This is a genomic window from Paenibacillus sp. p3-SID1389, assembly GCF_025151705.1.
Lineage (GTDB): Bacteria > Bacillota > Bacilli > Paenibacillales > Paenibacillaceae > Fontibacillus > Fontibacillus phoenicis.
Genome location: NZ_JALXVO010000014.1, coordinates 1 through 57,671, shown reverse-complemented (window position 1 = coordinate 57,671; position 57,671 = coordinate 1). Strand labels below are relative to the sequence as shown.

The window sequence follows — 57,671 nt, the reverse complement described above, 5'->3', positions numbered from 1 at the left end:
GAAATATGCCATAGCCGGAACCTGCAGTCATAACGCCAGTGTGGAGAAGCAATTCCGCTACCCGACGGAATACGGATCGCAGAAGCCGCCTACCGCCCAGTTTACGGTCACCGGGTCAGGCTCTGTCGTGTTATCCCCTGAAGGGGACGGTCCTTCGGTGACGTCAGCTACCATGGGCAAAGTCATCGACATGGGCATCACCGACCCATTTAATATGGGCGCTGCGATGGCACCGGCAGCCGTCGATACGATCCAGGCCCACTTCCGCGACTTAGAGATCGAGCCGTCTTACTATGACCTGATCGTCACCGGGGACTTGTCCAAAGTCGGATATGCCATCGCGAACGATTTGTTCGTCCGGCACAATTTCCCCATCAAGCAGACGACCTACATGGACTGCGGCATGATGATTTACGACTACGAGAAGCAACAAGTTCAAGCCGGCGCCAGCGGATGCGCCTGCTCCGCCGTCGTCACCTACGGTCATCTGCTGAACCGGATGAAACGCGGGGAATTAAAACGAATCCTCGTCGTGGCCACCGGGGCGTTGCTCTCTCCGCTCTCCTACCAGCAAGGCGAAAGCATCCCCTGCATCGCCCACGCGGTGTCCATCGAAGCTTAAGCTGTTCACACCAAAAAGGGCTTGCCCCACGGCATTTACAGCCGCTGGGCAAGCCCTTTGCTTTTTTTTCAAGTGTAACCGATTAGTCGATGATTTCTGCCGTGTCGCCTGTTTTCGCACCGGCAGCGTTCGCTTCGTCCGTATCGATATGCATATCGAGGGCAAAGTTGTCAGATACGCGCGCAATGACGTTCTCCAACACCAAACCACGTTCTCCGCTCAAACGAACTTTCAGCAGTTGCTTGTCTTTAATGCCCCATTTCTCAGCATCGGAAGTATGGAAGTGAATATGGCGAGCAGCGACGATCACGCCTTGCTCCAATTCGATTTCGCCGGCAGGGCCTTTCACCTTGATGCCAGGCGTGCCTTCAATGTTGCCCGATTCGCGCACCGGAGCTTTAACCCCAAGCGCAAAGGAATCCGTACGGGAAATTTCCAGTTGGGACGCCGGACGGGCTGGACCCAAAATGCGAACTTTATCGAACTGTCCTTTTGGTCCGATGACTGCCACTTGTTCGTTCGCAGCAAATTGTCCCGGTTGGGACAGCGGTTTGAATTCCGTTAATTGATAGCCTTGTCCAAACAAAATTTCAATGTGCTCCTGCGTCAAATGGATATGACGCGCGGATACGCCGACAGGTACAGTTTTGCTCATGTCTACAAACACTCCTCGTATATTCTCTATATCGATGACGATTCACATCGCTACTCATTATACACCTAATGGCGAAAAAAAGGAAAAGGCGTCCACCAGAAATGGACACCTTTCACCTGATTATTTGAATTCTGCAACAAGATTGTCAAACTCGCTTTCAGAAAGTGCCAGCGATTGATGGACCAGCGGCTCTTTCTTAAAGCCGTGAACCAGATCTTCGTAGCATTTCTTCTCTTTGTTCTGATAGATCAATCCGGTGATCATGCCGTTTGTCTCCATCAGCTTCGCCATGGCCATCGCCCGGTTGCTTGGATCATAATCTGGAACGGTCTCGAGATTGATGATGTTCTCTTTGAACCAATCGTACGTATTTACCTTGTTAAAGGTGACGCACGGGCTAAACACGTTGATCAAGGAGAAGCCTTCATGCTGGATGCCTTGCTCGATCAAAGAAGTCAGCTGCTTCAGATCGCTGGAGAACGATTGAGCCACGAAGGTGGCACCGGACGCCAGAGCGATTTCGAGCGGAGACAAAGTCGATTCTACCGAGCCTTCCGGCGTACTCTTCGTCTTAAAGCCTTCACCGCTGCGCGGGGAGGTTTGCCCTTTGGTCAACCCGTAAATTTGGTTGTCCATGACAATGTAAGTGATGTTGATGTTTCGGCGAATTGCGTGTACCGTGTGCCCCATCCCAATCGCGAAGCCGTCGCCGTCGCCGCCTGAAGCGATGACGGTCAGGTCGCGGTTGGCCAGCTTTACACCTTGGGCGATCGGCAGCGCACGGCCGTGAATCCCGTGCAATCCGTAAGCGTTGATATATCCGGAGATCCGTCCGGAGCAGCCGATCCCGGAAATCACGGCAAGTTGCTCTGGCTCAAGACCCACATTCGCTGCAGCGCGTTGGATTGCGGCTTGAATGGAGAAATCGCCGCAGCCCGGACACCAGTTAGGTTTAACGTTGTTACGGAAATCTTTAAACGTTGCCATTTTTCACCAACTCCTCCTGCGCTTTCTTCCCGGCTGCCTTCTTGCACTCTTCGTAGACTTCCGAAGGAAGGAACGGATTGCCGTTATATTTCAGGACATTCACGATTTTGTCGTGGTAACCTACGTTTTGTTTAATCAGGTTAGCCAACTGGCCTGTTGCGTTGTTCTCTAGGACAACCACTTTCTTCGCCTTCTCAATTTGCGGTAGTACTTGCTCCGTGGGGAACGGATGCAGCAAGCGCACCGTCATGTGGTTCGTCTTCAAGCCGTCCTCCGACAGACGGATGCGGGCTTGATCAATCGTACCCCCCGTGGAGCCCATGCCGATGATCAGCAGATCTGGTTCAGCATGCGGGGCTTGAAGGTGAATCGGATTCGTGACCTCCAGATTGGCCAGCTTCCGCAACCGCTTATCCATCATTTTCTTCCGGTTCACCGGACTTTCCGACGGACGACCGGATTCGTCGTGTTCCACCCCAGTCACATGGTGAATGCCGTTCTTCTCACCTGGCAGCACCCGCGGGGAGATCCCGTTTTCCGTAAAGGCGTAGCGGTTGAACATGCTTGAATCTTCACGATCTGGAATATCCTTCACCAGGTAACCGCGATCGATCGTAACTTTGTTGAAATCGAGCATTTCGCAGGACTGCTTCCCAAGGGATAATTGCAGGTCCGTCGCCACGATAACAGGCACTTGATATTTGTCAGCCAGGTTGAACGCCTCTACCGTATCGTAGAAGCACTCTTCAATCGAACTAGGCGCAATCACGATCTTCGGAATTTCCCCGTGCGTACCATAGATGAGCGCGTTGATATCACTTTGCTCCTGCTTCGTCGGCAGGCCTGTACTTGGACCGCCGCGTTGTGTATCAATGATTACGACTGGCGTTTCGGTCATGCCAGCCAGTCCGATCGCTTCCATCATGAGGGACAAGCCAGGCCCCGCCGATGCAGTCATCGTACGAACGCCTGCATAACTCGAACCAATCGCCATCGTAATCGCTGCAATCTCATCCTCGGTCTGAATCACTGTACCGCCAAATTTCGGCAATTTTTTGATTAAATATTCCATAATTTCAGAAGCAGGGGTAATCGGGTAAGCACTCATGATACGGCAACCTGCCGCAACAGCCCCAAGGCCAATCGCTTCGTTGCCGATCATAAACAGCTTCTGCTTGCCATCCGCCGGCTCGAGTTTAAACTCCTCCAGAGGTCCTCCGGCAAGCTCAAGCACGAAATCCGCGCCCCGTTTCACTGCTTCGATATTTTTCTCAACAATCGCAGGTCCTTTGCGGCCGAACTCCTCTTCCACCGCTTTGTTAAATACTTCAAGCGGAAGGCCGAGCAGCGCCCATGAGGCACCGGAAGCAACCATGTTCTTCATCAGCGAAGTTCCAAGCTCTTCGGCAATGCTCGTAATCGGCACCGGGAACAAACGGGCATCCACGCCCTCCGGTACGGTCGGGTTAAACTTAGCGTCCGCTACAATAACCCCGCCGCTACGCAATTCATGTGCATTCAAATCGATACTTTCTTGGTCAAAAGCGACTAAAATGTCCAAGTCGTCGGAAATCGCACGAATTGGCTTGGTACTGATCCGGATTTTGTTATTCGTATGACCGCCTTTGATACGGGAGGAGAAATGCCGATACCCGTACAAATAATATCCCAGCCGGTTCAAAGCCGTCGAAAAAATCCGGTCTGTACTTTCAACGCCCTCTCCCTGCTGTCCACCGATCTTCCAAGACAATTGACTAATCAAGATCGCCCACCCCTTTAATCGTATCGCAATGGAAAAATAAAAATAATAATAAAAGTTGTAGAATGCTAACGTGCAAGAGGTCACATTCCGGCCTATTGTTTGTGAACATTCTGTTTCAGAGTCATGTCAATTTTATGTCTCAACTTGGTAAAAAGCAAGCGTTTTCTAGCCTTTTTTCATATAGTAGTTTTCGATCAATTCGTTCTCACAATTGGATGAATTAAAGCGCTTACTTGTGGGAAGGCAACCAAGCCCGCAGGAATGCGGCTGCATTGTCGTACAACCATCCGCGAACAAGCTCTTCCGGGTAGTACTTCAGCAAAGTTTCCTGCCAATTTGCGTACTGTCCCGTATGCCGGAAATCGGTCAAATGGGTGTCGATCCCGTCAAAGTCCGATCCGAACATCAGGTGCTTCGCTCCGCCCAATGAACAGATCCGCTCGATATGCGGCAGCAAATCTTTGCTAGTTGCATGTTTCCCCTCTTTGACGAACCAAGGCACAAAGGTCACTCCAATTCGCCCGCCGAGCTTAATTATCGCCTGGATCTGGTCGTCACGGAGGTTTCGTGGATGGGGGCAGATCTGATAGGCGTTAGAATGGGAAGCGATAAACGGCTTGCCGGCGGCCTCCGCCAGCTCTTGAAGCTCCCAAAATCCTTTAACCGACAAATGCGAGACATCCAAAATGATGCCGAGCTCATGGCACAACTTCACCAGCTCCAACCCAGCCGGGGTAAATCCGCCGTTTCGCGGCTCCATGACCCCGTCAGCGGCCCAGTTGGCATAATTCCAGGTTAACCCGAGTAACCGCACGCCTTTCTCATAACAAACACGGACATACTGCAGGTTCCCCTCAAGCCCGTCCGCTCCTTCCAGCGATAACAGCCCTCCGATGACCTCTCCTTGCTCCAGGGTATGTAAATCCTCGACAGACTGCACAGGGAGCACGCCTAGCGGGAGAACCCGTTCCCGAAACAAATCGATTTGTCCGAGGATATGTTCCATTTTCGCTGGCCCCAACTCGCTGGACAGAAATATGGCGAACGTTTGCAGCTTCACCCCGCCTTCCTCCAATCGGCGAAGATTGACGTCCAACCGGCGGTCACGGGCAAAGTCCAGCTTCGGGTCCAACTGCAATTTGCTTAACACATCACAATGAAAATCGATAATCGGCAGGCTCATGATTTTTCCTCCTCGGTTACCATTATTTTAGCTCAAAAAAAACAAAAAAGCCTGTCTACGGAACGTAAACAGGCGTCATTCTATCCAAAACTTATCTCGGTTCTACGATCAGTTTAATCGCGGTCCGATCCTCACCATCGATGACGATGTCGGTAAAAGCAGGAATGCAAATCAAGTCCACGCCGCTTGGCGCGACGAATCCCCGGGCGATCGCAACGGCTTTGATGGCTTGGTTAAGAGCACCCGCCCCAATGGCCTGAAGTTCAGCAGCGCCACGTTCTCTAAGGACGCCAGCCAACGCACCGGCAACGGAGTTGGGGTTGGATTTTGCTGAAACCTTTAATACTTCCATGGTTAGTACCTCCCTGGGAATATTCGTTGGATTCCACTACTTAGAAGATATTCGTGAGAATTTGGGATATTCCTTCTTTTTCCCCGAAGAGAAAGTTTCGAGAGGCCTTGATTTATCGGACTTCTTGGCGATTAACTAATCCATAATCCATTCGTCTTCCAGTAAACGGATTTTTTGAATCTTCTGAGCTTTGCCCGTGGATTCATCCACATCGACGATCACCGCGTGGAAATGCCACTTCCCTTCGCAGACTTGGAACCGGACAGGAAGCTGTGTGGTGAACTTGCGCAGCACCGCCGTCCGTTCCATGCCCAGGATGCCTTCACGCGAGCCGACCATACCGGCATCGGTCAAGTAGGCCGTCCCCTGCGGCAGGATCGTGTCGTCATTGCTTTGCACATGGGTGTGCGTCCCCACTACGATCGAGGCACGGCCGTCTAGATACCAGCCCATGGCGATTTTTTCCGAAGTGGCCTCGGCATGGAAGTCGACCAGGATACACTTGTGCTTCTTGGACAGTTGACCGATGATCTCATCCGCAACCCGAAACGGGTCGTCGAGCGGCGGCAAAAAGGTGCGGCCCATCAAATTGACCACGGCCAGCTCCTTCCCATTGGCTTTAATCACGGTGTAACCTAATCCTGGCGTACCTGGCGGGTAGTTGGCCGGCCGGACCATTCGCGGCTCCTGATCGATGAAGTCGAAGATTTCTTTATTGTCCCACGTGTGATTCCCCATCGTTAAACCGTGAATGCCCTGATCGAAAAACTCTTTGGCGATGTTGGCGTTAATGCCCCGGCCTGCCGCAGCGTTTTCCCCGTTAGCGATGATGATATGCGGGTTGTATTTAGATTTCAAATGAGGCAGCGTGGCCTTCAGCGCTTTGCGCCCCGTATTTCCAACGATATCTCCGATAAACAGAACTTTAATGCTGGTTCCCTCCTCTGACTACTACCCCTTGCAGCATGTGAGCTCAAGGCTTATCCAAGTAATGAAAAAGCGGCCCGCGAGGGGCCACTTTTCAGCATAACCTTTACTTGGCGTATTCAACCGCCCGCGTCTCGCGGATTACGGTTACTTTGATATGACCTGGATAATCCAGTTCATTTTCAATCGTCTTCGTAATGTCACGCGCCAAGCGGAATGCTTCCGCGTCGTCAATCTTATCCGGCTGCACCATCACGCGAACCTCGCGGCCCGCCTGAATGGCAAACGATTTCTCGACGCCTTCAAACGATTCGGAAATTTCCTCAAGCTTCTCCAACCGACGAATGTAGGTTTCGAGCGTTTCCCGGCGCGCCCCCGGTCTTGCTGCCGACAATGCATCGGCTGCGCCAACCAACATGGCAATGACTGAGGTGGCTTCGCAATCGCCGTGGTGAGAGGCAATGCTGTTGATAACCACCGGATGTTCTTTATACTTCTTAGCCAATTCCACGCCGATTTCGACATGAGATCCTTCCACTTCATGATCAAGCGCTTTGCCGATATCGTGCAGCAAACCTGCCCGTTTGGCAAGAGTGATGTCTTCGCCCAGCTCTCCAGCCATTAATCCGGCCAGATAAGCGACTTCCATCGAGTGTTTCAGGACGTTTTGGCCGTAGCTTGTCCGGAACTTGAGACGTCCCAAGATCTTGATCAAATCCGGGTGCAAAGCATGTACGCCCACCTCGAACGTAGCCTGCTCGCCATATTCGCGAATCCGTTCGTCCACTTCTCTCCGGGATTTCTCGACCATCTCTTCGATTCGGGCCGGATGAATCCGTCCGTCTGCCACCAATTTCTCCAAGGCGGTCCGGGCGATTTCGCGGCGAATCGGGTCAAAGCCCGACAGGATCACCGCTTCCGGCGTATCGTCGATAATGAGATCGATCCCGGTCAACGTTTCGAGTGCACGAATATTCCGGCCTTCCCGGCCGATAATCCGTCCTTTCATTTCTTCGTTTGGCAGTGTTACGACGGAAACCGTTGTTTCCGCTACATGATCAGCTGCGCAGCGTTGAATGGCCAGCGTAATGATCTCGCGGGATCTCTTATCCGCTTCTTCCTTCGCTTGCTGTTCAATATCTTTGATCATCTGCGCCGTTTCATGGCGAACTTCCTGCTCCACGTTGTTCAAAATGATCGTACGGGCATCTTCCATGGTAAGGTTGGAAATCCGTTCGAGTTCCTGAACCTGACTCTTATAGATCAAGTCGATTTGTTGCTGGGTTTCTTCGATCCGTTTCTCTTTGCTGACCACTTGCTCTTCTTTACGTTCAAGCGATTCTAATTTTTTATCCAGCGACTCTTCTTTTTGCAACAATCGTCTTTCTTGTCGTTGTATTTCATTCCGACGTTCACGAATGTCTTTATCAGCTTCGGCTCTCAGCTTATGGACTTCGTCCTTAGCTTCCAGAACCATTTCCTTTTTCAGTGCTTCCGCGTCCTTCCTAGCATTCTCCAGGATTTGGCTGGCCGCGTGCTCTGCACTGGAAATTTTAGCTTCGGCAAGAGACTTGCGAATAAAATACCCGATCACGAACCCAAAGAATAAAGCGGCTGCAACGAGAACGATCCAGATTACTGTGTGCATCTGTTCACCTCCCCGTTGTTTCCTCCAAGGCATTCCTTGGGATGTTTGCAGTTGTAGTTACTTTTCGTTTCTTAGGTTCATCATTCCATACAAAGAATTCATGACTTGCCCTTTCAGCTCAGCACTTCATGCTGCAAAAGCATGACTCTTCCGCAGTAGCCTAGCGGACGCACTTTGCCTGATTGGAGAACATAAATCCTATACCCTCAGAGCCATAATTTTGGAAGGAAAAAAAGGGCCCTCAAGGTATGGACTCAAATTCATTTTATTATTTGTGAAAAGATATTGTCAAGCAAATGACAGGAGTTCAGTCGCCCTGTTATTCTTCGTCCCATTCATCCATTCCATGCATTTCTTCACGGTTTCCGAGTTCGCGCATGACCCGGGACACGACGCTTCCACTAAAACCACGGCGCTGCAGGAACGCCCCGGTTTTGCGTTTTCGGTCAAGCATTTCACCTGTGGTTGATCGCCACTTCTTCATGCCCAGCTGCAGGGCGCTCTCAAACTCGTCCTCTTCGCTGACCTCGCCAAGCGCCTCCTCGATATACGCCTTGGAAATCCCCTTCTGGCGCAATTCATGCTTGACCCACAGCTTCCCTTTTCCGCGCAGCTTCACGCGTTGAGAAGCCCATTCCTGAGCGTATGCGGCGTCATTGACGTAACCTTCCGACTGCAACCGGGCAAGCACATCCTGAATCGTCTCCTCGCCCCAGCCTTTCTCTCCCAGACGTTGTGCAATTTCATAGGTTGTCCGCGGTTTTAAGCTTAAATACTTCAACGCGTCGGCATACCCTTGCTGACGCTCATCTGCTGCTACGATTTCCTCCAGCTCAGCTTTCGTAAATACCGCACCTTTAATCATGCGGTATTTGATCATCACGTCCTCGTGAACCTCCAGCGTATATGCCCCAAAAGAGATCCGATAACGATGCTTCGGCCGCTTTAGCATCAACACGGACGTGATCGCAAGCTCTGTGTCCTTAGGGAAAGCGTCCAATCCGGCAGGGATTTCGCCTTCCGTCTCCTCTCGGTTCGAATCCCAGCCGGTATCCCGCGGCCGCGGCTCCCAGAACGCCTCGTCGGAGATATCTACGATATCGTCCTCTCTCCGTTCGCCAGAGTTAGCTCCATCTCTTCTTCCCGCAGCCTTCCTGCGCGATTGTCCCCACGTACTCACGTCCTATCCCTCCTGTCTATGCCCTAGGCGATCCATCCGCTTCCTTAAGTACTGCAAAAGCGCCCTGACCCGGCATATTGCCGCGGTCAGAGCGCTTGATAGTTACGGCTTAACAAGCTTATTCATCTGCGAACAGCGCTTGCTCTTCTGCAAACTCCGCTTCCAGCTCGCTGGCGGAAGCCGAAGCTACTGACGTCGTCAGATTGCTGGATTCGCGGATCTTCTGCTCAATTGCATTTGCAATCTCCGGATGTTCCTTCAAGAACTGCTTCGCGTTCTCGCGGCCTTGTCCCAAACGTTCGCCGGCATACGAATACCAGGCGCCGCTCTTATCCACGATATCCAGTTCCGTCCCGAGATCGATAATGCTGCCTTCCTTGGAAATGCCTTCTCCGTACATAATGTCGATTTCGGCCTGTTTGAAAGGAGGCGCAACCTTGTTCTTCACAACCTTGATCCGCGTCCGGTTCCCGACCATGTCGTTGCCCATCTTGATCGTCTCAACGCGGCGTACATCCAAACGAATCGTCGAATAGAATTTCAGCGCGCGGCCCCCCGGCGTCGTCTCTGGGTTCCCGAACATGACGCCGACTTTCTCACGCAGCTGGTTGATGAAGATCGCAATCGTCTTCGACTTGCTGATTGCCCCCGACAGCTTCCGCAGCGCTTGAGACATCAAGCGGGCCTGCAAGCCGACGTGCGAGTCCCCCATTTCGCCTTCGATCTCCGCTTTAGGTACCAATGCCGCAACGGAGTCGATGACGATAATGTCCACTGCGCCGCTGCGCACGAGTGCTTCAGCGATCTCCAATGCTTGTTCCCCCGTATCCGGTTGGGACAGCAGGAGTTCGTCGATGTTGACACCCAGCTTGCTGGCATAGGAAGGATCCAGCGCATGCTCGGCGTCGATGAAGGCAGCTTGTCCACCGATCTTCTGAACTTCAGCGATCGCGTGCAGCGCTACCGTCGTTTTACCGGAAGACTCCGGCCCGTATACTTCAATAATCCGTCCGCGTGGAAGTCCACCTGTACCAAGGGCGATATCCAGAGCGATCGATCCACTTGGAACGATCTCGACCTGCATATGCGTCGATTCTCCAAGCTTCATAATCGAACCTTTACCGAATTGCTTTTCTATTTGGCGAAGCGCCATCTCCAGCGCTGCTTTACGATCTGACAATCAGCTCACATCCTTAAATGTTATATAAATCATTGAATACTTAAAGTTACTGAATTCAGTATACTTCGGACCTCTCGTAACTTCTTTCGTATATCATTGTACCTTGTTTTGGAATGTTTGCCAAGCGTTTTTTCGAACATACATTCGTAAAATTTCTCCACCTCCCAAACCGCTGACTCTCCTCTCCCTATCCCTCTTTTGCCGTAAGGGAGGGCCCCCAAAGGCCTGCTGCCCTTGGGAATCCGTAAACTGGACAAACGTTGGTGTGACTGAGGCGCTTCTTAGATGCTCTATTGTGCGGTGAATCGCTGAGTTTGTTACTTGGCAGACCTCTCCTGCTCCTAGATGCGGGTACTTTTGGAAATGTGCTACCAGGGTGATGGCGCGGTACATGCGCTACATAGTGCGTTTGCATAAGTTCGTTACTTGGCGGTCACATGCTGCGCTACAACTTGATATGTATGAATTTTCATATATAATTCGTCGAAATGAACTGGAATCGCGGATTATGTTCGATTTTTCATATATATTTGCTCGTATCGACTCAATAGTGCTGGATTATATTCGATTTTTCATACATATCACGTAAATTTGCTCTTACGGAGCACTATTATATATGATTTTTCGAACAGATTCTCTGCCCCCACCACGCGCACGCACCAAAACGAGCCTACCGACAGCCCGACCTTTCTTATTTTCCTATTTACTTGCTTGTTTGTTTGCTTACCGGATTACCAGATACTTACTTTCTACTGCTAACCAGCTAACTAGCTTATTTACTTGTTACTTCCTTATTTACTTCCTTATTTACTTCCTTACATACTCACTTAATTACTTCCCACTCTCCCCTCCCCATGGTTTCTCTTACAACAAAAAAAGAACCGCAGCACAACTAAATCAGTTTGCTACGGTTCTTCCGTACCTTGATTATATGTCATAATCTTCCAAAGCACAAGGGCCTGCTTAACAAAGAACATTCACCCATCCGGATTGCTGAAGCGCTTCTTCCGTCATCCCTGATTGATCGGGATAATGCGCGAAAGGAAGCCACGAAGTACTAAACTACCGAACACGCAGATGGAGCACTACATACAGAACACTGCACACAGAGCAGCGAAAGCACGTGACCGAGAGCACATGACCAGAAGAGCACGAGCCCCCGAGAGCATTAAAGCACTAAAATCCCTGTTTCCCCTGCAATACCCCCCACAACTGGTAGAACAGCGACTTCACTGCGCGCAGCCGGATGATCTCGCGGTTGCCCTTAAGGTTCAGCTCGAAGACGGCGGTGTCCGCTCCCTCGCGCGCAATCGCGATATACACAAGCCCCACAGGCTTGCGCTCGGAATGGGCGGGGCCGGCCACGCCGGTGATCGCCAGGCCAAAGTCGGTGCCTACGGTCAGGCGCACCTGCTCCGCCAGCACTTTGGCCGTTTCCGCGCTGACCGCGCCGGGCGCGCCTTCGCCTTCCAGCAGGTCATGCGGCACGTTGAGCAGCTTCTCCTTCATCTCATTGGAGTAGCAGACAATCCCGCCCGCAAACACGGCTGAACTGCCGGGCAGCGCGGTGAACATCTCCATGAGCAGCCCGCCGGTGCAGCTTTCGGCCGCGCTCAACGTAAGGCCGCGCGAAGCCATCAAATCGAGGATCGTCTTCTCAATGGGTTCATCCACGTTTGCATACAAATGCTCCGGCAGCCGCGAGGCAATCTCGCGTTCCATCGCATCCAGCTTCACCGCCGCTTCCTGCTCGTTTGCCGCTTTGGTGGAAATGCGAATCGTGACCTCGCCTTCCTTCGCATATGGCGCTACCGTAGGATCGCTTTGCGCCTGGATCAGGTCAAGCAGTTTGGTTTCCAATGCAGATTCGCCAATCCCGGCAAACTTCAACATCCGCGAAAAAATCGGCATCTCGCTGGTCAGCACATGCTTCAAAATCCAAGGCTTCGCCTGATGCTCGAACATCGGCTTCATTTCCTTTGGCGGCCCAGGCAACACGATATAGAACTTGTCGTTCAATTCAATCGCATTGCCCACAGCCAGTCCGGTTTCATTCGGAAGCGGCGTGCCTCCTTCAATGGCGAGCGCCTGGCGGCGGTTGTTCTCCGTCATCGGGACCCCCCGGTCTTGAAAGAAACGCTCGATGTTCGCCATCGCATCCGGATCGATATAAAGCGTCCGACCGAGTACCTCAGCCAGCGCCTCTTTGGTGAGATCGTCCTGGGTCGGACCCAGCCCGCCGGTAAGGATCAGCACATCCGCCCGCCCCGACGCCGTCTTCACCGCTTCCGCCAGCCGATTCATATTATCTCCGACCACGGTTTGGAAATAAACGTCGAGCCCGAGTGCGGCTAACTCCTGAGACAAGTACTGCGCATTCGTATTTACGATTTGGCCAAGCAGCAGCTCCGTACCAACCGCAATAATTTCCGCTTTCATCTTCGCATGCCTCCTTTTTCTCAGTTCCGCCTAACTCATCAACATCATTTATATTTTGGAAAAAGAAAGCACGCTCTTATTTTTCACGAAATAATCGATCCCCGAATACAACGTGATGATAGCCGCCAGCCATATCGCGATATCATCAAACGGGAACGACAGCCATTCGAACGGAAAATTGTTCAGCAGCAGCGCTGAAATGGCGATGATCTGCGTGATCGTCTTCGCCTTGCCCCACTTGCTGGCCGCAATGACGGAGCCTTCCAGAAGCGCAACTTCACGCAAGCCGGTCACCGCAAACTCCCGGGCGATGATGATGACTGCAATCCAGGCATCGCATTTGCCCAAGGCCACAAGACCGATCAGCACCGTTCCAACAAGCAGCTTATCCGCGAGCGGATCCAGGAGCTTGCCTAAGTTGGTGACCAGATTATATTTACGGGCGATGTAACCATCGATTCCATCCGTACTGGCAGCGATGATAAACAGCACCGCCGCAATCAGTTGATTTACCGGCAGCGAGTACTCGCCAAGCGTAAACTCATAGGCGAGCCATCCGGCATCCAACAGCAAGAAGACCAGCATCACCGGAATCATGAAAATACGAGCTAATGTGATACGGTTGGGCAAATTCACAGGACAGCCTCCCCGGATAAATCATAGTCAAAAGCATGCGTAATCCGCACTTTGGTCAGTTCCCCAAGCCCAACAGGGCAATTCGTGACGTATACCTCGCCATCGATTTCCGGAGCGTCGTATTGCGAGCGGCCCACGTATACGTCGCTGCGCCCGTCATAACGCTCGATCAGCACATCCAGAACCTGACCAATGTACTTACTGCTGTTGGCGTTTGCAACTTCCCGCTGAATCTCCATCAGCGTATTAGCCCGCCATTCTTTTACCTCTTCATCAACTTGATCCGGCAAACGCGATGCCGGCGTATCCTCTTCCTTGGAATAGGTAAATACGCCAAGGCGGTCGAACTTGATCTCACGCACAAACTCACATAACCGCTCAAAATCTTCCTCCGTTTCCCCTGGAAAACCAACGATCAAGGAAGTACGCAAGGAAACGTTCGGAATCCGCGCACGAATCTTAGCAATCAGCTCACGGATATCGCGATTCCGCCCAGGCCGGCGCATCCGTTTCAGAATGGAATCTTCACTGTGTTGCAGCGGCATGTCCACGTATTTGCAAATTTTCGGGTTGGTCGCCATCATCTCAATCAGCTCGTCTGTAAAAAAGCCAGGATAAGCATAATGCAACCGCACCCACTCAACGCCTTCCACCTGGGTGACCCGATCCATCAGCTCTGCCAATTTAAACTCCCCGTACAAATCGGTCCCGTAATTGGTGGAGTCCTGCGCAATCAGGCTGATTTCCTTGACGCCTTGGGCCGCCATGCTCCGTACTTCCTCCAAAATCGATTCCATCGAGCGGCTGCGGAACTTCCCGCGCATGATCGGAATGCTGCAGAATGTACAGTTGTTGTCGCAGCCCTCAGCGATTTTCACGTAAGTCGTATAGCGGGCTGTAGACAGCTTGCGCGGCAGCGCTTGCTCATAATTAAAGACAGGGTTGCCGACCAGCGCCGGCTTCTTGCCCTTAAGCGCTTCGTCAACGATCCGGTTGATTTGGTGAAAATCCCCCGTACCCACAATCCCGTCGATCTCCGGCATTTCCTCCATTAAAGCTTGCTTATATCGCTGCGTCAAACACCCGGAAACGATCAGCGCTTTCAGTCTTCCGCTTTCCTTCAGATCAGCAAGCTCGAGAATCGTATTTACCGATTCTTCCTTAGCCGCATCGATAAATCCGCAGGTGTTGACGATAATGACGGTTGCATCCTCGCGATTATCCACCAAGGAATAGCCGCGCTGCTCAATCAGACCCGACATGATTTCCGAGTCCACCAAATTTTTCTCGCAGCCGAGTGTCACGATTTTTACCTTTTCTGTCATGAACCATTTCCCCCATCGTTGAAAGCCAAAATTCCCGTCAAACTTAAGGATTAAACAACCTCTACAAGTATAATATTCAGGGACCGATGCTGTCAAAAATATGAAAAGGGCCTGCCGCAGCTAGAAATTCCCTGCAGGAGACCCTTGCGCTCTATTTGAAATTGGTGAACTGCAAATCCACCGATAAATCGGCTTTACGCAGCATCTGAATGATCTCTTGTAAATCGTCACGGCTCTTGCCCGTCACGCGAATTTGATCGCCTTGGATCTGGCTTTTGACCTTCAGCTTGGAATCGCGGATCAGCACATTAATTTTCTTGGCATTTTCCTGATCGATCCCTTGTTTGAGTTTAATCCGCTGACGCACGGTACCCATTGAAGCCGGTTCCACTTTGCCGTAATCCAGGTTCTTGATCGGCAACCCGCGCTTAATCATCTTCGATTGCAGGATATCGATGACAGCCCCCAGCTTGTATTCATCGTCAGAAACGATCACCAGTTCGTCTTTCTCCAGCTTCAGCTCGCTCTTGCTTCCTTTGAAATCGAAGCGGTTCGCAATTTCCCGCTCTGTTTGATCGATTGCGTTGGTCAATTCCTGCATGTCCATTTTTGAAACGATGTCGAAAGAATTTTCCGAAGCCATAAGTCACATTCCTTTCTCGGTTTCCAATCTTATCATAAATAAATTATATGTAAAAAAAATCGCAAAGTCGAGCAATTCAGCCACCACCATCCGTATACAGCCAAAAAAGCGCCGTTTGACCTGACCGGTCCTCACCGCGCTTTGATTAAGCGAATAAGCGATCGGCTTGTTGCCGCCCTCGCTTATTCGTTGCCTTCTGTGGTTGAATTCGTTCCGCCCGTATCGGCGTTATTCGTAACTGCGCCTTCCGTTCCGGTATTTCCGGTGGTACCGCCGCCTGTCCCGTCGTCAAGGTTCAATAGGAACTTTGACGTCGTTTTTCCATCCTCGATTGTCTGTCCGGCGACCGTGATCACGGTTTGAGAGGAATTCCCCGATTTGACGAATAACCCTTCAGGTCCGATATCATAGGTCAACACGTCGCCTTCTTTGGTGTTGTCATAAAACAACTTCTCACCCTTAGAGTTGCCTTTACGCACTTCAACCCAACTTTTTCCGCTAGCCGTAATGACGACTTGCACGGGCCCCGTTCCAGGGTTTTGAATCTTGAACTTCGTTGTGCTGCCTTCCGTTCCATCCGGTACGATCGTTACCGTCTGATTGCCGGTATCATTCGTCGGGGATTCGTCTCCCGTGTTACCCGCATTCCCGGTATTCGTGTCTGTCCCCTGATTTATTCCCGGTTCCGTACCATTGTTCGTCCCGTTCTCGACGCCATTGTTCCCGCCAACGGCATCGCCGCCGGTTGCGTTACCGGTTTGGTTGCCATTTTGGCTGGTTCCCTGAGTGACCGGCGTTGGATCCGGCTCCTTATTGCCATCCGCTTGATCGTTATTGTTTCCCCATACCGAGAAATACAGATAGATGACAATCAAAATCAGCACAGCAAACGACCACATCAGCGTCGTGGACAGCCATTTCGAGTTGCGCTCGTTGTGCTGCCGGCTGCGGCGTTTTTGAATCACCGGTTCCATCGTAGGTTCCGGAGCTGTAGAAGGCACGTTTTGCCGATGTTCGGCAAGCAGTTCGTCCGCGTCCAAGCCGACGGTCTCCGCATACGTCTTAATAAAAGCCCGAACATAGAAGCTACCAGGCAGAACCTTATAATCCCCCATTTCGATGGCTTCCAAATATCGTTTGCGAATCTTCGTCATTTCCTGTACGTCATCCAGCGACAAACCTCTGGCAAGGCGGGCTTCTCTTAACTGCTGGCCCAAATCCGACACGACCATCACCTCCTGCTTATGATTTCATTATGCGGCACATCGTTTATAGATCGTCCGTATAAATTGTCGTGAACGTATCGTAAACGATTTGCTCCTCGGGATTGTTACGCAATTCAATAATTATGTCAAAATTGTCATAACTATATTCAGACTCTTTCACGAACACATCCGGATGTTCGATGACTTTCGTGGAAGGCATGGACATCAACTCTTGCAAGAGCTGATGATGCTTTTCATTGGAACGAAGAGTACTTATGATACCGTCGATAATAAATACATTGCGAGGATCCATTTCATTCTCTGACAATTGGCTGCGTACCGTTTGTCGCAAGAGCGTTGAAGATACGAACGTCCATCGTTTCATCGCGCAGACGCTTCCAGCGATAATCGATTCCGTCTTCCCCACGCGGGGCATCCCTCGTAATCCGATCACCTGATGGCCATCCCGCTTAAAAATTTCGCCGAGAAAATCAACCAAGATCCCCAGCTCATCCCGCGTAAACCGAAAGGTCTTGCGGTCGTCAGAATCCCTATCAATATAGCGTCCATGGCGGACGGCGAGCAAATCGACCAGACGCGGATTACGCAAAGCGGTGACCGTAATACTGTCCACCTTGTTCAATAACTGACTGACTTGTTCGATTTTTCCGTCATCGTTGGTTTCCAGCAGCAGCCCGCGCGTCTTGCCTTCCACGCCGTTAATCGTTAAGATGTTGATCTCCAACATCCCTAACATGGAGGCAATATCCCCCAAAAGTCCCGGTCGATTTTTATGTATTTTGTATTCCAAGTACCATTGTTTCCCATCCATCCCAGACACCTTCTCCATATCCTCTTGCTCTTTCGACAAAATAGGTCTTAATTCCTGCTAATTCACAGAAAACAATTTATAAAGAACAAATCTTCCCATTCCTGATAACCGATATTCATATGTGTTTTATGATATATAAAATGAAATTGAAAGGCAAGCGGGCGGAGAAAATGAGGGAAAAGCTCCCGAAGCGGAAGCTTTTCCAAAGCGTGACTATGCGTTTTTCTTGGCCAACTTCACCATCAGACGAGCAATGGTCTTCCGCTCTTCCTCCGTACCCACATCCCAAATTTCTTTGAGGGCGCGGTTGGATTCGTTTTGCGGATCCACTTTGTCGTCCAGAAAACCGCCGATTTCGTAAGCAAGGTTGGTAATTGCCTCTTCGCTGAAACCGGCATTTTCCGCATGCTTGACGCGCTCACCCAGGAATTTCTTCCATGTATCAAAATTTTTGAGTACTGTTGACATGATAAATCCTCCTTCGCTTGGCGATTTAAAATCAACAGTTGTAATATGCGAAAATCCCGGGGAATTTATGCGCGCACCGAGCTCGAACCCTTACTCCAAAACCTGTGAATGCAGGGGTCTCAAGTAATCCAGCCGCCGTTGGGGCTGATGATTTGCCCTGTGATGTAACCCGATTCCGGCAGCGCCAAAAAATAAACTAGCGAGGAGATCTCCTGCGGCGTACCCAACCGCCCTGCCGGAATATCCTCCTCCAGCTGACGAAGCTCCTCCGCATCAAACCGCTCCATCATATCCGTCTTCACCGCGCCTGGAGCCACCGCATTCACCGTAACGCCGGAGGGTGCCAGTTCCTTGGCCAGCGCTTTGGTAAACGCATTAACTCCGCCTTTGGCTGCCGAATAGGCCACCTCGCAAGAGCCGCCCGTGATTCCCCAAACGGAGGAAACGTTGATGATGCGCCCGAAGCGCTGGCTGATCATATGCGGCATAAACAGCTGGCTGCACAGAAACACGCTTTTTAAATTGACGTTCATGATGTCGTCCCATTCCGCTTCGGTCACATCGGACAAGAGCGCATAATGCGAGATGCCCGCGTTGTTGACCAAAATGTCGGGATACAGCCCATAGTTCTCAAGCCGTTCCTTCATCCGCAGGATTTGCTCCTTGCTGCGCAGATCCGCCGCAACTGTATAAGCCTTGGCTCCAAGCTCCAAGCATTTGCGGGCTACCTCATTCGCCGCTTCGTGAGAATTCATATAGTGAATCACCACGTTCATGCCCACCGAAGCGAACCGCAGCGCCACCTCGGCGCCGATCCCCCGGCTTGCTCCGGTGATGAGGACGGTCATGTCCGCGATATTTTTTCCTATCCCATGATTGGTCTGCATTTACGGGCTCACCACAATCGAGACGGCGAGCTGTTCCCAATCGATATGCTCGCGCAACCGCGCGTTGATCTCATCCAGCGTCAGCGATTCGTAAATCGGAAGTACAGCAAACAGGTCGCCGCCGCGGAATTTGTAACGGGTGAATTCATGGGCGATGTTCTCCGGCGAATTCAGCATGCGCAAGTACCCGCCGATCTTCTTCTTGCGCGCGCGTTCGAAATCCTCCTGACGGAATCCGGAAGCAAGTACCGCCTCGGTTTCTTCCTTAATCACAGCCAGCATCCGGTCTGGATCCTTCGTATCCCCGCCAATCGCGGAAAACGCATAATTCGGGTTGCTATTGTATTCGTGGCCAAAGCTGTCAGAGATGAGGTCCAGATCATAAAGCTTTTGGTACAGCTTCGTGCTGGCCCCAAACAGCAGGTCGAGCGCCAGCTTGGTGGCCAAATCGCGACGCAGCAACTCCTCGCCGGTAAAGCCGAGGCGCGTCTCCTTAAAGCCAAACAAGCATTTGGGCTGCGACACTGGCAGACGGGATTCCCGCCGTTTCTCCGACACCTCACGCGGCTCCGGATCAAACAACCGCTCGATGGATCCTTGCGGCTTGTATTCCTTCTTCGCTTGATTGTCCCGGACCAGCTTGAATACTTCCTCCGGATCCACGCCGCCAACGACGAACAACAGCATGTTGCTCGGATGATAAAACGCATTGTAGCATGTATATAACGTTTCCTTCGTAATGGTGCCAATGGATTCCACCGTGCCGGCGATATCGATGTGAACCGGATGCACCTTATACATCGCTTCGATCAGGCCAAAATAGACCCGCCAATCCGGGTTATCCCGGTACATGCTGATCTCTTGGCCGATAATGCCTTTTTCCTTCTCGACGTTCTGGTCGGTAAAGTAAGGATGCTGCACGAAATTAATCAGCGTCTCCAGGTTGGCCGCAATATTCTCCGTCGCAGAGAACAGATAGACCGTCTGGTCGAAGCTGGTAAACGCATTCGCGGAAGCGCCTTGGGAAGCAAAGGTGGCAAAAATATCACCTTCGGGCTCCTCAAACATTTTGTGCTCCAGAAAATGGGCAATGCCATCCGGAACCGAAATGTCGTCCTGGCCTTCTACCCGAAAATGGTTATCGATTGAGCCGTATTTGGTCGCGAACGTGGCGTACGTTTTCTGGAAGCCCGGTTTCGGAAGCACATACACCTGCAAACCGTTGTCCATCGTTTCGCGATACAGCGTTTCCTGCAAAGCGTCATAACGTATCGTTTCCATCCGCCTACCCCTCCTTCTGGCCTGTCAAAAAGTATATCGTATCAAGCTGGACGGTTTCCGCGGCCGCTACAACGTCCTGAGGCTGAACCTGCTCGACTTGTTGAAGCAGCTCCTCCGCCGGCCGGTCTTTTCCGGACAAGACGCGGTTGAAGTCATAGGCGATCATATCAAAAGCGGAATCCTGCATCTCCAGCAGACTGTTGCGGATCATCGCCTTCGTCTGACTCATCTCAAGCTCGCTGATTTCTCCGGCGCGCATGCTGGCCAGCTGAGCTTCGATAATGCGAAGAGCTTTCTCGTAATTGGCGATTTCGATGCCGGATTGAATGCTGACGATGCCTTTATGCCCGTCGTAACGGGAGGCGGCGTAGTACGCCAAGCTTTCTTTCTCCCGAACATTAAGGAACAACTTGGAGTGTGGATAGCTGCCCAGAATGCCGTTATAGAGCAGCAAGGAAGCGTAGCGATCGTCCCCGTAAGTGATCGGCGTGCGGAGGCCTAAATTCAACTTCCCCTGATTGACGTCGAGCACTTCCTTCACGGTCCGGACTTCTTTGCCGCGAAGATCCACCTGCTCCGGTTGATATTCTGGAGTGGTTGAGCGATTTAAGCTAAAATGCTTGGCAACCAGCTCCTCCACCTCGGCCAGCGTCGTGTCGCCAACCACATACAAATCGAGGTGTGCCTGCTGCAGCCAGCTTTGATAGGAGGCGTATAAGGATTCGGGCGTAATCCCGTCCAGTTCGCTTCGCTCACCCAGCGGATGGAGGCGATACGGATCGTCCTTAAACATCTCTTCCGTACAGCGTTCAGCCGCATAGCGGATTTTATCATTGATGATCCCTTCCAGCTTCTTGCGGACGGACTCCCGTTCGGAATTCACGTAGGCGGTGCGGAACCCCCCGTTTTCCTTAGCCGGTTTGGTGACGACTTCCCCGAGGAAAGCAAAGCTTTGACCCAGGAGTGAATCGTTGCTCTTGACAAAAGAATCATTAATCGTGTCCATACGGAACTGGACCATTTGGTAATTGCCGCGTTTATATACATCAAAGCCGAAGCCCGCTCCGTACATATGCTCGAGCTGCTCGCGGAACTGCGTGGTTTCCGGATACGATTCCGTACCCCGGCGCAGCACGAACGGAGTGAGGGCCGTTGCGGTGACCGTTTGCTCTTGCAACGGCAAGCCCGCATATAGGGAAATGGCAAAAGTTTTGAATCGGTTGGTCGGCAGGACATGCAGACGAATATGGCCTACGGTGCCGCGCTCAAATCGCGTTTTGTTCAAAACCAAAACTCCTTTACAAGAAAGTCAGTTCCATTCTATACCAATTCAAAGGAAAGAAGCAACCTGACGACAAGCGGTTGCTCCTTCGATACTCAGCTATTTACATGCAGAAAATATGCTCTCCGATCGTCTTCACCTGCGGACGTGACCAGATCCATTTCGATGTCGCCGTTTTCGGGTTAAAGTAATACAAGCAACCGCCGGTTGGATCCCAGCCGTTTAACGCCTGCTGCACGGCTTTACGCGCCTGTGCGTTTGGCTCCAGCCAGATTTGGCCGTCAGCAACGGCTGTAAATGCTCCGGGTTGAAAAATAACGCCGGATACGGTGTTAGGGAAGCTCGGCGACTTCACCCGGTTCAAAATAACCGCCGCTACCGCAACCTGGCCTTCAAAAGGTTCCCCTCGCGCTTCCCCATATACCGCGTTCGCCATAATTTTCAAATCGTTTTCCGACAGCCCCATGGTGTTGGAGGCGGACAGTTCATCGGATTCCGCTTTGACGCTGCCATTACCGGACTTATTAGCTGCACCGGCTTGCGATTTCTCGTTTCCGCCGGCATTAGCGTATTCCATGCCTGGCTTCCAGTTTTTTGTGGCATTGTACAGCTTCAGTTTCGTTTTTGGTCCAGCCAGTCCGTCAACCTTCATGCCAAATTCCGATTGGAACCATTTGAGGGCCCCGAGGGTTTTGGGCCCAAAATAACTGTCCAACTTCCCATGATAAAAACCAAGATAAGCGAGCCGTCCCTGCAGCTCATACACGTCCTTCCCGTAAGCTCCATAGTCGATAACCTGCTCACTGAACGCGGGCTGCGCTTTATAGGTATTGACTTTGCCCTCGGTAAGCGTATGCCGGAGCACATCGGCCCCGTATCCGATTCCGAACAAAAGCAGCACTAAACCGGAGGCAAACCAGATCTTTGCTTTCTTCATACGTTTAGCTCTACCTCTCTTCTTAGAAGTTGTTCAACAAGGATGGGTAACTTTAGTATGACAAGCGTTGTCCCTTCCTATGCACCCATAAGGTTCGAGCTATACGAAATAAAGAAAAGGGAAGGCTCCCTTCGATTCTACAGAATCAAGAAGAGATTCTTCCCATTTTATATTGATCTATGGACATTAACACTTCCCGCGGTTTGCTGCCTTCATACGGCCCAACGATTCCTCGCGCCTCCATGGAGTCGATCAGCCGAGCAGCGCGAGTATACCCAACCCGCATACGCCGTTGCAGCAAGGAGACGGAGGCCTGCTTGGCTTCCAGTACGATTTGGACGGCTTGATCAAAGAGCTCGTCCTGTACCTCTTCGGTCTCCTGTACTTCATCGCCCACTTCAGGAACTAGGCTTTCGTCGTATTCGGCTTGGCCTTGCCCGCGCACATAGTTTACGATCGCCTCGACCTCTTGGTCGCTCATAAACGCTCCCTGCACCCGGATCGGTTTGGACGCGCCCATCGGCATATAGAGCATGTCACCGCGGCCCAGAAGCTTCTCCGCACCGGCCATATCCAGAATCGTCCGGGAATCGACCTGGGACGATACGCCAAACGCGATCCGTGACGGGATGTTGGCCTTGATTACGCCGGTGATGACGTCAACGGACGGCCGCTGCGTAGCGATGATCAAATGGATCCCCGCCGCGCGGGCCATTTGCGCCAGTCGTGCAATCGCATCCTCGACGTCGCTGGCTGCAACCATCATGAGGTCAGCTAACTCGTCCACAATCACCACGATATACGGCAATACCGCCTCAGGTTGGTCCGCCATCATTTGGTTGTAGCCTTCAATATTCCGCGCTCCCGATTTGGAGAACAACTCATACCGTTTCTCCATCTCCACAACGATCTTCTTCAGCGCCAGTGAAGCTCGCCGTGGATCGGTCACAACCGGGGTCAACAGATGCGGGATGCCGTTATACACATTTAATTCGACCATTTTCGGGTCGACCATCATAAATTTCACTTCATCCGGCTTCGCTTTGAACAGAATGCTGGTGATAATGCCGTTAATGCACACCGACTTCCCGGAGCCTGTAGCCCCGGCCACCAGCAAGTGGGGCATCTTCGCCAGGTTGCCAACGATCGTCTGGCCGGAAATATCCCGCCCGAATGCGATACTCAGCTTGGACTCCGCCTCCATAAACGTTGGCGTCTCCATCACCTCGCGCATCGTCACCAGCGATACTTCGTTGTTCGGCACCTCGATACCAATCGCGGATTTCCCTGGAATCGGCGCTTCCATCCGAATATCCTTCGCCGCCAAAGCCAAGGCGATATCGTCCGTCAAGTTAACGATTCGGCTTACCTTCACGCCGATATCCGGCTGAATTTCATAGCGCGTCACCGCCGGTCCGCGTACTACCTCCAGCACCCGGGCCCGCACGCCAAAGCTTTCGAGCGTGGCTTCTAGCTTACGCGCAGTTTGCATATAGTCCGCTTGATCGCCGGACTTCCCTGCCCCGACCGGCTTCGATAAGAGCCGGAACGAAGGCAGCTTGTACGGCTTCGGAGCAGGCTTAGGCGCAGGCGGCGGCACCGTGGCTTGTCCGTCGCTGTCAGCCTCTTCGGCCGCAGGATTCCCGAGTCCAGATTCGTCACCGCCCCCGGAGAATTCCCCTCCTACGGGATCTAGTGCATCCTGTGCCGTCTCATCGAACGAGACGCCATGGGAGCTATGTAGCCCAGGCTCGTCCTCATCGTTGTCCTCATCTTGATGCAGGCTTTCCCGCTGAATATTGTCGAAGAAATCGCGGATAATCGGCCCGGTGTCACTGCCAGCGAATCCGTCCGACTTCCTAAGCTCCACGTCCTCATCCCTGCCGATGTAGTTCACCTCATTCCAGTTGATTCCTGTATCAGCAGCTTGCGTAGCAGGCTCCACGACCGCAGGTTCCTCTTCCTCGATGGACGCTGTCTCCACGGGTTCATCCGATCTTCCCTTGAAGTTCAGCAGCTGAAAAAACACCGGCTTCTTGCTCGTTGCCGCAGGCACCGTTTCTTCGTCGAGAGGGGATTCTTCATCCTCTGGATCATCATATGAGGTGACCGCAGGCTCCGCCTTCTTCACCGCCCGTTTGGCTTTGTTCCGCACTGGGATCGGACGCAGCATGCGCATTTTATTCCCGAAGCTTTCGGCCAGCACGGCCAATCGGGAATGCAGCATCCGGAATAAATCCACATACGATAGTCCAGTCACCAGCATAAAGCTGATGGCTAATAGCACGATCATAATCAGCTTCGCACCGGCCATGCCAAACAAAGAGTACAACAAGGCAAATTCTAGTGCGCCGACATACCCTCCGCTAATATCCAGCCCCAGCAGGCTCATGCCGGCATCGCTCACCGCAGGCTGGAACAGCGCTCCTTGCAGATCGCGATGAATCTGGCCCAGCACGTTGCCTGCGGACAAAGGCACCGCCGGCGCCAGCTTATGCTGCATGGCCGAAATGGTGCTCATCAGCGTCAGCGCCAACACCGCCAGCAGCACACCGCTGCGGCGGGCATTCCAGCGATTCGGCCATTTCCGGTTGATCATGACAGCTAGTCCTATGTAAATGCCAATTAAGGGGATCACAAAATAAAATTTGCCGAGGATTAACGCAGCCATTTTCGATAGCGTCCTTCCTACGGCAGCCTCCCCGCTCAAGGCGATAATGGATAAGGTGATCAGGATGATTCCGTATATTTCGTATTTCAGCATGCTGCCGATGGCAGCTTTCCTCTTCTTCCGTTTCCGTGGCAAGACGAAAACACCCCCTAGATGAATATTATACCATATTCACCGAGGGGGGCCTAGAAAAGATGCCGTCACCGGCATAGATTCTCAATTTAATAAGGTTGGATAGAAGGTGATTTGCCGCCCGGGCGCCAGATCGGGATTCAAATAATCCTCCAGCCGGCAACGCAACAGCCGTACGATGGTCGCCCGATTGCCTTCCTCCATCCGTATTTGCATCAGCACGCCGTTTAGTTCGATTTCACCGTACGCCGCCTGGTTTTCGGCATTCTCCCAATAAGCCTCTTCCGGTAAGATCGTATAATGCGTCATTGGGTAATCCCTCCTGCTTGCTTCGCTTGTCGCTTCGATTCAATCATCGAATTCAGCTTGGCCAATCCATCGCCAATCCCGCCGATGGCATCGATCAGCCCGTACTTCACCGCATCGCTGCCGCCAACTGCTGTACCGATGTCCCGGTTTAACTCACCCGTCTTAAACATGAGCTCCTTGAATTTCTCCTCGGAAATTTTCGAATGTGTCGTTACAAAACGCACGACCCTTTCTTGCATCTTCTCAATATACTCAAAAGTCTGAGGAACTCCGATCACCAGCCCGGTCATACGAATCGGATGGATGGTCATCGTGGCGCTTTCGGCAATCAACGAATAATCGGAGGCTACGGCGATCGGAACGCCGATGCTATGTCCGCCGCCGATGACAACCGTGACGGTAGGCTTGGACAAGGAAGCAATCATCTCCGCAATGGCAAGTCCGGCCTCCACATCGCCGCCTACGGTATTTAATATAATTAACAGTCCTTCAATCCGCGGGTTCTGTTCCGCTGCCACTAATTGGGGGATGACGTGCTCGTATTTCGTTGTTTTATTTTGCGGCGGAAGCACTAAATGTCCTTCGATCTGACCGATAATCGTTAAGCAATACACATTTGATTCACCGGGAGTCGGCACCGCCGTTTGCCCGAGCTGCTGGATCATTTCCGGTACCGTGGCTTCTTTTTTCTCCGGTTCGGTTGTTGGCGGAAGTTCAGATTCACTTCGAACGCTTGATTTGCTTAGGTCCTTATTCATGATTAAGCCTTCCTTTCGGTGTCGGCAATCGACAAAGTCTCGTTACTCTATGCAGCCCTTAGTATGCCGACAACCTTCTTCAATCTATACAACGATACCTCAAGTCAGGAACCTTCCGCCATTTCGCGCTAAACGACGAAAAGCCCCTTTCCTGCGGAAACCGTCCAAATAACCGGCAGGAAAGGGGCGACTGTGTGCTTAAAGTTATTGATTTCTTCTTTATACTTCCATGATGATCGGCAAGATCATCGGTCTGCGGCGCGTTTGCTCATACAAGAAACGGCCGAGAGCATCCTTAACGTTGGTTTTCAACGAAGCCCATTCGTTTACGTTCTCGCTCATCAGCTTCTCCAGCGTGCTGGAGACAATGCGGTTTGCTTCTTCCAGCAAACCTTCCGATTCACGCACATAAACGAAGCCGCGGGAGATAATATCCGGTCCGGATACGATCGTTCCGTCTTGCTTGCTCAGCGTTACAACAACAACCAAGATCCCGTCTTGGGATAACAGCTTACGGTCGCGCAATACGATATTGCCGACGTCGCCTACGCCAAGACCGTCGATGAGCACGTTGCCGGCAGGAACTTTCCCGGCTTTGCGGGCTACACCGTTCTGGATCTCAATCGTATCCCCGATATCAATCAGGAAAATATTGTCCGGATCAATACCAACCGACTCACCAAGCAAAGCATGCTTCCGCAGCATACGGTATTCCCCGTGGATCGGAATGAAGTATTTCGGCCGCATCAGGTTCAGCATGAGCTTCAGCTCTTCCTGGCTGCCATGACCCGAAACGTGCACGCCGGAATTTGATCCGCTATAAATGACTTCCGCACCGAGACGGAACAATTCATCAATCGTCCGGCCAACGTATTTCTCATTGCCCGGTACCGGTGTTGCCGCGATGATGACCGTGTCGCCTGGAAGAATATCAACCTTGCGATGCGTCGAGCGAGCCATCCGCGTTAAGGCAGACATCGGTTCACCTTGGCTGCCTGTGCACAAAATGACAACGCGATCTGCAGCCATCTTGTTGACTTCTTCCGGCTCAATGATAATTCCGTCCGGTACGTTCAGATAACCCAACTCTTCTGCGATCGTCACAACGTTCACCATGCTACGTCCAATGATGGTCAGCTTCCGGTTCGTTGCGTGTGCCGCATCGATGACTTGCTGAATCCGATGCACGTTGGAGGCGAAGGTCGCCACAACAACGCGCTGCTTCGCTTTGTGGAAAATATCGCTAAGTACAATGCCTACATTCTTCTCCGATGGCGTAAAGCCCGGTCTCTCCGCATTGGTACTGTCGGATAACAGCGCAAGCACGCCGTTCTTCCCGATTTCGCCCATCCGGTGCAAATCCGCATATTGATCATTGACTGGGGTATGATCAAATTTGAAGTCACCGGTATGAACGACATTCCCTTCCGGAGTTTCGATGCATACACCCACCGAATCCGGAATACTATGATTCGTCCGGAAGAACGAAGCTTTCATCGTTGTTCCAAGCTCGATTACGGAATCGGCATTGATCAGCACGCGTTTCGTTTCGCCGAGCAGTCCCGCTTCCTTCAGCTTGTTCTCAACCAGACCTAAAGTTAATTTGGTCCCGTAGACCGGAACGTTTAAGTTCTTCAGCACGTAAGGCAAACCGCCGATATGGTCCTCATGCCCGTGCGTCAATACGATGCCTCTTACTTTATCGCGGTTCTCCGTCAAGTAAGTGATATCGGGAATGACGATGTCGATGCCAAGCATGTCCTCTTCCGGAAACTTAAGTCCGGAGTCGATGACTACAATGTCATTGGCATATTGAACGACATACATGTTCTTCCCAATCTCTGCGACGCCGCCCAATGCGAAAATCGTCAATTTCTCATTATTTATTTTTTTAGACAAGTGAATCTAACCCTCCTAATTATTATGGACGTCGTATCGAAAACTCCTATGGAAATGGCTCCGACCGCTGCATATAAATTCCAAAGCCTATAAATTGCAGGAATAAACAATCGCCTTGATTAAGACGATCTCGCCGTTTCTCAAAGTCATTATCAAATGGTTGCTCAATCAAGTTCTGGTAAACTCCACAGCTTCATCCATTCCAAGCGGTCTGGTAAAACGTTCTCCGTACTCGCTTACACTGGCAGAAGCCAACTTCTTGAACAAGCCATTTAATTCAAAATTCACCGCACCCAGTCACTTGAACTCATTATACATGATTAAATTGGCAAAAAACAAGTCAGCGCTTTTCCCTACGTCTAACCTTACCTTGTGCCATGACAAAAAAACCGATGCCTGCGGATCAGGCATCGGTTTCTGGGAATACGCACATATCTGGTTATAGAAGTAGGCCAGCAGCTATTTGAGGAAGCTGCGAATCCGCTGCGCTTCCTGTTCATTTGGCGGCACCAGCGGTAACCGAACCGTTCCTACAGGATGGCCGGTTTCATTTAAGGCATACTTCACGGCTACCGGATTCGGACATTCAAACAACACCTTAAATAACGGCAGAAGCTCGCGATGCAACTGGCTTGCCCGCTCTACGTTCCCGCTAAAGAATTGTGCGACCATCTCTTTGATGGAGCGGCCTGCGACATGACTGGCCACGCTAATGACACCGTAAGCTCCGACCGCCATCGCCGGCAGTGCCGAGGCGTCATCGCCCGAATAAACCTTGAAATGCTCCGGCGCTTGGGCGACGATCATAGCGATCTGATCCAGAGGCGCGCATTCCTTGGTCCCCACGATATTCGGGATTTGCGCCAGCCGCAGCGTCGTTTCCACGCTCAAGCTGACAACTGTACGGCTTGGCACATTGTACACAATAACCGGCAGACTGGTTACGGCCGCAATCGCTTCAAAATGGCGGAAAAGGCCTTCCTGATTCGGCTTGTTATAATACGGAGCGACCAGCAAAATTCCGTCTACTCCGCATTTTTCAGCTTCGCGCGTCAAATGAACGGAATGAGCGGTATCATTGCTGCCCGTGCCGGCGATAATTTTGCAGCGTCCGGCTGCATGTTTCACCGCGAAGGCAAACAGCTCAAGTTTTTCTTCATCCGTTAGTGTAGGGGACTCCCCCGTCGTTCCGCTCACGACCAAACTGTCAGATTGCTGCTCCTCCACCAAATAGTCGATCAGGCTTGCGGTTTGGTCCCAGTCGATTTTTCCTTGATCATTAAAAGGCGTTACCATGGCTGTAATCATTCTTCCGAAATCAATCACGCCATATCCTCCTCCCGTCTCCCGCTTCGCTTATTTATTGCCGTCTTCTCAGTATGCCTTCCATTTCTTAAGCGATGAACTCACATGCCTCGTTAGCGGCCCAGTTCGAACTTCGCATGCAACGCCCGCAACGCTTGCACCATATCGTCCTTCCGCACCAGCACCCAAATCGTAGTATTCGAATCAGCCGATTGCAGAATCTGAATGCCTTGCTCGGTCAAAGCCTCAACGATCTTGGCCATAATTCCGGGAACGCCGTTAATGCCTCCGCCGATGACGGACACCTTGGCGCATCCGGTGCATATTTGCGGTGAGAGGTCCAGCGATCTCAACACCGCTTCTGCCTTCGCCGAATCTTTATCAAAGACCGTATAAACGACACCGGTTGGGGTCACATTAATAAAATCAACACTAATGTCGTTCTCTGCCATGGATTTAAAAACTTGCAGCTGCAAATGATCCGGGCCGTTGCCAGCGGATTCCACCCGGATTTGAGTCACATTCGCCACATATGCAATCCCAGTCACGTAACGGTCCACAATCCCCAGCTGTACGTCCTTAAATCCTTCGGGGTTGGCAACCAATGTTCCTTCCCCTTGCGAAAAAGTCGAGCGAACGCGTACCGGAATCCCCGCTTGCATCGCAATTTCTACGGCGCGGGGATGGATCACCTTAGCCCCTTGATGCGCCATATTGCAGATTTCTGCGTAGCTGACGTATTCCAGCGGCTTCGCATCCTCGACGATCCGGGGATCCGCAGTTAAGATCCCATTCACATCGGTATAAATATCAACCATTTCGGCGTGCAGCGCGGCGCCCAAGGCTGTAGCCGACGTATCGCTGCCTCCGCGGCCCAACGTCGTGAAGTCGCCGTCTTGATTTTGACCTTGAAATCCTGTCACGATCACGACATCCTTCTGCTGCAGTTCTTCCAGCACCCGAGTCGGAACGATATCCAGAATTCTCGCGTTGCCAAACTGGCTGTCCGTTCGGAATCCAGCTTGAGCTCCAGTCAATACGACCGAAGAGATGTGCTGTTCAGCCAGCAGGCTGCACAGCTTGGCTGCGGAAATAATTTCGCCGCAAGCCATCAGTAAATCTTGTTCGCGGGGCGGTAAATAGCAATCCCCTTCAGAGACCAAATCAAGCAAGGTATCCGTCGCGTAAGGATCCCCTTTTCGGCCCATAGCCGAAACCACCACGACGAGCCGGAAACCGTTATCCAGTTCCCGGCGTACGTGTGAGATGACATGCTCTCTCGCTTCTTTCGTCGAAAGAGACGTGCCACCGAATTTTTGCACCAAAATGCGCATGGATATTCCTCCAGTTAATAAGTGCGGAGTAAAGCGATGACTTCATTCCGTTAGTAATAGCAAGATTAACGAACCCAGAGCTTCGAAAACATACCCCTTCGCCGCAATGATCTCCGCGATTGTATACGGCATTCCATGCTGCGCCTTTGAGCAATTTGTTCCGATACTTCCCACCTATATTGAGTCCGTCCTGTAAAGATCACGGCGTGAAACAACCCGAACGGTGCTCCGTACATGGTATGCCGGCTGCGCTGCATTATCCATGAAAACGTTCGATGATTAACGGTTGCAGCTGTTTTCCTTCAAGCGCGGCATAGCAAGTTTCAGGGATCAGTTCCATGTTTGCTACGAGCGAATTCGGTTTGCCGGTCGGATTGTCTTGACCAAACGGAACGAAATACACGTTCTTGGCCACAATTAATTTCGCGATATTTGCCAAATTAAAACCTAAACCGTCATTCGTCGACACCGCGATGACAAGCGGTCGCCCGTTTCTCAGCTGGGCTTTTGCGGCCATCAGAACAGGACTGTCCGTTATCGCATTTGCCAGTTTGCTCGTCGTCGTTCCCGTGCAGGGAGCGATCACCAAGACGTCCAGCAGCTTGCTTGGACCCAGAGGTTCGGCTTCGACAATTGAAGAAATAATATCATTCCCTGTAATATCTTTCAACTGTTCGCGCCAATCCTCCGATTTACCGAAACGGGTGTCGGTCGTCAGTACCGACTGGGATATGATCGGCACAACCTTCGCCCCTCCGTCGACAAATCGTTGGATCTGGGGCATTACCTCAGCAAACGTACAATGCGAGCCCGTAATGGCGTAACCTACCGTTTTACCCTGCCAATTCACTGTTCATCCCCCCGTAATTGATACTCATCCATAATCGACTGACAAATCGTGTTTGCCATAATAATTCCAGCCGATTTGGGAGCGACGATTCCGGGGAGGCCAGGGGATAAAATCGCCTTCACTCCGCGCTTCTCGGCGAAACGGAAATCCGTTCCTCCAGGCGCCGAAGCAAGGTCGATAATCACTGCCGTACGGGGCAGTTTCGAGATGATTTGCGCTGTGACTATCATAGTCGGAATTGTGTTAAAAATCAAGTCAACATCCCCTACGTTGGCGGCCAAATCCCTTGTCACAAAAGGCTTCCAGCCCATTTGTATCGCCCTAGCCACATCATCTTCCCGACGTACCCCTACCCTTACATTCGCTCCCAAACCTTGCAGCGTTCCTGCCAGCGTAAACCCTGTCCTCCCGATCCCAAGCACAATACAGTTCGAACCGTGAATCGTGATGTCCGTGTTCTGGATCGCCATCATCACTGCGCCTTCCGCCGTTGGAATCGAGTTGTAAATAGCGACGTCGTCACGTTCGAGCACCTCAATGATCCGGAAGCCGTGCTCCTCGCCCATTTGCTTTAAGAAGCTCTTGGCAATTCCGGTATAGACCAGCGTGCTTTTTCGGACGGATGCAAACCATTCCCGTTTGATGACCAGTTGTTCTGCAGAGAACGGCGCCGGGACGACACCGTGATCATCGCAACCGATTACCGGAAGGATAATTACGTCCGCGCCGGCCAGCAAGCCGGGGCTTAACGTCTCCTGCGAGACTCCTTTAAGGGGTGTCTCCAATCGGTCGAAGCCAACAACCCGTACCGTAGCATCCAGTTCGACACATTTGTTGATGACCTCCACCTGCCGGGCATCCCCACCGAGGAATACAATTGTGATTCCGGTCAGCATTCTTAGACGGCACTCCTTCCAAGCAACACAGTATAGACCATCTTATGCCGTGGCCTACGAAGTGGTGAAAGGCTAGAATGCCTCGCGAAGCTGAGGATATGAATATCGTCATAGCAAACCTTCACAGCAATTTTGTAGGATGTATTCCATATTATTACAGGTGGTGGAGTGAGTTGAGAAAGCCAGGAAAACGGGCTGTGATTTATGCAATTTTTTTGATGATTCTTTTGATATTGGCGTTTGCAGGATCTGTTGTTATTTCCTCACCGGAGCGGCAAGCGTCAGAGGTCGAACCATTCACCTCGCCTATACAAAGGCTGGGCGAAGCGGATCCCGCAGAAAGTGCTCTCTTGACGCCCGATACGATGAAAGCGGATTTCGATTACCTTATAAGCACGCTGGAACAGGTTCACCCGTCACTGATCGACGGATGGCAGAGAGAGCAACGAAAAAAAATACGGGATACTTACCGGATGATTCAAGCAGGTCCGCTGCCCATAAGCCGTTTTTATATCTCCGCTGTAGAAATGATCGGGCAACTGCATGACGCCCACACGAGCATCAACCCTTATTCCCCTTCCCTTTCCTATTTGGAGCTGCCGTTATACTGGACTGCGGAAGGCCCGGTGGTGATTCGATCAACGCCGTTGTTACAACGGGGCGACCTTTTACTTGAGTTAGGCGGGCTAACCCCTCCACAGTTATTAGACGAGCTGTCCAAGGTAGTGCCAACTGAAAATGAACATTGGTTAAAAATCATGGGAAGGCCCATGCTAGCTCATCCGTTAACCCGTTTAACGGTCACTTGTATCTATTGATCTCCCCCAAAACGTTCAGCGCCGCAAATGTCTTTGCCGTCACCTTCAAAGATAATGGGCTGGCCACTTTGATCGGAGAACCAACGGGCAATCAGCCATCTTGTTATGGAGATATATTCGTGTTTAAGATGCCTCACTCCGGATTTCAATTTACCGTATCTTATAAACATTTTTCTCGGCCGGATCAACGCTTGACCCACGAAACCTCCTTAGAACCGGATATCTATGTTCCAACAACACGCCAAGACATTATCGGCGGAAGAGATGCCCAAATGGAAAAGTTAATGGAGATCATTACTGCAGCAAAATAAGGGACTTTTCGGGCCTTATTTCAGCGAAATTCTTTTAAGCGCAAAAAATAGAGGATATTTTAGGCCTTATTTGGAGCGGAACCCACCATAACCGCCACTTTTGAATGCGATAAATGAAAATAAGGGTAAAAAAGTCCGCTATTCCCGGCCATATCCCTCTCCTAACCGAAAATAAGAACCTTTTTTACCCTTATTCTTCAACACCTGAACATAAACATGCTACTCAGGTTAAACGTGCCTCAGTCCCTTACTTCGTGCCCGTATGACCAAACCCGCCGGCGCCGCGAACCGTCTCCGACAGCTTGTCTACCTGCACGAGATTCACCTCAGGAACGATCTGGAACACCATCTGCGCAATCCGCTCATTCCGACGGATCACAAACGGTTCCTGCCCGAGGTTAATCAGCAGCACCTTGATTTCCCCGCGGTAATCCGCGTCGATCGTCCCCGGCGTATTCAGGCACGTAATGCCGTGCTTCAACGCCAACCCGCTGCGCGGGCGAATTTGCGCCTCTAGGCCGCCGGGCATCGCGATAGCGATCCCGGTCGGTACGAGGGCGCGTTGCCCCGGCTGGAGCGTCAGCTCCTCTGTAACGGCGGCGTAGAGGTCAAAGCCGGAAGCCAGCTCCGACATTTTACGCGGCAGCTCAATATCTTCATTTCCTGCCAAACGATTAATTTGCACTTCAAACGACAAGCTCATCTCTCCTAACTCCCGATATCACGCGATCAGACGACCCCACCATGGCGAGCGAGAATGGATGACTAAACATGCACTTCAACACCTGATTGACATCGTCCATCGTCACCGCCTCGATACGGGCGATCATCTCATCTAAAGAATAATGTTTGCCGATCATCAGCTCATTTTTGCCAAGTCGGTTCATGCGGCTTCCGGTGCTTTCCAAGCTCAAAATCAAGCTGCCCTTCAGCTGTTCCTTCCCCTTGCTTAGCTCGTTTGGAGTAATCCCGTTCACCGACACATCGTGCAGGATCTCCTTGGTCAAATCCAGCACTTCCTTCGTTTGACGCGGCGCGGTTCCCGCGTACACCGTAAACAGTCCGCTGTCCGCGTGCGAGCTGTGATACGAGTACACCGAGTAGGCTAACCCGCGTTTCTCACGGATTTCCTGAAAGAGTCGTGAGCTCATGCCGCCGCCAAGCGCATTGTTCAGCAGCACCATCGCATACTGCTTCTCATCCCCGATCGGCAATCCGGGGAATGACAAGCAAATATGGTTCTGCTCGGTCTTCTTGCGGTGGAACTTCAATCCGCCCAAAAACTCAGGCGCAGCCAATGGACTGGAGCTTCCCCGATTCGAAAAATCACCGAAATATTGCTCCAGCAGGTCAATCACCTGTTCATCGATATTCCCTGCCACGCTAATGACCGTATTCTCGATCGTATAGTGCTCACGCATGTATTCTCGCAGGTGCTCAGATTCCATAGCGCGCAGCTTCTCCTCCGTCCCTAGGATCGGAAGAGCCAGCGGATGGTCCCCGTAGGCTGCCTGCGTTACAAGATCGTGGACCATATCATCCGGCGTATCTTCGTACATGGAGATTTCCTCGACGATGACGTTTTTCTCTTTCCGCAGCTCCTCCGCATCGAACAAAGAACGGAAAAACATGTCGGACAACACGTCAACCGCAATCGGTAAATGCTCATCCAGCACTTTCGCGTAATAACAGGTATATTCCTTGGACGTAAACGCGTTAACGTTGCCGCCAATCGCATCAAACTGTTCTGCGATGTCCTTGGCGCTGTAGCGTTCCGTCCCTTTAAACAGCATGTGTTCGATAAAATGCGAAATTCCGCCCCGCTCAGGGCGTTCATTGCGGGAGCCAGTTTTGACCCAAATCCCGAACGAGACCGAACGGCACGTTGGGATCTTCTCCATGACTACCCGAAGGCCGTTTTTCAATTGCGTTTTCTTCACGAAAGGCCCTCCTAAATGTTATGCGATGCGTTGGTTAGCGTCGTTAATAAATGCATCCCTATCCTACCAAAAAAAGGCGGAAAGCTCAACTCTGCGGAGCAGGGACTTCGACGCGGTCCGGCGACAGCGTTTGTTCCACGGTTCCGAGCACCAACCCTTTGCTGCGAATGGCCTGAATCATCCCTTCCAGGGCATCGCGGCTGGACGCCGTCGGATGCATCAAGATCAGCGATCCTGGCCCCACTTTGCTGCTGATCTTACTAACGATGCTGGCTGCGGGCGGATTTTTCCAATCTACTGTATCCACGGTCCACAATACCGTCTTCAGCCCCTGCTCCGCCGCCAGCTTGACGGTTTGCATATTATAATCACCCGAAGGCGGCGCAAACCAGCGATTTTCCACGCCCAGCTTCTCCTTCAGCAGCTCCTTCGTTTTGGAGATCTCCAGCCGTGCCCGGGTTTGCTCCAGTTGGCTCATATTCGGATGCGAGTAGGCGTGGTTTTCGATTTGATGCCCGCGCCGCTTGATTTCGGCGGCAAGGTCCCCGTTCTTCTTGAGCCAGCTGCCATCGAGGAAAAAGGTCGCCTTGACCTTCTGCTGATCCAACGTATCCAGCATAGGCACCAGATATTCATTGCCCCAGGCGACATTGATCATGAGCGCTGCCATCGGCTTGTTTGGGTTCCCCCGGTAAATCGGCTGCGGCCCTAAATCCTCGAGATTTACTTTCGGCCGAAGCTCCCGATAGACATATTCGATGTTCGCGCCCTCCGGCAGCTGTTTGGCCTTCTTGTAAGTGCGTTCGATATCCACCTCACGACCGTTATAGCCGGGAATGGCTTTCCAGACCCGGTCGACCACCGCATCGATCGGCTCGATCCGCTGCTTCTCCGCCTCTTCGCGGATCTTGGCCAGCAACGGATCCGTATCCTTCGCTGTCCCGCCGCTAGCCGGGTGAGGCTGGTTCTGGGCCCCCAGGTCACCGGTCAGGTCATGAATCAGGCGGAAAGCGTAGCTGCCGCCATTTTCCCCCGAGCTTTTGGCAACGAAGGCCCGAATGCCGACAAACTGCCCCAATATCATCATAAACGCAATGCATATCGCGATGACCGCAAACTTGTTCCGCCCCATGCTAACAGCTCATCCCCTTAAACGGTTTTTGTCCCCATCATATGTTGACAAGCCCAGGGATATGCGAACGCAATAAAAAAGAGCCAGAATTTAATTATTCTGTCTCTTTTCCCGCAAGGGTTGCCTGCGTCGATATGTTATCTCATTTATTTGGATGGAGTTTTGTCCGTTTCGGCGGTTAATACCGCTTTGCGGGAAAGATTGATCCGTCCTTGGTTGTCGATCTCGGTCACTTTCACCGTTACCGTATCGCCGATCGCCACAACGTCTTCGACCTTGGCAACGCGTTCCGTCGAGAGCTGCGAAATATGCACTAAGCCGTCTTTACCCGGCAGAATCTCAACGAATGCACCAAATTTCTCGATCCGTTTGACGGTCCCGACGTAAATCTCACCGACCACCACTTCTTTGACGATCCCTTCAATGATCGAACGCGCTTTGTTGTTCATCTCTTCATTGGTAGAAGCGATGTACACGCGGCCATCTTGCTCGATATCGATCTTCACGCCGGTTTCCTCGATAATCTTGTTGATGATCTTGCCGCCGGCCCCGATGACATCGCGGATTTTGTCCGGATTGATTTGCATGATGGTGATCTTCGGCGCGTAAGGGGACAGATGCTCCTTCGGCTTCTGGATCCGTTCCATCATTTTGGACAAGATAAACAATCGACCTTCTCTTGCTTGCTTCAAAGCGTCGGACAAAATTTGCCGGTCAATGCCGTCAATTTTGATATCCATTTGGATGGCCGTAACGCCTTCCGCGGTACCGGCTACTTTAAAGTCCATATCGCCGAGATGGTCTTCCATCCCTTGGATGTCGGTCAAGATCGACACATGCTCGCCGTCTTTGATCAGCCCCATGGCAACCCCGGCAACCGGAGCTTTGATCGGTACGCCTGCATCCATCATCGCCAGCGTGCTAGCGCAAATGCTCGCCTGCGAGGTCGAACCGTTGGATTCCAAAACTTCCGATACGAGACGAATCGTATAAGGGAATTCGGATTCCGGCGGAATGACCTTCGACAACGCGCGTTCGCCCAATGCGCCGTGACCGATTTCGCGGCGGCCTGGAGCCCGCAATGGACGAGCTTCACCAACGCTGAACGGCGGGAAGTTGTAGTGGTGCATGAAGCGTTTCGACTCTTCGAGGTCGATCCCGTCGAGAATTTGAACATCGCCCAATGCCCCAAGTGTACAGATGCTCAGCGCTTGCGTTTGTCCGCGCGTGAACAGACCGGAGCCATGCGTACGCGGCAGCAAGCTGATATCGCATTCAATTGGACGAATCTCGTCCAGTTTACGACCGTCAGGGCGTACTTTTTCATGGGTGATCAACCGGCGCACTTCTTCCTTAACGATGTCGTGAAGCACTTCCTTCACATCGGCGAGCAGCTCCGGCGTTTCTATGTATTTCTCTTCGAAATGAGCCACCGTTTCGTCGTTAATGGCGTCAATCGCATCCTGACGTGCATGCTTCTCTGCGATCTTCACGGCTTCAATCAAGCGATCCTGGGCATAAGCGCGAACCTCACGGTTCACTTCTTCATTCACCGTATGCAGCTGCACCTGCATCTTCTCTTTGCCGGCCACTTTTACGAGATCTTCAATGACGGCAACGATCTTTTTGATCTCTTCATGGCCAAACATAATGGCCTCAAGCATAACCTCTTCTGGAACTTCATTCGCTTCCGCTTCCACCATCATGATGGCGTCCTTCGTTCCGGCAACCACGACGTAAATGTCGCTGGCTTCCTGCTGTGCCACGTCCGGATTAATGACGAATTCCCCGTTCACCCGGCCTACAGCTACGCCGCCGATCGGCCCGTTAAACGGAACATCGGAAATGCTCAGCGCTGCAGAAGTCCCAATCATTGCGGCAATTTCCGGTTCGCAATCCTGATCCACACTCATGACTAAGTTTACGATTTGCACATCGTTACGGAAGCCTTCCGGAAAGAGCGGGCGAATTGGACGGTCGGTCAAACGGCTGGCCAGAATCGCTTTTTCACTCGGACGTCCTTCCCGTTTAATAAAGCCGCCGGGAATTTTACCGACTGCATACAGTTTCTCTTCATAATTGACGGTTAACGGAAAAAAGTCCAAATCCTTAGGTTCCGAAGAAGCCGTAACCGTACAAAGCACCGCCGTATCGCCGTAGCGAACCATGACAGCCGCATTGGCTTGCTTTGCCAATCGGCCGGTTTCCAGAATGAGAGGTCTTCCTCCCAAATCCATTCTCACTTCAGTCTGCATGAAATCCCTCCTTATCACCAATACAAGTTCGGTACTGAGTTCATTATTTCCTGCTTTTCACCAATTCATAATGAGAAGCGGCGCTGGCGCAGAAGAATGTCCTCATAACAAAAGCTCCTGACGGAGCTCTTCATGAAAGCTTATCGCAACAAAGCCTAATTTGTAAAAAGCAACCCGGCCGCACACCGCACGCTTCGCCAGCGTCCGCCATGCAACTAGGCTGCTTTTATACAAACTTGTTTAATTAACGACGCAATCCAAGTTTCTCGATCAAAGCGGAGTAACGATTTACGTCTTTGTTCTTCAAGTAAGCCAACAATTTCCGACGTTGACCAACCATCTTCAGAAGACCGCGACGGGAATGATGGTCCTTCTTGTGTGTACGCAAGTGGTCCGTCAAATTCACGATGTTCTCCGTAAGGATAGCAATTTGCACCTCAGGGGATCCGGTATCGGACTCATGAGTTCTGTGCTCTTGGATCAATTGTTGTTTACGTTCTTGAGTCAATGCCATCCTGTTCACCTCCTTTATCTCAAATCGCCGTTAGCCTCGTCGCCGGCGGTGAAACCGTGCAACCAAGCCAAGGTTCTCGCTGCCGATTGGAAAAAGCAAAGTTCTTCCGCATGACAACGTTACATAGTATACCACAGCCGATGGGCAAAGTAAATGCCGGATCGGTTTAGTTATCAGGAATCTTTCAGCAATCGTTTAGCCGTTTCCGCATCCTGTCCAATTTGAGCGATCAGCTCATCCAGGGAGCCGAACTTGCGCTCCGCCCGAATATAATGAACTAATTCCACAGACAAGCTTTCGTCATAAATCTCGCCGGAAAAATCAAACAGATGGGCTTCCAGCCAAAAGATTTTGCCGTTCTCATGAAAGGTTGGCTTAACCCCAACGTTCATCACGCCGGAGTACGTCGTACCTTCGCGCGTAACTCGCACGGCGTAGACCCCGCTGGCCGGGACGACGTAGTGCTCCGCCAGCTGCAGATTGGCTGTAGGGAATCCGAGCTGGCGGCCGCGTTTCTCGCCGTGCATGACCGTCCCTCTCAGCGTATACGTCCGCCCAAGCCAACGATTCGCTAGCTCAATCTTCCCTTCCTGCAGCGCTTTGCGAATCCCTGAACTGCTGACCTTCTCCCCGTCGATCAGGAACGGCGGCACGGTGTGCACGTCAAGGACGTTGCCGCTCAATTCACGCAGCATGCTCGCATCCCCTTCGCCCCGGTAGCCGTAACGGAAGTCAAAGCCAACCACCGCGGTGTGCACCTGAAGCGGCACCAGGATGCCGGAAACGAAGTTCTGCGGACTTACCCGCGAGAAGGCATCGTTGAATTCAACGATATATACGTAATCCACGCCCATCTCGCGCAGAATACGCTCCTTCTCCTTCGGCGGCGTCAAATATCCGTCGTAGTCGCCTTTTTTCATAACTTCCTTCGGATGGGGATGAAAAGTCATGACGGAGGCAGGAAGACCTAGTTCGCCAGCCAACCGGACAGCCGAATCAATCACGCTGGCATGTCCCAGGTGAAGGCCGTCAAATTGGCCGATCGCCAGCACTTGCGGACGGGCATGTTGTTCTATAAATCGTTCATTTAGTGGATATGATAAATGTATCGTTTCCATGATCGTGTCACCTGCAATTTCCCTCGGAATGCGCATTTCTTGAGGCTATTCGGGTAAAAACACTTTAACCGCCTTCACGGCCTTCGTTCCCTTTTCTACCCGGAAGATGCCTAAAAATTGCTGTTCGGGGCTGTACAGCCGCAGGGTCTCTCCGCGCTTAACCGCCGGAGAGACCACAGAGGGGGACAGCCGCTGACCTTGCAATGCTGCCTTGACCTTCTCGGCAGCAACCGTGTGAGCCGGCAAATGCTGAACAGCTCGATCGACCGGCAGTAAATAATCTTGCAGCGATCCGCTTGCCGCGTGGCGGGCCACCTCATCCAGCGTCAGACAATGCGACTCCGTGATCCCCGCCGACATCGTCCGCTTCAGCTCCGTCATCGCTGCAGGCACGCCTAGTGCACGTCCGATATCAACGCAGAGCGTACGGATATAAGTTCCTTTGGAGCATAACGCACGAAAAGAAATCCGCGGATGCGGCCCCTCCGGATGAAAAGCAAGCAGCTCCAATTGATAGATTGTGACTTCCCGGGGCTTACGCTCCACGGTCTTCCCTTCCCGTGCCAGTTCATACAGACGTTTACCGTCTTGCTTCAGCGCCGAATACATCGGCGGAATTTGCGAGATCGTGCCAACAAAACGGGACAACACGCGCCGTACGTCCTCTTCCGTCACCTGAACCTCATTTACCTGTTCGATGATTTCGCCGGTCATGTCCTCTGTATCGGTCGCAACGCCAAGCACCAAGGTCGCTTCGTATTCCTTCGGCAAGTCCTGCAAATACTCCACCATTCGCGTTGCACGGCCCAGGCATAGAGGCAGCACTCCGGTGACCGCCGGGTCTAACGTACCCGTATGGCCGATCCGCTTCATTTTCAAAATCCCCCGGCATTTGGCAACCACGTCATGCGATGTAAAACCGGCCGGCTTGTGGATGGGCAAAATGCCTTCGTATGCGTTCATAGCTGCAGCCTCACTTGTTCCAACACTCTAGGGACAACCGTGTCTAGGGTCCCTTCAATGCGAGCACCCGCGGCCCGGACATGGCCGCCGCCGCCAAAGCTTTGGGCCACCTTGGCCACGTCGACTTTTCCCGCCGAGCGCATGCTCACCTTTATGGTTTGTTCGTTAATGACTTTAAACAACAGGCCTACTTCGACCCCTTGGATATTTCGCGGATAGTTGACGATGCCTTCCATATCCTCGTGAACGGCGCCAGTCGCCTTCAGGTCCTCATCTGTAACCGATACCCAGCCAATCTTCCCGTCTTCCGTAAGCTGAAGACCGTTTAAAGCCCGAGTCAGCAAACGCAGCTGCGGAAGCGTCATTTGCTCTAGCAGCAATTCGGATAAAGCGGGACCGTCCACGCCGTATTCCAGCAGTTTGGAGGCAGCCGCCATCACCTTCGGCGACGTGTTGGAGTACCGGAACCCGCCGGTATCCGTCAGCAGTCCGGTATAAAGCACCGTTGCTATCGTTTCATCCAACGGCAGACCCATATAGTTGATCAGATCAAACAAAATTTCAGCGGTCGCCGCCGCATTTGGCACTACAAGATTCACCGAGCCGTAGTGGTCGTTGGTCGGATGGTGGTCGATGTTCAGCAGTCGTGCCCCTTCGGCAAACCATTCATGCGTCGTGCCAACCCGTTTGAAATCCGCGCAGTCCACGCAAATCACATGATCAAATTTGCGGTCAAGCGGCGTCACCGACAAATCGAGAATCTCGTCCGCATGCCACAAATAATGCATCCGCTTTGGGATCGGGCCTTCGTTGACCATCACGAATTTTTTACCCAGACATGACAGAAGCCAGCCCACCGCAAGGGTGGAACTGACTGCGTCACCGTCCGGCTGAACATGCGACACAATTAGGAAATGATCATTCTGAGTCAGGAACTCCTTGGTCTGACTCAGCTCCCTTTCATAGGTCGTCTGCATTGCCGTCTCCTTTAGGGACCTACAAAACTCATCCGCTAATCTTCATTCAAGGGTGGCAGATGAGTTATCGATTCCCTTTCATATTTCATTCTTTGTGCTCTTGCGTAATTTCGCCGAGAAGCTTCTCTATCCGGCTGCCGTAAGCGATAGATTCGTCGATTTTGAAAATCAGCTCCGGCGTGTGGCGCAGCCGAATTCGTTTGCCAATTTCGGTGCGCAGGAAGCCGGTCGCTTTCTCCAGCCCTTTTAAAGATTCGTTCTTCTGCTCCTCGTCGCCAAATACGCTGAGGTAAACTTTGGCCTGCGACAAATCATTTGTCACATCGACCCCGGTCACCGTGACAAAACCGATGCGCGGATCTTTCAGTTCACTCTGGATGAGCACACTAAGTTCTTTCTTAATCTGTTCGCCTACGCGGCCGGTACGATTTTTGGCCATTTTAGACACCCACCTTACTTCGGTTCAACAGTTTCCATGACGAACGCTTCAATGACGTCGCCTTCTTTAATGTCGTTGTAATTGTCCAAGGTAATCCCGCACTCGTAACCTTGAGCAACTTCCTTCGCGTCGTCCTTGAAACGTTTGAGCGAATCGATTTTGCCTTCGTATACGACGATTCCGTCACGAATCAAGCGGACTTCCGCCGTACGGGTAATTTTACCGGAAGTCACCATACAGCCTGCAATCGTTCCGACCTTGCTGATCTTGAACGTATTACGGACTTCCGCGTGACCGATAACCGACTCTTTATAAACCGGATCAAGCATCCCTTTCATCGCTTGCTCGATCTCTTCGATTGCGTTGTAAATGACGCGGTGCAAGCGGATGTCAACCTTCTCTTGCTCCGCTGTCGCTTTCGTTTGGTTGTCCGGACGGACGTTGAACCCGATGATAATCGCGTTCGAAGCCGCCGCCAAGATGACATCGGATTCGGTAATCGCACCGGCCCCGCTGTGGATAATCTTGACGCGAACGCCTTCGACTTCGATCTTCTCGAGTGCGCCTCTGAGCGCTTCAACCGAACCTTGCACGTCGGCTTTGATGATCACGTTGAGATCCTTGATTTCGCCTTCCTTGATATGGCGGAACAGATCATCCAGTGTAACGCGCGTATTGGCACCCAAATCGGATTGACGCTGCATCGTAGCCCGTTTGTCCGCGATCGACCGCGCTTTGCGTTCGTCCTCGAAGACCATAAACGGATCGCCGGCTTGCGGTACCTCCGTCAGACCGGTAATTTCCACCGGCGTCGACGGACCTGCTTCTTTCAAGCGGCGCCCGCGATCGTTAACCATCGCGCGGACGCGGCCGAAGCAGTTCCCTGCAACGAAGGCGTCGCCGACCTTCAACGTTCCGTGCTGTACCAACACGCGAGCTACCGGACCGCGGGTTTTATCGAGCTCGGCTTCGATGACCGCACCGCGAGCGCGTTTATCCGGGTTGGCTTTGTACTCGTTCACTTCGGCTACCAGCAGAATCATTTCGAGCAGGTTTTCCAAGCCGATTTTTTGCTTCGCAGAGACGTTGACGAAAATCGTGTCGCCTCCCCATTCTTCCGGCACAAGCTCATACTCCGTCAATTCTTGCTTCACTCGATCCGGATTTGCCTCCGGTTTGTCGATCTTGTTCACAGCAACGATAATTGGCAAGCCTGCTGCTTTGGCATGGTTCACCGCTTCGACCGTCTGCGGCATCACGCCGTCATCCGCAGCAACGACGATAATCGTAATATCCGTTAACTGGGCACCGCGGGCACGCATCGCTGTAAACGCTTCGTGGCCTGGCGTATCCAGGAACGTGATCTTCTTGCCGTTGATTTCGACTTGGTATGCCCCGATATGCTGCGTGATCCCGCCGGCTTCGCCGCCGGTGACGTTGGTGGAACGAATGGCGTCCAGCAGCGTCGTTTTCCCGTGGTCAACGTGACCCATGATCGTAACGACTGGTGGACGTTCTTTCAGATCTGCCTCATCGTCAACCTCTTCGATCGTTTCGAAACGGTCTTCTTCCACCGGAATTTTCAATTCAACCTCAACGCCGTAGTCACTTGCCAGCAGCTGGATCGTGTCAAGGTCAAGCTCTTGGTTAATGGTTGCCAAGACGCCGAGCAGCATCAGCTTTTTGATCACTTCGGAAGCGTCCTTATGCAGCAATTTGGCGGTTTCGCCAACCGTCATCGTGCCGCGGACGATAATTTTCTTCGGCGTATTGTCGATCTTCTCGCGTGGAGGCTGCTGCGGAGCACCTTTGCCGCGCCCGCCTTTGCCGCCACGATTATTTTTGAAATTGGCGCCGTTGCGGTTATCATCGTAACCTCTTTGGTTTTTGCCGCCGTTATTATTTCCTTTTCTTTGCCCTTGACCTTTGCCGCCGCCGTTTCCGCCGCCAAAATTGTTGCTTGGCGCAAAGCTGCGGTTTCCGCCGCTATTTTGGCCTTGAGCTGGGCGCTGACCGCTATCATTCCGCTGGCCGCCTTGACCGGCTCCCCGGTTCCCTTGCGGGTTCCGGTTTGCACTGGAGGAATTTCCTCCGCCTTGGCCTTGCGGTCGTGAGTTTTGATGATTGCCGCCGTTCGGACGGCTGGATCTTTCTTGAACTGCCGTACTGCCACCTGCATTGGTTTGGTTTGTTTTTGGTTTATTATTCATGCTTACCTGCTTTTCCTGTTGATTTTGGTTTTTTACGGGTGCGTTTGCGCCGCGTCCCTGATCTCCGCGATGACCGGAAGATTCTCCGGATGTAGCTTTCGGTGTTTGGCTCCCTCCTGCGGAAGCCGATGCCGGCGATTTGGCAGAGGAATCGTTGCGCCCCGAGCTTTCTCGTTTCGCCGCCGCGTTGCTTTTAATATCCTTGAAAAACTGTTCCACACGGGCTACTGCATCGTTCTCCATGACGCTCATGTGATTGTTGACCGGGATATTCAGACGCTTAAGAATCGTGATAATTTCTTTGCTGCTCATGTTGAGCGATTTAGCGTATTCGTACACCCTGAGCTTATCTTGTTTTTCTTGTTTACTCAATATACTCCACCTCCGATGTTTTCAAGATCGCTTTGCGGATCATCTCGGTAAACCCTGGATCGGTGATCGCCAGAACAACCCGTTCCGGTTTGCCAACACTTCTCCCGAGCGCTTCACGGTCAAATCCGATGATCAGCGGAATGTTGTAGGTCCCGCATTTGTCCCGGAATTTCTTCTGTGTATTGGCGGAAGCATCCCCCGCAACGATGACGAGCTTGGCTTCTCTTGAACGAATCGACTTCAGGACGAGTTCGTCCCCTGTCACCAGTTTACCGGCTCGCATGGCGAGACCAAGACCGGACAACGGCTGGGCCTTACTCATCTTCATCCTCATCTCGAGCCTGAGCAGCAAGGAATTCATCCTCGACGGCCAAGAAATCGCGAGCGAGCTGTTCATAAACCTCGTTACCAACCGGAGCTTTGAGCGCCCGATCAAGAGCACGCGATTTATGAGCGAGCTTAAAGCATTCCGTCTTGCCGCAGAGATAAGCGCCGCGGCCCGACTTTTTGCCCGTTAAGTCGATCGATACCTCGCCCTCCGGGGAACGCACAATCCGGATCAGCGTCTTCTTGGGCATCATTTCCTGGCAAGCTACGCATTTGCGCAGCGGTACTTTTCTTTGCTTCATCCTTGCCACCTCCCGTTAATCCACGGAGATGGAATCCTGAGGCATTTCGCCTTGATCGGTTTTTTCTCTGCCGAATTCCTCTTCCGCTTGGGTTTCGCTCTTGATGTCGATTTTCCAACCGGTCAATTTGGCGGCGAGACGCGCGTTCTGTCCTTTAATGCCAATTGCCAGAGACAACTGGTAATCCGGCACGATGACGCGGGCCATCTTCTCCGCTTCAAACACCTGCACCTCGAGCACTTTGGACGGGCTCAGCGCATTGGCTACATACTCCTCAACATTTTCCGAATAACGAACGATGTCAATTTTCTCTCCGCGCAGCTCGTTAACAATCGTTTGCACACGCGTGCCCTTCGGGCCAACGCAGGAGCCAACAGGATCCACTTCGCTGTTGCGGGAGTATACGGCGATTTTGGAGCGGAAGCCGGCTTCGCGGGCTACGGAACGAATCTCCACGACTCCGTCGAAAATTTCCGGAACCTCCAGCTCGAACAAGCGCTTCAGCAAGCCCGGATGCGTACGGGACAACAAAATTTGCGGTCCCTTCGTCGTATTTTCCACTTTCGTAATATACGCCTTAATCCGGTCGCCGTGCTTGAACTTCTCGTTTGGCATCAATTCGTTCAGCGGCAAATGGGCTTCCACCTTGCCAAGATCAACGTAGATGTTACGTAAGTCCTGACGTTGTACGATCCCGGTTACGATGTCCTCTTCCTTCTCCACGAACGCATTATAGATTAGTCCGCGCTCGGCCTCGCGAATGCGCTGCGTCACGACTTGCTTCGCCGTTTGTGCCGCGATCCGGCCGAAGTCCCGAGGAGTCACCTCAATTTCAGTAATGTCGTCCAGATGATAGTTTGGATTAATCTCACGGGCTGCCTGCAGTGAAATTTCCGTCCGCGGATCAAGGACTTCTTCTACGACAAGCTTGCGCGCATAAACTTTGATTTCGCCGGTATGGCGGTTCATATCCACACGCACGTTTTGCGCCGTATTAAAGTTACGTTTGTAGCTGGAGATCAGCGCGGCTTCGATCGCTTCGAACAAGATGTCCTTGCTGATTCCTTTTTCCCTTTCCAATTCGTTCAAGGCTTCGATAAAATCCATGCTCATTTGCCTCGATTTCCCCCTTTCATAATTCCCCGCAGGTCACACTAGAAAATAATGGCCAATCTTGCGCTGGCAACTTTGTTATATGGAATGGCGTGACGCTTCTTCCCGACTTCGACAACTAATTCGTCCCCATCGAAGGAAAGAAGCCGGCCTTCAAATTCTTTCAGGCCGTCTACCGGTTCGTATGTAGTCACAAAAACGTCTTTGCCGACCGCCTTGGAGACATCCTCGGCTTTCTTCAAGGGGCGTTCCGCTCCCGGCGAAGACACTTCCAGAAAATAAGCCGACGGAATCGGATCATTCTCGTCGAGCTTCTCGCTAAGGTATTCGCTGATCCGGCCGCAGTCATCGATGTCGATGCCACCTTCTTTGTCGACAAATACGCGGAGGAACCAGTTGCTGCCCTCCTTGACGTATTCCACGTCAACCAGTTCAAAGCCGTTCTCCTCCAAATAAGGCGTGACCATTTGCTCGACGGTCGCTTTGATCTTTGGTGTGCTCAAGCGTACATTACCTCCAATAATTCAATCCTATATACCAAAGATTAAAGAGTGGGTTTCCCCACTCTTTAAACAACGGTTCTATCTTCATGATTGCCAAAAAAATTATAACATAGTACATACCAAGTGACAAGTAAAACACCTTTACTCCTAAAGGTAGTTTAAAAAGCCATCTTCGGATCACGAAGCGAATACGAGAAGTTTATTCGACGTCGAATCTTGAACTCAGCCCGGCCTTCCGTTGCTCACGTACCTCTTTGTACGCTCCGCTACTCAGTCCTGACTTCGTCCAACCTTCTTGGTGCTCCAAACCTGTCTTTTTAAACCTTCAATAAACCAGTAGCTTAAAAAGCCATCTTCGGATCACGAAGCGAATACGAGAAGTTTATTCGACGTCGAATCTTGAACTCAGCCCGGCCCTCCGTTGCTCACGTACCTCTTTGTACGCTCCGCTACTCAGTCCTGACTTCGTCCAACCTTCTTGGTGCTCCAAACCTGTCTTTTTAAACCTTCAATAAACCAGTAGCTTAAAAAGCCATCTTCGGATCACGAAGCTAGATTAAAATAAGGACAATTGATTGCTTTCCGGCAGGCCGCGGAAGCAGCCCATGGAACCTAGGAGCTCCATGATCGTTTTGCTCGCTTTGGATTTCTGCTGGAAGTCCTCGATCGACAGAAATTCGCCTTGCTCTTTCGCTGCAGCGATATTCTTGGCCGCGTTCTCCCCAATCCCGGCAAGGGCCGAGAACGGCGGAATCAGCGAATCGCCGTCGACGATAAACTTCGTAGCGTCGGAGCGATACAGGTCGATCGGCTTGAAATGGAAGCCGCGGGCCGTCATTTCCAGCGCCATTTCCAAGATCGGCAGCATGTTCTTCTCCTTCGGCAGCGCCTGGAAGCCCTTCTGCTCGATCTCTTCAATTTTGCGGTAGATCGCCTCATACCCTTGGCAGCACAGCTCGATATCAAAGTCCTCACCGCGGACCGAGAAATACGTCGCATAATATTCGATCGGATAATACAGCTTGAAATATGCGGTCCGCACCGCGGAGATAACGTAGGCAGCGGCGTGCGCCTTCGGGAACATGTACTGGATCTTCAAGCAGGAATCGATGTACCATTGCGGTACTTTACACTTTTTCATTTCCTCGATCCATTCCGGCGTCAACCCTTTCCCTTTACGGACGCTCTCCGTAATTTTAAAGGCCAAGCCGGCATCCATCCCCGCTTTATAAATCAGGTACAACATGATATCGTCACGACACCCGATTACGGTTTTGATGTTACAGGTTCCGTTTTTGATCAATTCCTGAGCATTCCCCAGCCATACGCCGGTTCCGTGTGACAGCCCGGAGATTTGCAGTAAGTCAGCAAAGGAAGACGGCTGCGATTCCACCAGCATCTGGCGAACAAACTTCGTCCCCATCTCCGGGATCCCATAAGTGGCAACCGGGGTACGGATCTGTTCCGGTGTAACCCCGAGGGCATCCGTTGAGTTGAACATGCTCATCACTTTCGGGTCATTCATGGGGATCGTCGTTGGATCGACCCCGGTCAAATCCTGCAGCATCCGCATCATCGTCGGATCATCGTGCCCCAGAATATCCAGCTTGAGCAGGTTCGCGTCGAAGGCGTGGTAATCGAAATGGGTTGTTTTCCATTCGGATTCGGTATCATCGGCCGGGTACTGTACGGGAGTGATATCTTCCACATCAATGTAATCCGGTACGACGACGATCCCGCCGGGATGCTGCCCGGTACTGCGCTTGACGCCGGTACATCCCGCCGCCAGACGGTTCAGCTCCGCCCCGCGCCAATGCTTGTTATGCTCTTCTTCGTATTTCTTGGCAAAGCCAAACGCGGTTTTCTCCGCAACCGTACCGATGGTTCCTGCACGGAATACGTTCTTTTCACCGAACAGGACCTTGGTATAGTTATGGGCGACCGGTTGATATTCACCGGAGAAGTTAAGGTCAATATCGGGGACCTTGTCGCCTTTAAAGCCCAGGAATGTCTCGAACGGAATGTCCTGGCCTTCGCCCTTCAGCTTGCCGCCGCATTTCGGGCAGCTTTTGTCGGGAAGGTCGAAGCCGCTGGGCACGCTGCCGTCCAGGAACCATTCGCTATATTTGCATTCGGGATTTTGACAGATATAATGAGCCGGCAGCGGATTCACCTCGGAAATCCCGAGGAACAGCGCGACCACCGACGAACCGACCGAACCCCGGGAACCCACGAGATACCCGTCTTGGTTCGACTTCTTCACCAGCCGCTCGGAAATCAGATAGTTGGCCGAGAACCCGTATTTGATAATCGGCTCCAGCTCTTTCTCCAACCGCTTCACAATTACTTCAGGCAATTCTTCGCCGTAAATCGATTTGGCGGTATCGTAGCACTTCTGACGGATTTCCTCGTCGGCTCCTTCAATGATCGGAGTAAACAGCTTGTCCGGGAACAATTCAATTTCCTCGAATCTATCCGCCAACGCCGAAGTATTGGTAACCACCACTTCCCAAGCTTTCTCCTGGCCCAGGAACGCGAATTCCTCCAGCATCTCCTCCGTTGTCCGGAAATGCGCATCCGGCTTGCGGACTTCCTTCAACGGGCTGAACCCGGTGATCCCGTGGATCGTAATGTCACGGAACAGCTTGTCTTTCGGATCTAAGTAGTGCACATTCCCGGTGGCAACAACCGGCTTGTCCAGCTTCATCCCGATCTCTACGATTTTGCGAATCGCAGTTTGCAGTTCTTCCGTGCTGCCGACGAGCCCTTTTTCTACGAGATGCATATACATCGTCAGCGGCTGAATTTCGAGCACATCGTAAAATTCTGCAACCGCTTCGGCTTCCTCCACCGATTTGTTCAATACGGTCTCGAAGAATTCGCCCTTCTCGCAGCCGGAGAGAATCAGCAGACCTTCCCGCAGCTCCACCAGCTTGGATTTGGGAATACAAGGCACCCGCTTGAAATATTCCGTATGCGACAACGAGATGAGCTTAAACAGGTTTTTCTTGCCGACCGGATTCAGTGCATAAATGCCGCAATGGAACGGACGGGCATTGGACAAGTCTTTCCCGACCTTATCGTTCAAACGGTCAAGCGTCTTGTATCCTTCAATCTTGACCGCATCATCCAGCAGACCGTTTAAGATCTCACCCAGCGCCACGGTATCATCGATCGCCCGGTGGTGGTTCTCCAGCGAAACCTTGTACTTGGCAGCCAGAGTGTTCAGTCTGTGATTTTTCATCGTCGGGAACAGCATCCGGGCCAGCTCCAGTGTATCAAGCACCGGGTTTTCCATGATTGGCAGACCCAGCTCCTTGAGCTTAGCATTAACAAAGTCATAGTCAAACCGGGCGTTATGGGCCACCAAAATCGCATCCTCGGCGAACTCCACGAACCGTTTCAGCACCGGCTCCACATCAGGCGCATCCTTCACCATGTCATCGTTGATATTGGTCAACTGTTGAATATGGTACGGGATTCGTTCATGCGGATTTACGAAGGTCGCATATCGGTCGATCTCTTTACCTTCCCGCATTTTCACAGCCGCAATTTCAATGATTTTGTTTTGGGTTACCGACAAACCGGTGGTCTCGATGTCAAATACAACGTAGGTCGCCGTCTTCAACTCGTCCCCTCTCGGGTTCAGCACAACCGCGACATCATCATTAACAACATTGGCTTCCACGCCGTAAATCATCTTAATGCCATGCTTCTTCGCAGCCTTCGCCGCGTCCGGGAAACTTTGCACACCGCCGTGGTCCGTCACAGCGATCGCTTTATGTCCCCATTTTGCCGCCATTTTCACATAATCGCCAATCGGCGTGACGGCGTCCATCGTACTCATCGTCGTGTGCAGATGGAATTCAACCCGCTTCTCCGACGCGTTATCCATTCGTCCTGGAGGTGCGGGCACCTCAACCAGATCCGACGGAATCATGACCAACTCGGGAACCGGCATAAAGCGGTCCATTTCTACTTTCCCCCGTGCCTTGATCCATTTCCCGTTGGCGAGTTGCCCCATAATCTTCAGATCTTCTTTATTTTTGGCGAACAATTTCAGCTGCAGGGAATCGGAGAAATCGGTCAGGAAAAACGTAAACAAGGTGTTGCCGTTTCGCAGCTCCTTGCGATCCAGGCCAAAAATCGTCCCCTGAATCGTAATCTTCTTCTCTTCGTCCTGGATTTGCTGAAGCGGTACAGGCGGATCCTTGATCTCGTTCCCAAGCTGCAGCTTGACCACTTCGCCCCCATCGTCTTCTTCCGGAGGAGCTTCCACGGTCATGCTCTCCATCATCTGTTGAATAACTTCGCGTTCTTCCTCCACGATCCGCTGCTGGAACTCTTCAAACGCTTCGACGTTCGGCTCTCCGGTTTGCAGTTTGATTCTTAACGGCAGGGCAAAATAGGTTTCATAATACACGGTGATGGCTTTGTCAATCTGTTTCTTCCGCGCCAACTCCAGCGCCATAGCGTCGCCAAATGTTACGGTGACCATATCGCCGTCGATATCCAGCCCGGCTCTCGCCATCCAGCCATTGACCGACGGAATCTGGCGTTTCACCCATTCGAGAAACAGCGGCCAATATTCTTCAACAATGTCTTTGGCGATCAACCCGCCGCCGTAATGAAACTCAAAAGAAATGATGGCGATATGCTCCATCCGTTCTCTGACCCGCAGGCAAAAGGTGCGGTAGGCTTGAGCCGGCACCAGCGTGTCCTTCTGAATGGTGATTCTCCATTCCCGATTGCTGCGACTGACCTCTACTTTTTCGATATGCCCGTCAAGAAAATACGGATCGATCAGCGAAGCGGGCACATCCGCCTGCTTCATCAACAGCTCCAGCCGGTTTCTCTTGTCTTGCGTCTCGGTCATGTCCTCTCCCCTCACCTTGCTTGCTGACTTCTTCCCATGATTCGAAAAAAAGGCTTCCGGCGGTGATGCCGGCGGCGTAATAAGCCTGCAGGCGCTTGACTGCCGAAAGCCCTCTTGTGGTTGTGCCATTCGCCCGCGTCCTCAGCTTCCCCAAACTCTTAGCGGGACGGTAACGCGAAAGTTATTCTTAATAGGCTCTGGCAAAAACAACGGTATGTTTCGCTGGATTCCCGCAAACGAGGCAGGTATCCTTCGTCGTTTGAGGATGGAATGGGATATTGCGGCTGGTTGCGCCCGTTTCTTCCTTCACCGTGCGTTCGCATGCTTCCGAACCGCACCATCCGGCCAAGGTGAAGCCGCGTTTCTCTTCGATGCTGGCCTTCATTTCATCCAGCGTATCGACGGTGTAGAAATGCTCTTCTCGGAACGCTTTAGCCCGCTCGTACATTTCCTGATGAACCTGCTCCAGCATAGCCTGAACCTCTTCGACTAACCGGTCCTGTTGAACAACCTTCTTCTCGCCGCTGATACGGGAGACAAGAACGCAAACGCCGTTCTCCATATCGCGAGGTCCAATTTCCAAACGAACCGGTACACCGCGCATTTCGTACTCGTTAAACTTCCAGCCTGGGCGGAAGTCAGCGCGGTCATCAATCCCAACGCGAATGCCCGCTTTCTTCAGCTCGGCGAACAGCTCGTCCGCTCTGCCTACAACGGCTTCCCAAGTTTTTGGCGGGCCAATCGGAATAATCATGACCTGCTTCGGCGCAACCTTCGGCGGCAAGGCCAGCCCACGGTCATCGCCATGCACCATGATCAGCGAGCCGATCAACCGGGTGCTGACGCCCCAGGACGTCGTATGAACGTATTCGCGTACATTCTCACGGTTGAGATATTGAATATCAAACGCCTTCGCAAAATTGGTTCCCAAATAGTGCGAGGTTCCTGCTTGTACCGCACGTCCGTCCTTCATCATCGCTTCGATCGAATAAGTATCGACAGCACCTGCAAATTTCTCAGAAGGCGTTTTTTGCCCGACAATTACCGGGATCGCCAAATAATTTTCCACGAAGTCGCGGTAAATTTCCAGCATGCGCATCGTCTCTTCGCGAGCTTCCTGCTCGTTCTCGTGCGCCGTATGGCCTTCCTGCCATAAGAATTCGCTTGTACGGAGGAATGGCAGCGTCCGTTTCTCCCAACGCACTACATTCGCCCATTGGTTGATCAACACCGGCAAATCGCGATAGGATTGGATCCATTTTTCATACATATGCCCAATCATCGTCTCAGATGTCGGACGGATCGCCAGACGCTCCTCCAGCTTCTCGCCAGCCGCCTCGGTCACCCAAGGAAGTTCCGGGTTAAAGCCTTCAACGTGTTCTTTTTCCTTCTGGAAGAAGCTCTCCGGAATAAACAGCGGAAAATAAGCGTTGCGATGCCCCGTTTCTTTAAAACGGCGGTCCAACTCCGCTTGAATATGCTCCCAAATTTCATAGCCGTCCGGCTTAAATACGATACAGCCGCGGACCGGTGAGTAATCCATCAAATCCGCTTTTTTAATAACGTCGATATACCAACGGGAAAAATCCACTCCCTGCGGGGTAATCTCCGTGACGAATTGTTTCTCCTCGTTTGCCATAAGAACCTTTGTCCTCCCGTTAAAACCACAAGTTTAATAGTTACCTGCGCCATCAGAGCTGCGCATCCATCTTCAATCAGCCGTGAATCAAGCGCAAAATGTCATTATACGTGACCGCAATCATCAGCAGAAATAGCATCGCAAATCCGATGAAATGTACCATTCCTTCGCGGTTAGGATCAATCGGTTTGCCGCGCAAGGCCTCGACCCCTAGGAAGATCAGACGACTTCCGTCGAGCGCCGGGATCGGCAGCAGGTTAAAGATCCCCAAATAGAGGCTTAAAATTGCCGCCCAATAGGTTAACTGAACAATCCCTTGCTTCGCGATTTGACCAGTCACCTCAAAGGTGCGAACCGGTCCGCCCAGATCGTCCATGTTAAAGCGATTAATCAACTGTTTGAACCCGAGGAAAATCGCTTTTGTCGTGTTGACCATGTCCTCCCCGGCAACTTGGAACGTCTCTCCAAACGACGCACTGCGCGTCGGGAACACGGTAACGATCGTACTTCCGATTTTACCGTCCTCATTCTCCGCCCCTTTCGGGGTAATGGTGATATTTAACGTCTCGTCCCCGCGTTTGATCGTCCACGTCATCGGTTTGTTTTTCGAAGCCTGGATCATTTCGATCATTTTATTTGCATCGGTTCCGACCGGAGTTCCGTTGATCGTTTCGATGATATCGCCCGTTTTGAGCCCTACTTCCTCGGCAGGCATGCCTTTCATGACCTCACCGATTTGCAGGTGGCTGGGTTGATCCAGCGGAATTCCCGCCATTTGAGTATGCAGGGCAAACAACACAAACGCCAAAATAAAGTTCATCAAAGGACCCGCGAAAATCGACAGAGCCCGCTGTCCCACAGTTTTGCTGCCGTACTGCCGGTCTCTCGGCGCAATTTGCGTCTCTTTGCCTTTCGCCACCAGCATGGCTTGCGGATGCACACGGTAGGTGAGCGCCTCGCCGTCCACATTCAAACGTACCGCAAGATCGTCCTCAAGGTCGATGTGCTGCACTTCGCCGCGGATGACGTTCTTCCGACTGTCCAATCGGTCCAGATAAATCTTCCGAACCTTATCGTTCTCCAGACGCAAAGCAATGGTTTGTCCATCTGATATCTGAATCAGCTCCGGATCTTCCCCCGCCATACGCGCATAGCCGCCGAAAGGAAGCAAACGCAAGGTGAACTGGGTCTCCCCCCGTTTAAAAGACAGCAGCTTAGGGCCAAACCCAATGGCGAACTCCCGTACCAAGATGCCGGCACGCTTCGCAAAGAAGTAATGTCCCCATTCATGCACCGTAACGATGACGAAAAACATGAGCACCGTCAAAAATATGATTTTCAGCAATTCCAAGCGTAAGCATCCCCCTTCTGGCCACGGATCGTCCAACGTTACTTTAGATTAATATATTCTCCGATCAGGCACAAGAGAATACCGCCGCCTACAGCTTTTGATCACGAGGTCCATCTTAGGGAAGCGAAAGCCTCACCGTAATCAAAGTGTCTCCGCAAGGGCTCTTGCCCAGCGATCCGCTTCACGAATCGTTTCCAGATCCGGATGAAACTGCACCTCATGTTCGGCTAACGCCGTTTCAATGATCGCCTCGATCTGCAAGAAAGGAATCTCCCCCTTCAAAAAGCGGGCGACTGCCACTTCATTCGCGGCATTGTAAACGCTGGTTGCCGTACCACCTATTTTACCACACTCATAGGCAAGTCTTAAACAAGGGAACCGCTCGAAATCCATCTCCCGAAAATGCAGCTTCCCGATCTCGGCTAAGGACAACCGTTTTGCCGCCGATGGCCAGCGATGTGGATAGGTCAGTGCATATTGGATCGGCACGCGCATGTCCGGCGTCCCTAACTGGGCGATCACACTGCCGTCACGATACTCAACGAAGGAGTGGATGATACTTTCTGGGTGCAGCAATACCCCGATTTGCTCAAAGGGAAGCCCAAACAACCAGTGCGCTTCGATGACTTCCAATCCTTTGTTGACCATCGTGGCCGAATCGATGGTGATTTTAGCGCCCATCGACCAGTTGGGATGCTTTAAGGCATCCTCCACTGTAACCTCCCGCAGCTGCTCTCGCGTCAGATCCCGGAACGAACCGCCGGAAGCGGTCAACGTAATTTGACGAACCTCTTGCTTGTACTCACCGTTTAGGCATTGGAAAATGGCTGAGTGCTCGCTGTCAACCGGCAGCAGCGCGACCCCTTTGCGCTGAGCCATCTCTGTGACTAGGTGCCCCGCTGTAACGAGGGTTTCCTTGTTCGCCAGTGCAATGTGTTTGCCTTCCTCAATGGCCGCGAGTGTCGCAGGCAACCCTGCACTGCCAACAATGGCCGTCACAACCGTATCGGCATCAGTTCCCGCCGCCACTTCGACTAAGCCTTGCTCGCCATAGTAGAGCTCCACGCCTTCCGGCAGCTCTGGACGAATTCGATCAGCCAATTCTTTGGTAGCAACGGAGGCTTTACGAGGCCGAAACTCATGGACTTGTTCAGCAAACAATTTAAGATTGCTGCCCGCCGCCAATCCTTCCAGCCGGAACTCCCCGGGATAAGCCCGGATTACATCCAGTGTTTGCGTGCCGATGGAACCGGTCGAGCCAATCAACGCGATTTTCTTCATTGTTGCACCTACCTACCTTTTAACGGACCGTAGGGCCGTTATTCATCAATTTCCCGATCATTTCCCGCTGTAACGGACTCCAGGGGCTTTATTTGCGATCTAATGCATCTGACTTAGTGTCTTTTACCCAAATAAGGTCACTGAGGTCCATTAGCTTTTCAAACCCTTTTTTGTTACTCCAATAAGGTCTCTGGTGTCCGTAAGCCCGGCTATTCAGCACCAAGTAGCGAAAGGCCTGGCTGAAATCGAAATTTAACGCCGAACCCACGTCCATGAATCCGCTCCGTGATGGGAAGCCGATTTTAAATCCATCCGTTTAATCAAAGATTTAAAGTCGGGTTTTCAGCACCGAGAAGGTTGAATGAAGCTAGGGACTGAGTAGCGCAGCGTACATGGAGTGTACGTGAGCAACGGAAGGCCCGGCTGAGTTCAAGATTCGACGCCGCTTCCATTTCCCTGACTTCGCTTCGTGATGGAAAGCCGATTTTTAATCCATCCGTTTAATCAAAGATTTAAAGTCGGGTTTTCAGCACCGAGAAGGTTGAATGAAGCTAGGGACTGAGTAGCGCAGCGTACATGGGATGTACGTGAGCAACGGAAGGCCCGGCTGAATTCAAGATTCGACGCCGCTTCCACTTCCCTGAC

General features: G+C 52.0%; 49 protein-coding genes (1 of these 49 running past the window's edge). 3 read left to right on the top strand and 46 right to left on the bottom strand.

What is annotated here, in order from left to right; genetic code table 11:
• A protein-coding gene (gene spoVAD, locus M3G15_RS08165) for a stage V sporulation protein AD (RefSeq protein WP_260070595.1) crosses the window boundary here: on the top strand, positions 1-622 show its 3' portion. The gene continues 383 nt to the left of window position 1, outside the view; 622 of the gene's 1,005 nt are visible here — the last part of the coding sequence; its start codon lies beyond the left edge, outside the window; the stop codon is at positions 620-622.
• Positions 623-704: 82 nt separating this feature from the next.
• Here spoVAD and pduL read toward each other — a convergent pair whose 3' ends face one another.
• The 28 genes from pduL to dpsA all read right to left on the bottom strand — a co-directional run bounded on the left by pduL (position 705) and on the right by dpsA (position 32,585).
• Complete coding sequence (gene pduL / locus M3G15_RS08160; protein WP_009223089.1) at positions 705-1,277, bottom strand: phosphate propanoyltransferase; 573 nt, start codon at positions 1,275-1,277, stop codon at positions 705-707.
• 120 nt (positions 1,278-1,397) lie between these two features.
• Complete coding sequence (locus tag M3G15_RS08155; RefSeq protein WP_009223088.1) at positions 1,398-2,264, bottom strand: 2-oxoacid:ferredoxin oxidoreductase subunit beta; 867 nt, start codon at positions 2,262-2,264, stop codon at positions 1,398-1,400.
• Complete coding sequence (locus tag M3G15_RS08150) at positions 2,251-4,026, bottom strand: 2-oxoacid:acceptor oxidoreductase subunit alpha (RefSeq protein ID WP_260070594.1); 1,776 nt, start codon at positions 4,024-4,026, stop codon at positions 2,251-2,253. Before M3G15_RS08150 ends, M3G15_RS08155 begins: the two co-directional genes overlap by 14 nt.
• Positions 4,027-4,255: 229 nt before the next feature.
• Positions 4,256-5,209 (bottom strand): dipeptidase, encoded by a 954-nt coding sequence (locus M3G15_RS08145; RefSeq protein ID WP_260070593.1) that lies wholly within the window; start codon positions 5,207-5,209, stop codon positions 4,256-4,258.
• 91 nt (positions 5,210-5,300) lie between these two features.
• Entirely contained in the window at positions 5,301-5,561 is a 261-nt protein-coding gene (locus tag M3G15_RS08140; RefSeq protein ID WP_006286829.1) for a stage V sporulation protein S, read from the bottom strand.
• A gap of 135 nt (positions 5,562-5,696) precedes the next feature.
• Positions 5,697-6,491: a TIGR00282 family metallophosphoesterase gene (locus tag M3G15_RS08135; RefSeq protein ID WP_036643757.1), complete on the bottom strand. Its 795-nt coding sequence runs from the start codon at positions 6,489-6,491 to the stop codon at positions 5,697-5,699.
• Between the two features lie 103 nt (positions 6,492-6,594).
• Entirely contained in the window at positions 6,595-8,136 is a 1,542-nt protein-coding gene (gene rny / locus M3G15_RS08130; RefSeq protein ID WP_260070592.1) for a ribonuclease Y, read from the bottom strand.
• Between the two features lie 319 nt (positions 8,137-8,455).
• Positions 8,456-9,316, bottom strand: coding sequence for a regulatory protein RecX (locus M3G15_RS08125; RefSeq protein WP_260070591.1), 861 nt, complete (start codon positions 9,314-9,316; stop codon positions 8,456-8,458).
• Between the two features lie 118 nt (positions 9,317-9,434).
• Entirely contained in the window at positions 9,435-10,496 is a 1,062-nt protein-coding gene (gene recA, locus M3G15_RS08120; protein ID WP_009223082.1) for a recombinase RecA, read from the bottom strand.
• A 1,176-nt stretch (positions 10,497-11,672) separates the two neighbouring features.
• Entirely contained in the window at positions 11,673-12,935 is a 1,263-nt protein-coding gene (locus M3G15_RS08115; protein ID WP_260070590.1) for a competence/damage-inducible protein A, read from the bottom strand.
• 48 nt (positions 12,936-12,983) lie between these two features.
• Positions 12,984-13,571, bottom strand: a complete 588-nt coding sequence (gene pgsA / locus M3G15_RS08110; protein ID WP_009223080.1) for a CDP-diacylglycerol--glycerol-3-phosphate 3-phosphatidyltransferase — start codon at positions 13,569-13,571, stop codon at positions 12,984-12,986.
• A complete protein-coding gene (rimO, locus tag M3G15_RS08105) occupies positions 13,568-14,896 on the bottom strand; it encodes a 30S ribosomal protein S12 methylthiotransferase RimO (protein WP_009223079.1) in 1,329 nt (442 codons plus the stop codon). Before rimO ends, pgsA begins: the two co-directional genes overlap by 4 nt.
• A gap of 151 nt (positions 14,897-15,047) precedes the next feature.
• The gene (locus M3G15_RS08100; RefSeq protein WP_009223078.1) at positions 15,048-15,539 is read right to left on the bottom strand and encodes a YajQ family cyclic di-GMP-binding protein; all 492 of its coding nucleotides are present in this window, start codon (positions 15,537-15,539) and stop codon (positions 15,048-15,050) included.
• 182 nt (positions 15,540-15,721) lie between these two features.
• Positions 15,722-16,765, bottom strand: a complete 1,044-nt coding sequence (locus M3G15_RS08095; RefSeq protein WP_260070589.1) for a helix-turn-helix domain-containing protein — start codon at positions 16,763-16,765, stop codon at positions 15,722-15,724.
• 43 nt (positions 16,766-16,808) lie between these two features.
• A complete protein-coding gene (locus M3G15_RS08090; protein ID WP_036643941.1) occupies positions 16,809-17,576 on the bottom strand; it encodes a DUF3388 domain-containing protein in 768 nt (255 codons plus the stop codon).
• Positions 17,577-17,789: 213 nt separating this feature from the next.
• A complete protein-coding gene (locus M3G15_RS08085; RefSeq protein ID WP_009223075.1) occupies positions 17,790-18,044 on the bottom strand; it encodes a DUF3243 domain-containing protein in 255 nt (84 codons plus the stop codon).
• Positions 18,045-18,163: 119 nt separating this feature from the next.
• Positions 18,164-18,931, bottom strand: coding sequence for an elongation factor P 5-aminopentanone reductase (ymfI, locus tag M3G15_RS08080; protein WP_009223074.1), 768 nt, complete (start codon positions 18,929-18,931; stop codon positions 18,164-18,166).
• Positions 18,932-20,212 (bottom strand): EF-P 5-aminopentanol modification-associated protein YfmH, encoded by a 1,281-nt coding sequence (gene yfmH, locus M3G15_RS08075; protein WP_260070588.1) that lies wholly within the window; start codon positions 20,210-20,212, stop codon positions 18,932-18,934.
• A 4-nt stretch (positions 20,213-20,216) separates the two neighbouring features.
• Positions 20,217-21,497 (bottom strand): EF-P 5-aminopentanol modification-associated protein YfmF, encoded by a 1,281-nt coding sequence (yfmF, locus tag M3G15_RS08070; protein ID WP_260070587.1) that lies wholly within the window; start codon positions 21,495-21,497, stop codon positions 20,217-20,219.
• Between the two features lie 100 nt (positions 21,498-21,597).
• Entirely contained in the window at positions 21,598-22,431 is an 834-nt protein-coding gene (sleB, locus tag M3G15_RS08065) for a spore cortex-lytic enzyme (protein ID WP_260070586.1), read from the bottom strand.
• Positions 22,432-22,576: 145 nt separating this feature from the next.
• On the bottom strand, positions 22,577-25,237 hold the full coding sequence (locus M3G15_RS08060; protein ID WP_260070585.1) for an FtsK/SpoIIIE family DNA translocase: 2,661 nt from the start codon (positions 25,235-25,237) through the stop codon (positions 22,577-22,579).
• A gap of 81 nt (positions 25,238-25,318) precedes the next feature.
• Positions 25,319-25,543, bottom strand: coding sequence for a YlzJ-like family protein (locus tag M3G15_RS08055; RefSeq protein WP_009223069.1), 225 nt, complete (start codon positions 25,541-25,543; stop codon positions 25,319-25,321).
• Positions 25,540-26,301, bottom strand: a complete 762-nt coding sequence (locus M3G15_RS08050; protein WP_009223068.1) for a ClpP family protease — start codon at positions 26,299-26,301, stop codon at positions 25,540-25,542. The genes M3G15_RS08055 and M3G15_RS08050 overlap by 4 nt, the downstream gene beginning before the upstream one ends.
• Before the next feature lie 219 nt (positions 26,302-26,520).
• Positions 26,521-28,200 carry a ribonuclease J gene (locus tag M3G15_RS08045; RefSeq protein ID WP_009223067.1) on the bottom strand — a complete coding sequence of 560 codons (1,680 nt, stop codon included), beginning with the start codon at positions 28,198-28,200 and terminating at the stop codon, positions 26,521-26,523.
• A 459-nt stretch (positions 28,201-28,659) separates the two neighbouring features.
• Positions 28,660-29,526: a 4-hydroxy-tetrahydrodipicolinate synthase gene (dapA, locus tag M3G15_RS08040; protein WP_009223066.1), complete on the bottom strand. Its 867-nt coding sequence runs from the start codon at positions 29,524-29,526 to the stop codon at positions 28,660-28,662.
• A 92-nt stretch (positions 29,527-29,618) separates the two neighbouring features.
• Positions 29,619-30,839, bottom strand: a complete 1,221-nt coding sequence (gene dapG / locus M3G15_RS08035; protein WP_009223065.1) for an aspartate kinase — start codon at positions 30,837-30,839, stop codon at positions 29,619-29,621.
• A 256-nt stretch (positions 30,840-31,095) separates the two neighbouring features.
• A complete protein-coding gene (locus M3G15_RS08030; RefSeq protein ID WP_009223064.1) occupies positions 31,096-31,689 on the bottom strand; it encodes a dipicolinate synthase subunit B in 594 nt (197 codons plus the stop codon).
• Positions 31,686-32,585: a dipicolinate synthase subunit DpsA gene (gene dpsA, locus M3G15_RS08025; protein WP_260070584.1), complete on the bottom strand. Its 900-nt coding sequence runs from the start codon at positions 32,583-32,585 to the stop codon at positions 31,686-31,688. The genes M3G15_RS08030 and dpsA overlap by 4 nt, the downstream gene beginning before the upstream one ends.
• 173 nt (positions 32,586-32,758) lie before the next feature.
• Between dpsA and M3G15_RS08020 the strand changes: the two genes are divergently transcribed.
• Entirely contained in the window at positions 32,759-33,403 is a 645-nt protein-coding gene (locus M3G15_RS08020; protein ID WP_260070583.1) for a hypothetical protein, read from the top strand.
• Complete coding sequence (locus M3G15_RS08015) at positions 33,331-33,714, top strand: S41 family peptidase (RefSeq protein WP_311202265.1); 384 nt, start codon at positions 33,331-33,333, stop codon at positions 33,712-33,714. The genes M3G15_RS08020 and M3G15_RS08015 overlap by 73 nt, the downstream gene beginning before the upstream one ends.
• A 247-nt stretch (positions 33,715-33,961) precedes the next feature.
• Here M3G15_RS08015 and dut read toward each other — a convergent pair whose 3' ends face one another.
• The 18 genes from dut to M3G15_RS07925 all read right to left on the bottom strand — a co-directional run bounded on the left by dut (position 33,962) and on the right by M3G15_RS07925 (position 57,026).
• Positions 33,962-34,417 carry a dUTP diphosphatase gene (gene dut, locus M3G15_RS08010; RefSeq protein WP_016312395.1) on the bottom strand — a complete coding sequence of 152 codons (456 nt, stop codon included), beginning with the start codon at positions 34,415-34,417 and terminating at the stop codon, positions 33,962-33,964.
• Entirely contained in the window at positions 34,401-35,654 is a 1,254-nt protein-coding gene (locus M3G15_RS08005; RefSeq protein ID WP_260070582.1) for a M16 family metallopeptidase, read from the bottom strand. The genes dut and M3G15_RS08005 overlap by 17 nt, the downstream gene beginning before the upstream one ends.
• An 85-nt stretch (positions 35,655-35,739) precedes the next feature.
• The gene (locus M3G15_RS08000; RefSeq protein WP_260070581.1) at positions 35,740-36,786 is read right to left on the bottom strand and encodes a polysaccharide deacetylase family protein; all 1,047 of its coding nucleotides are present in this window, start codon (positions 36,784-36,786) and stop codon (positions 35,740-35,742) included.
• A 146-nt stretch (positions 36,787-36,932) separates the two neighbouring features.
• Positions 36,933-39,041, bottom strand: coding sequence for a polyribonucleotide nucleotidyltransferase (gene pnp / locus M3G15_RS07995; protein ID WP_260070580.1), 2,109 nt, complete (start codon positions 39,039-39,041; stop codon positions 36,933-36,935).
• A gap of 244 nt (positions 39,042-39,285) precedes the next feature.
• Positions 39,286-39,555, bottom strand: a complete 270-nt coding sequence (gene rpsO / locus M3G15_RS07990) for a 30S ribosomal protein S15 (protein WP_009223056.1) — start codon at positions 39,553-39,555, stop codon at positions 39,286-39,288.
• Between the two features lie 173 nt (positions 39,556-39,728).
• Positions 39,729-40,673 carry a bifunctional riboflavin kinase/FAD synthetase gene (locus tag M3G15_RS07985; protein ID WP_260070579.1) on the bottom strand — a complete coding sequence of 315 codons (945 nt, stop codon included), beginning with the start codon at positions 40,671-40,673 and terminating at the stop codon, positions 39,729-39,731.
• A gap of 45 nt (positions 40,674-40,718) precedes the next feature.
• On the bottom strand, positions 40,719-41,636 hold the full coding sequence (gene truB, locus M3G15_RS07980; protein ID WP_260070578.1) for a tRNA pseudouridine(55) synthase TruB: 918 nt from the start codon (positions 41,634-41,636) through the stop codon (positions 40,719-40,721).
• Positions 41,633-42,613, bottom strand: coding sequence for a DHH family phosphoesterase (locus M3G15_RS07975; protein WP_260070577.1), 981 nt, complete (start codon positions 42,611-42,613; stop codon positions 41,633-41,635). The genes truB and M3G15_RS07975 overlap by 4 nt, the downstream gene beginning before the upstream one ends.
• Before the next feature lie 85 nt (positions 42,614-42,698).
• Positions 42,699-43,052, bottom strand: a complete 354-nt coding sequence (rbfA, locus tag M3G15_RS07970) for a 30S ribosome-binding factor RbfA (protein WP_009223052.1) — start codon at positions 43,050-43,052, stop codon at positions 42,699-42,701.
• A gap of 14 nt (positions 43,053-43,066) precedes the next feature.
• Positions 43,067-45,634 (bottom strand): translation initiation factor IF-2, encoded by a 2,568-nt coding sequence (infB, locus tag M3G15_RS07965; RefSeq protein WP_009223051.1) that lies wholly within the window; start codon positions 45,632-45,634, stop codon positions 43,067-43,069.
• Positions 45,627-45,956: a L7Ae/L30e/S12e/Gadd45 family ribosomal protein gene (locus M3G15_RS07960; RefSeq protein ID WP_009223050.1), complete on the bottom strand. Its 330-nt coding sequence runs from the start codon at positions 45,954-45,956 to the stop codon at positions 45,627-45,629. Before M3G15_RS07960 ends, infB begins: the two co-directional genes overlap by 8 nt.
• Entirely contained in the window at positions 45,949-46,263 is a 315-nt protein-coding gene (gene rnpM / locus M3G15_RS07955) for an RNase P modulator RnpM (protein WP_009223049.1), read from the bottom strand. The genes M3G15_RS07960 and rnpM overlap by 8 nt, the downstream gene beginning before the upstream one ends.
• Positions 46,264-46,278: 15 nt before the next feature.
• The gene (nusA, locus tag M3G15_RS07950; protein WP_009223048.1) at positions 46,279-47,376 is read right to left on the bottom strand and encodes a transcription termination factor NusA; all 1,098 of its coding nucleotides are present in this window, start codon (positions 47,374-47,376) and stop codon (positions 46,279-46,281) included.
• Positions 47,377-47,417: 41 nt separating this feature from the next.
• The gene (gene rimP / locus M3G15_RS07945; RefSeq protein WP_009223047.1) at positions 47,418-47,879 is read right to left on the bottom strand and encodes a ribosome maturation factor RimP; all 462 of its coding nucleotides are present in this window, start codon (positions 47,877-47,879) and stop codon (positions 47,418-47,420) included.
• 556 nt (positions 47,880-48,435) lie between these two features.
• Positions 48,436-52,755, bottom strand: coding sequence for a PolC-type DNA polymerase III (locus M3G15_RS07940; RefSeq protein ID WP_260070576.1), 4,320 nt, complete (start codon positions 52,753-52,755; stop codon positions 48,436-48,438).
• 187 nt (positions 52,756-52,942) lie between these two features.
• Positions 52,943-54,394 (bottom strand): proline--tRNA ligase, encoded by a 1,452-nt coding sequence (gene proS, locus M3G15_RS07935; protein ID WP_016312407.1) that lies wholly within the window; start codon positions 54,392-54,394, stop codon positions 52,943-52,945.
• A gap of 76 nt (positions 54,395-54,470) precedes the next feature.
• Complete coding sequence (gene rseP / locus M3G15_RS07930; protein ID WP_028540090.1) at positions 54,471-55,745, bottom strand: RIP metalloprotease RseP; 1,275 nt, start codon at positions 55,743-55,745, stop codon at positions 54,471-54,473.
• A gap of 141 nt (positions 55,746-55,886) precedes the next feature.
• Positions 55,887-57,026, bottom strand: coding sequence for a 1-deoxy-D-xylulose-5-phosphate reductoisomerase (locus tag M3G15_RS07925; RefSeq protein ID WP_085278770.1), 1,140 nt, complete (start codon positions 57,024-57,026; stop codon positions 55,887-55,889).
• Positions 57,027-57,671: the final 645 nt, after the last annotated feature.

Coding starts and splice junctions, on each gene's coding strand:
- pduL (WP_009223089.1), bottom strand. CDS start 1,277: ATGAGCAAAACTGTACCTGTCGGCGTATCCGCGCGTCATATCCATTTG.
- M3G15_RS08155 (WP_009223088.1), bottom strand. CDS start 2,264: ATGGCAACGTTTAAAGATTTCCGTAACAACGTTAAACCTAACTGGTGT.
- M3G15_RS08145 (WP_260070593.1), bottom strand. CDS start 5,209: ATGAGCCTGCCGATTATCGATTTTCATTGTGATGTGTTAAGCAAATTG.
- M3G15_RS08140 (WP_006286829.1), bottom strand. CDS start 5,561: ATGGAAGTATTAAAGGTTTCAGCAAAATCCAACCCCAACTCCGTTGCC.
- rny (WP_260070592.1), bottom strand. CDS start 8,136: ATGCACACAGTAATCTGGATCGTTCTCGTTGCAGCCGCTTTATTCTTT.
- M3G15_RS08115 (WP_260070590.1), bottom strand. CDS start 12,935: ATGAAAGCGGAAATTATTGCGGTTGGTACGGAGCTGCTGCTTGGCCAA.
- rimO (WP_009223079.1), bottom strand. CDS start 14,896: ATGACAGAAAAGGTAAAAATCGTGACACTCGGCTGCGAGAAAAATTTG.
- M3G15_RS08100 (WP_009223078.1), bottom strand. CDS start 15,539: ATGGCTTCGGAAAATTCTTTCGACATCGTTTCAAAAATGGACATGCAG.
- M3G15_RS08090 (WP_036643941.1), bottom strand. CDS start 17,576: ATGGATGGGAAACAATGGTACTTGGAATACAAAATACATAAAAATCGA.
- M3G15_RS08085 (WP_009223075.1), bottom strand. CDS start 18,044: ATGTCAACAGTACTCAAAAATTTTGATACATGGAAGAAATTCCTGGGT.
- ymfI (WP_009223074.1), bottom strand. CDS start 18,931: ATGCAGACCAATCATGGGATAGGAAAAAATATCGCGGACATGACCGTC.
- yfmH (WP_260070588.1), bottom strand. CDS start 20,212: ATGGAAACGATACGTTATGACGCTTTGCAGGAAACGCTGTATCGCGAA.
- sleB (WP_260070586.1), bottom strand. CDS start 22,431: ATGAAGAAAGCAAAGATCTGGTTTGCCTCCGGTTTAGTGCTGCTTTTG.
- M3G15_RS08055 (WP_009223069.1), bottom strand. CDS start 25,543: ATGACGCATTATACGATCTTACCGGAAGAGGCTTATTGGGAGAATGCC.
- M3G15_RS08050 (WP_009223068.1), bottom strand. CDS start 26,301: ATGAATAAGGACCTAAGCAAATCAAGCGTTCGAAGTGAATCTGAACTT.
- dapG (WP_009223065.1), bottom strand. CDS start 30,839: ATGCGCATTTTGGTGCAAAAATTCGGTGGCACGTCTCTTTCGACGAAA.
- dpsA (WP_260070584.1), bottom strand. CDS start 32,585: ATGCTGACCGGAATCACAATTGTATTCCTCGGTGGGGATGCCCGGCAG.
- dut (WP_016312395.1), bottom strand. CDS start 34,417: ATGAGCTTGTCGTTTGAAGTGCAAATTAATCGTTTGGCAGGAAATGAA.
- M3G15_RS08000 (WP_260070581.1), bottom strand. CDS start 36,786: ATGGGGCGGAACAAGTTTGCGGTCATCGCGATATGCATTGCGTTTATG.
- pnp (WP_260070580.1), bottom strand. CDS start 39,041: ATGCAGACTGAAGTGAGAATGGATTTGGGAGGAAGACCTCTCATTCTG.
- rpsO (WP_009223056.1), bottom strand. CDS start 39,555: ATGGCATTGACTCAAGAACGTAAACAACAATTGATCCAAGAGCACAGA.
- M3G15_RS07985 (WP_260070579.1), bottom strand. CDS start 40,673: ATGGAAACGATACATTTATCATATCCACTAAATGAACGATTTATAGAA.
- truB (WP_260070578.1), bottom strand. CDS start 41,636: ATGAACGCATACGAAGGCATTTTGCCCATCCACAAGCCGGCCGGTTTT.
- M3G15_RS07975 (WP_260070577.1), bottom strand. CDS start 42,613: ATGCAGACGACCTATGAAAGGGAGCTGAGTCAGACCAAGGAGTTCCTG.
- rbfA (WP_009223052.1), bottom strand. CDS start 43,052: ATGGCCAAAAATCGTACCGGCCGCGTAGGCGAACAGATTAAGAAAGAA.
- M3G15_RS07960 (WP_009223050.1), bottom strand. CDS start 45,956: ATGAGTAAGGCCCAGCCGTTGTCCGGTCTTGGTCTCGCCATGCGAGCC.
- rnpM (WP_009223049.1), bottom strand. CDS start 46,263: ATGAAGCAAAGAAAAGTACCGCTGCGCAAATGCGTAGCTTGCCAGGAA.
- nusA (WP_009223048.1), bottom strand. CDS start 47,376: ATGAGCATGGATTTTATCGAAGCCTTGAACGAATTGGAAAGGGAAAAA.
- M3G15_RS07940 (WP_260070576.1), bottom strand. CDS start 52,755: ATGACCGAGACGCAAGACAAGAGAAACCGGCTGGAGCTGTTGATGAAG.
- proS (WP_016312407.1), bottom strand. CDS start 54,394: ATGGCAAACGAGGAGAAACAATTCGTCACGGAGATTACCCCGCAGGGA.
- M3G15_RS07925 (WP_085278770.1), bottom strand. CDS start 57,026: ATGAAGAAAATCGCGTTGATTGGCTCGACCGGTTCCATCGGCACGCAA.